Below are 57671 nucleotides of genomic sequence, written 5' to 3' on the forward strand. Positions count from 1 at the left end.
ATTTATGTGTATTCTAAAAATGATGAATTAGAAACTACCGATATTGTAGAGAGTAAGCTAGATTTTTCTGGTAAAGTGTTAGAAACTAAAACTACCCATACAAAAGGAACCAATACTCCAATTGTAACCATAGATAGCTTTGAGTATGACCATATAGGAAGAATGACTAAGCAGACACAAAAAATAAATGCACAAGCTACAGAAACTATTGTAGCTAATGAGTATGACGAGTTAGGACAACTAAAAACAAAAAAGGTTGGTGGTACTTTACAAGAGGTAGATTATTCGTACAACATACGTGGTTGGTTAAAAAACATCAACGAAGATGGTAAAAATGACAACGATTTATTTAACTTTAGCATTCAATATAATCATCCTACGGATCCTTTGAAAGCACTGTATAATGGAAATATTGCTCAAACTAGTTGGAATACGTTAAATATAGATTCAAGTTCTAAAACATACACCTATAGCTACGACGCACTGAATAGACTATTAAGTGCCACAGGAGCTCCAAATACAAATTACAATGTATCAGGAATCACTTACGACAAGAATGGTAATATCAAAAACTTAACTCGAAACGGTTGGCAAAACAGTGCTACATTTACCAATATGGATAAGCTAGTCTATACTTATGATAATGGTAATAAACTTATCAAAGTACTAGACAACGGTAATGATAATTATGGATTTAAAGACGGTGCCAATACAACCACAGAATACACCTACGATGCCAATGGAAATATGAAAACGGATGCGAATAAGGGTATTACCAACATTACTTACAATCATCTAAACTTACCTATAAACGTAGCCTTAGCAGGCGGTACCATTACCTATACTTACGATGCTACGGGTAACAAACTAAGAAAAGTAGCCAACGGTACTACTACCGACTATGCGGGGAATTTCATTTATGAAAATGGTGTATTACAGTTTTTTAACCATGCAGAGGGTTATGTACAAAAAGATGCTAGCTCATTTAGCTATGTATACCAATACAAAGACCATTTAGGAAATGTACGATTATCATATACAGATAATAATAATGACGGTATTATCACTGCGAGTTCAGACCCGAGCACAACCGAAATTATAGAGGAAAGTAACTACTATCCTTTTGGTTTAAAACATAAAGGGTATAATGGAAATATTTCTTCAATTGGAAACTCTGTAGCTCAAAAGTTTGGGTATAACGGGAAAGAGTTAGAAGAAAGTTTAGGTTTAGATTTATATGAGATGGATATGCGCCAGTATGACCCCGCTATAGCTAGATGGACTTCAATAGACCCAGTTATTCATCATTCGATGAGTACCTATAATGCCTTTGACAATAATCCTGTTTTTTGGGCTGACCCTAGTGGAGCAGATGCTGTTCAAAATGAAAACGGTTGGACTTTTACAGGTGAGGATGCTGTAAATGTTTTTAACGCAGCAAAAGAGATTTATGGGTCTGGTCCTGGAGATGGTGATAAGAAGAAGAAAAAGAAGAAAAGCCAAAAGAAAGCTGTTAAAGATATGGGGACTGGAGAACTTTATGCTATGGCATATAATGGTTATGCAAGGACAGCTTATTCAAACGGGAATGACCCGTATAATCCAACAGATGCGGATATAGCCCAAAATGAAAGAGAAAAATCTGAAGCTGCATTTGAGCTTATGATGATTATTGATGGAGAATGGGTATTAGCGAGATTGGTTCAAGGTGGAAGATGGATTTATACGTCATTAAGATTAGGAAAAACAACAGCAACTATTGCTAGAGTAGGAAAAACAGGAAAGAAGGTGGTAGAAATGGGAATAGACAAGTTAAATGCTTTACATTCCGTACCAAGAGCTGGAAAAGGGGTAAATTATATTGATGATTTAGCTGAATTAATTTCTAAAAATGGTTACGATATTAATCAAGCTATCCCAGTTGTAAAGATGCCTAACGGTAGATTGGTTATATCTGGAGGACATCATAGAGTTGCTGCAATGAAAAAACTTGGAGAAAATACTATTCCTTCAGTAATGAGAAATTGGAATAACTTATCAAAAGCTGTTCAACAAAGATTATTAAATGGGCCGAATGGAGAGGCTTGGAAAAATTATTTAAAATAATGGAAAATTGGTATAAAGTTAGTAGGAGAAATAAAAGTGTTTGCGGAAATTGTGAAAAGTCTTTTGATGAACTAGGAAGTCTAGACCATCATAGTAGTTACTGCCCTAACTGTAATATTGAATGTATATGGTTTTATTTTGAAGAAGATAAAACATTACAAGTTATACCAAAGTATGCGCCAAAGGAGTTTGTTTTGTTTCTTAGATGGGCTCAAAAAGAACTTGATGAGTTAGAGTTTTTAGAACTAATTGTTTCATTTGAAGAAATAGCAAAATCATTAGCTAATGTTAAATAAAATGATGAATATTTAATATTAAGATGATTCTTAATAGTGAAGAGATATAGTTTAAACAAGCAAAAAGATGGACTTAGGTTCATCTTTTTGTTTTTGTAGAAGATTCTATTGGTAGTCTAATAGGTCTGAAATATGGACATCAAGAGCTTTGGCAATTTTGATAATTGCAATTATTGATAGTTTATTTTCACCTCTTTCTACTCTTCCCCCGCTCCCGCTAGTATTTACTAGTGGTAAGTAAGAGTAAGCAACTAGAAATTAAATTATTAAAATAATAGATAAAAACGAAGCCACAACAGTAATGTTGTGGTTTTGTTGTTTTTAGGAGTATGCTTTTTTTATTTTAGTATCTCTAATAAAGGGAATTATTTAAAAATGAAATGATTATTGAGTTTGTTGAAGTAGAGTTATACAAGGTAGTTTGAAATTGAATATTTTAAACTAGATTTAGAAAAGTAAGAGAGAAAATTTCTCTCTTACTTTTTATTAGCAATAGAAGTTCTTTGATAATAATGGTATTTTTGGCAATTGGTTTTTCTATTTTGTTGAATTCTGATTGCTTTTTCAGTAGAAAATCGTTGTGAGTAGATAGAAAAATCCATAGATTTTCCTTCAAAAGTTTGAATGGGTGTATTTGGTAGTGTAGTAAATTAGGTCATAAGTCAAATTATGACTATAAACAATTACAAATCAGTAATTAACAAGAATATTAGCTACTGGTTTTTCAAGTTCCTTGATATATTGTAAAAGTTAAAACTTCCTTAGAAACAAGTTCTCCCACTTCGGGGGAGTTAGAGGGGGCTTATGTATATCAATACAAAGACCATGTTGGAAATGTAAGACTATCTTATGCAGATATTAATAACGATGGAGCTATCACTCCAAGTACAGAGATTATAGAGGAAAAAAACTACTATCCTTTTGGTTTAAAACATAAAGGGTATAACAATGTAACTTCGTCTTTAGGAAACTCTGTAGCTCAGAAATTCAAGTATAATGGTATAGAGTTTGAAGAATCATTAAGGCTGGATTTATATGAGATGGATGTTAGGAGCTATGACCCAGCAATTGCTAGATGGACAACAATAGACCCAGTGACACATCATTCTATGTCTCCATATGTTGCCTTTGATAATAACCCGATTTATTTTGCTGACCCGTCAGGAGCAGATTCAGAATCATTTATAATGGATTTATTCAATAGGTCTTCTAATGGTGAAAAATGGACAAATAATAATAATGGTACTTTTTCTAGTAATAAAGGTCAAACAGCAGACTGTGATGAATGTCCAAAAGAAGGACAGCATAGAACAAAAGAAGTGAGAACTGTTAATGGTTTAGATGGAATGGGGGGAACTAATGTAGTTAATCAGTTTTATCACTCTGGAGGGTTGAATGGCTCAAAAGCAGGATGGTATTCTACTAGGGAATATATGAGCATAATAAAACCTGTAGCAGTTGAATTAGCAGGTCAAAATTTAACATTTAGTGGAAGTGTTGAATGGTTTAATAATACAGATGCTACAGATAATGTTGCTTATATAATAGGAGCTTGGGCTGCAAAACTTAATCAAATAGCAAATAGGAAAAGTACAGGAGCTGTAACGCCTCTATATTTTTCTTCTCCATTTTTTGCTCCTTCAGCATTCATGAAGTTTTCTCAAATGAGTAAAACTTCTAAATTTGCTTTTTGGTCTGGTAGAGGAACAGAGCAGGCAGCTATAAATGCTGGTTACAAAGTAATTGGGCAAACAAGAGCTGGTCAAAATTTAATAAATTTGACATCAACAATGAAATATGAAGTTGGTTCACAGGCATATAATTTTTGGGGTAGAATTTCATCTACTTTAGCTAATAGTGTGCCAAGAGGAGGTACTGCAAATGTGTTTTTAACTAGAAGAGCGGTTAATAATCCTACTAGTGTATGGAATGTGTTTGAAAAACCTATTTTAATTCAAAATAAAGTTAAAATTAAATATAATTGGGTAGACTAATGAAAGAAGAAAAAACTATTATTGAACTTTATAATGAAATAATTCCTCCTAATAATTATGAATTTAGGAGAGATTTTGACAATACTGAATTAGTGAATAGCCTCTCTGAAGAAAACAAAACTTTAATTGAAAACTTATTAATTAAAGATTTAGAAAACAATGAGGATATTTTATTGATTGAAACTTTAGCTAAAATTGGTTCAAAAAAATCAGTAGAATTAATAAAGAAAAAGCTTATAAATAATAAGAACTTAAATGAGCGAATCATTATCTCCTATTCTATTTATTTTTTAACAAAAGATACAGATATGATTCGAGAAGCCTATGAATCATTTTTGAAAATTGATGATAAATACTCTAAAGTAAGTATGTTTTATTATCTGGCAAAATTCAACGTGTTAGAAATCAAAAATTTAATAAGTAGATTTGTTGAAGATGAAGATTTTCTTGTGTCATATAATGCTAAAAGAGCTATAGAGACTATAAAGCTTGATAATTAAAACATTGACAATGATAGCTTCAGTAAAAAAGAATGCACCAAATGCTACTGTAGAAGATAATTCTTAGTAGTGAAGTAACATATTAAAATAAGCAAGAAGATGGACTTAAGTTCATCTTCTTGTTTTTTGAGTTTCTTCTAAATAAATATTTTCTAAAACCCTTATTAAAAGATATTTATTTTTTCTTCTTTGAATTATAAAATCACGTATTGTAAACTCAACATAAAGTATCATAAGTAAAGTCAATAAAATTATTCCCCCTATAATTCTAAAACTTTCAAAAAAATCTTTCATGTTTGAAGCATAATTGCTAAAACCTCCTAAAAATGCTCCAAGGTAAACACCAGAAAAAAGAATAATTGAATTAAAAACTACTGCGTAAGTATAATGATTACTCTTGGTTTCTTTTTTTAAGCATTCAATAATGAAAAGTAAATTCTTATCATTAATTTTAATACTCTTTTTCAATTCTTTTTTTATAATTTTTTTTCTAATCTTAATTAAAGTATTACTATCCCATTCTCCTTTATTTGAAAGGGCGAACTTGTAATTTTTCTTGATGATTTTATCATTCTTTTTAGACATGTAAATGCTAGATATTAGCATTAAAATGCCCCCCATAATAGCATAAGAAGAATTTTTTACATCATAGCTTGTATAAATCCAATGAATAATTAGTGTCAAGCCTATTAATGCTAGCACTAGGCTAATTATAGCCCAGTTTAATTTGTATTTTGAATAAACTAATTTCCAAAAAGTTATTTTTTTCTTTAGTTGAATAATATCTTCTATACAATTAACTGACATATTATTTCTTAATTAATCTTTATTAGATTGTTCTTTGTTTGGATAAAAATATCCTTTTAGTTTAAAAAAGAAGGCGTGATACACTACTGAGGCTATATGCAATAAAACAATGAAAGTTATATATAATTTAGAGCAATTATCTGTTTTCATATCCGATATTATACACTGTAAATCAGATATAAATTCAGCTCTTGAAGATTTAGGTATAATAACTAAAAGATACTTAAATTTGTTTATGAAAGGTTTCTTTTTATTCGATATGTTAAATTTGATTTTTTCATTTTCATCACTAAATAACATCTTAATAACTTTAGCATGATTACTATTAGTAATATTATTATCAACAAAGTGAATGAATGTATCGTTATTAATAAATTCTTTTTCTCTTAGTTTTATAAAAATATCCAGTCGATTCATTAAATCTTCTTTATCCTCATTACCATTGATTTCATAAACTTCTAGATAACCTGTTAACTTGACCTTTACTTTAAATTTTAAATTATCTTTTGAAAATAATACAGATTTATTATTAAGGTTTTCAACTACAAATCCTAAGCTCTTAAAATCACTTATATAATCATTTATCGTTTTCAATTAAGCTAATTTTAATATTGAAGCTAATTGAGATTTAGCTTGTTCAAAAACTTTCTCTCCTTGCCCAGTTATTTTGTAGTATTTTCTTCTTCCTCCTTGCCCCGTATCTTCTCCCCATTTACTTTCAACATATCCCTTTCTTTCCATACTTTTTAGAGTGTTATATAAACTTCCTAATAGTATTTTTTTACCTAATTCTTTCAGAATTTGATAGCCGTACATATCATCTATCTCAAGTACAGATAATATTTTTATTTCTTGTAATGTTAGGTTGTGATTTCCCATTTAACAATGTTATTACTCTACTAATATAATTAATTTAATAATAATATACTGAGAATTTTTTATAACTAATTTTTCATTAAAGGAAAATCACAAAATACTATCGAAGCAATAAGTTGTTAATAAACAAGATGAAGAGCGGAGGTTGTAATGATGAAAAAGAATAATTATCTATTAATCTTTCCTGTCAAAAGACAATAGTTCAGAAGTAGTCATTTCAAAAGCATCAGCAATTCTTTTTAGCATAGAAACTTTCATTTCTTGCTTTCCTAGCTCATATTTTCTGAGATTTTGACCATCAATTCCAGCTTTATAAGCTCTTCCCCCGCTCCCGCTAGTATTTACTAGTGACAAGTAAGAGTAAGCAACTAGAAATTAAATTATTAAAATAATAGATAAAGACGAAGCCACAACAGTAATGTTGTGGTTTTGTTGTTTTTAAGAGTAGGCTTTTTTTGTTTTAGTATCTCTAATAAAGGCAATGCTATCTACGAGATGTCTTTACGAATAGTTGTTCCTTATAAGAAAATTATTTAAAAATGAAATGATTACTGAGTTTGTTGAAGTAGAGTTATACAGGGTAGTTTGAAATTGAATATTGTAAAATAAATTTAGAAAAGTAAGAGGGAAATTTTCTATCTTACTTCATATTAGCAATAGAAGTTCTTTGATAGTAATGGCATTTTTGGCACTTGGTTTTTCTATTTTGTTGAATTCTGATTGCTTTTTCAGTAGAAAATCGTTGTGAGTAGATAGAAAAATCCATGGGTATCCAGATTAGCAGTTAATCTAAATAATTTAGCTAGTAGTATGGTGCATAAAAATAAATGAAGCGATTTCTTTGGTTGATAAAAGACCGTAGTTTTCAGGAAAATATATATAATCACTTGCTTGATTGCAATTAATATTATTATCTATGATTTCCATATAGAAATGTTCGTTTACATCATTATTTCTAATTCTATTCACAATTTCAATTAATTCAAGTTCAGTTATATCTTTAATATTCATTGAAGGTATTTGAGCAGAATCATTTGAAAACTTCGCTATAGATTCATACTTTCTGAAAGTAGAAAAATATTGCAAATCATAATTCCTATTGGTAAATTCATTGAAATCTGCTATTAAATTATCTACGTTGATTTTTTTTAGAATCCCTTCTTCAATAGTCTTTATTTTCTCTGATACTACCTGAATTCTTTCCTGTGTTGCATTTGGCAATAAAGAATTTCTTAATTTCATTTTTTTTTTGAAAAGTAACGGATTAGTAATATTACAGAAATGAATGAGATTACTCTTTTAAAATTAAAGGCTCCAACATTCTTGAATTTGTATTGTCTACCACTTTCCAATTGTAAATTTTAGAGAGTTGGTAAATCTTCGATAACTCTTCAAATAAACGAGTTTTAGCATCTTTCTGTAATCGAGACACGGTAATTGTCGATTGAATCTTTTCAATCGCTTTAGCGTTGAGTTTATTTAGTTCTTGCTTCGAAAAAGTATTAAACTGACTCTGTTGTAAATCGAAATACTTTATGTCTGGGGAAATGAGTATTTCTTCTTTTGGAATTTTATTGATGATGATTTGTTTTCCTACACTATCTATTTGAATTTCTAATTCCGATAAATCATATCCCACCTCAACCTTAGCATTTACTGAGAGCATTGCTTTCTTTTCAAAGGTAACATATCCATAGAAATACTTTTTTGCATCTGTAAAGCTATACATTTCAGAAAAATTCCCTTCTGAAACTACTAGTTTACTTAAGTTTTGAATTCCGTTTAAAACCACTTGAATCTCTTCTTGTTCGTGCTTTTCTTCTTTCTTTTCGTACCAAAATTTTGCAATTAAAAATCCCAACACAAAAACAGCAACATATTTTAATAAACGCATTGTTCTCTTTTTCTATAAAGATAGGAAAAGTATCTAAAGTGTTTTACGAAACTTGTTTTGTTTCTTTTTCTTCTTTAGGGAATGCTTGTTTATTAAAAACAAACAACAACGCCACTCCTATAGTAATCCAAGAATCTGCTCCATTAAAAATAGCGTTGAAAAAGGTAAAATTTTCACCTTCATAAATAGGAAAATACAGCATATCTACTACTTTCCCATGAAATAGTTCTCCATAAGGATTCTCTGAAAAAAGGGTTGCAACATTATGATAAGAAGAATCAAAAATTACCCCATAAAAAACAGAATCGATGATATTTCCTACTGCACCTGCTAAAATTAATGCAATCGCAATAATAACGGCTGTATGTGTTTTTCGCTTGATAGATTGCCATAACCAATACACAATCCCAGTAACCGCAACAACTCTGAATAAAGTTAAAAATAATTTCCCTGCTTTACCACCAAATTCAAAGCCCCACGCCATTCCATTATTTTCAGTAAAATGGATTCTGAACCAATCGTTAAAAACAACTACTTCTTCTCCTAGCTGAAAATGTGTTTTGATGTAAATTTTGCTAATTTGATCAATTAAAATTGCCAGAATTACGGTAAGTATTGCGATGTGTTTTTTAGACATTTTTTTTATTTAATGGAAACAAAAATAAGAAAACTATTTTTATGTTTTCTTTCTGGTTTATAGAAAGAAAAAGACCAATAAACTTTTAGTCATATTGGTCTTAACTTATACAGATAAAAAGAAAACTACCCTTTTAACCAAGCTTTTCTTAGTTCTTTTTGTTGTTGCGTTGCATTCGAATTATCTTTTAAACTAGTTCCTTTTGTATATGATTGAGTTAAGGTTGTTTTAATAACTACCTCTTTACCATCTCTTTCTAATTTCACCTCAACTTCATTTCCTGGTTGCCACATAAACATTTTAGTAAAAACCTGATTGGCATTTTCCATAGTTACTGGGGTTCCGTCTACTTCTTTAATAGCATCGTTTGACTGTGCTCCGTTTTCTGCCCAAAAACTATTGTCTTTTACTGCTTCTGTAAATCGGATTGTTTTTGTGTCTTTATCTCCTCTAACAATTATAGCCCCATTGTTTTGGATGTAATTTGTTTTTACTTTGGATGCATCTAGTACCAACCCTGCTTTAGCAAAAAACTCATTATAATTAATAGGGGTTCCTTTTACTACATGCGTATTTAAAAATTCACCTATTGACGGATACGTCATTTCAGTAATTTCTTCAATTAACTTATCGTCTTCAAACGGCTTATTTTTTCCATATTTTAACGATAATTCTTTCATTAATGATAATACTCCTCTGTTTCCATTACTTTCTTCACGCATTAAAATATCGATACACATCCCTATCAAAGCTCCTTTTTGATAAACATTATAGTACTGAGAAGCATACGGTTCTTCCAATACATTTTCGCTCATCTTTGTAAAACTCATAGCGTCGTTCATAGAAGATGCCGTTTTAATTTTACCCATAATTTTACTGTAAAATTCATCTTCTGTTACCAAACCTTGATTTACTTGAAATAATGTAGCAAAGTATTCTGTAATTCCTTCATACATCCATAAATGTTTTGAGAATGTTGGTTGATTGTAATCGAAATAATGTACGTCTTCTGAATGTACACTTAACGGAGTTACGATATGGAAAAACTCATGAGATACTACATCAATCATACTTTTTGCCAATGCTTCATCAGGCATTGCTTCTGGTAACACTACTACTGTTGATGTATGATGTTCTAAAGCCCCAAATCCTTTAGGCGCTTTTTCAGTTCCGTCAGATAAGTATAAATAAATATCGTAGCGCGCTGTACTGTTAATACTTCCTAAATATGCTTTTTGTGCTTGCATCATTTTCTCCATAACTTTCTTAAGCTTTTCAGCTGAGTGCTTCTTATTTGGAGAGTATACACTTAATACAATTTTAATATCACCTACTTTAAACTCTTCAACATCTAATTCTCCATAAAACATAGGATTATCGGTAATATCAAAATAACGTGGTGCAAAATAACTCGACGTTAAAGTTGAACCATCTTCACTTGTTTTTGTTCCTACTTCTTGCAAAGCAGAAGTTCTTTTAAAATTAGCAGGAGAAACAACATCTAACTTATATTGGTTGTTTTTTAACGAATCAAAATACCCTACAAATCCGTGAAGGTTCAGTACATAGTTAGTAGACTCAATATTGGTTCCTGCAGGTGAAAATGGAGTTTCTCCTCCAATTCCTCCTGAAACTTCCATATCAAAAGTATCGTTTACCAAATAAGTTACTTTATCTAATTTTTGGGCATTGGTAATTTCCCATGTATTGGTGTCAACTTTTGTAGCTTCTAATTCGTTTCCTTCATAATCTAAGGCTTTAAAACTATCTACATATTTACCAAAATCACTTACAGAATAAGTTCCTTGAACTACTCTTGGCAATCGATAGGTTACTTTGTCAACTGTAAACCTCCCTGGGTTAATTGTTACAGGTACTTTATCATTATCTACTTTTGTTAAATCTAGAGTTGTTACAATTGGAGCTTGGGCAGCTAAATCGTTTGTTGTCTTTTTGGTAGAATTACAGCTTGTTAATAGCAATGCTGCAATGGCTGCTGTGGTTAGTATACTTTTATTCATTTCTTAGTTTTTAATTAACCATTAGACAAAATGATGCTTCATTTGTTACGTCTAATTATTATAAATTTTTGTTAATTACTTTAATTCAATATTCATATTTGCATGAATTGAATTTATGGTAAGTTTTTTAAAAGTTGATGAGTTTTCTTGAGAGAACGGAGATTCTTTTTTTTCTCCATTTATAAGAATTGTTCCATGATTAGTTTTTAAATCTAATTTATATTTTGAAAGAACCTGTGCAAAAACGTTTCCCTGAAAAAGACGGATATTTGAATTTCCTTGAACAGTATTTAATTTTATATTTCCTCTTTCTATATAAATATTTACATCTCCCTTATAACTTTTTGAAGTTACTCCAATAGTTTTTCCATGAATGTCTAAATGCTTGTTTTTAGGAACCTTTATAATAGCCCTAGCTCGCTCTAGCCTCCTCGTTATGTATTTTCGAAAGACTTCTTTTTTTAATGTTGGAATATTTAATTCAAATGTTATTCTAAGAACATCTCCTTGCTTTTTAAACAGTAGGTTATGGGTATGTGGATTTTCATCAAGTAAAATTACTTCTAGCTCGTTACTCTTTGAATTTTCTACTACAAGATCGTCTAAGCCGTAAGTAACGACTTCGAGTTCATTTACGAACATTTCTCTTTTCTGTATTATTTTTTCTTGACAGTAAAGAAGTTGAACACTTATTAGAACAAGTAGTAATAGGATTTTTTTCATATAAAAAAAGCCTCTAAAAGAGGCTCTATTTATTTTAACTTTGAAAGTTATTGTTTTCGTTTTGCTTCAATACTTAAAGTAGCATGTGGTACTAACTTTAAACGTTCTTTTTGAATTAGCTTACCTGTAACTCTACAAATACCATAGGTTTTATTTTCAATGCGAACTAAGGCATTTTTTAAATCGCGAATAAACTTTTCTTGACGAATGGCTAACTGCATGTTTGCTTCTTTAGCCATCGTATCAGACCCTTCTTCAAAAGATTTAAATGTTGGCGACGTATCATCGGTTCCGTTATCAGAACCGTTTTTATATGAGGCTTGTAGCAATCTTAAATCTTCTTCAGCTTTTTCAATTTTCTTTTGAATGATTTCCTTAAACTCTAGTAAATCACTATCTGAATATCTTATTTTAACATCATCCATAATGCTATATTTTTTCAATTAACATTCTACTTTTAATGGTATCAAACTCAATTTCTGTACCATTTTTTAAATCATCAACAAAAACTAATTCATTTGTCAATGTCTCTGCTTTAATGTAGTTTTCATTTGCCAATACCGATTCTCTTAAATCATCAGCCTGTAAAATGGTTAATTTTATTTTATCGGTTACTTCTAAACCTGTGTCTTTTCGTGCGTTTTGAATTCTATTAACTAATTCTCTTGCCACACCTTCTTTGCGTAATTCGTCGTTTATTGTAACATCTAAAGCTACGGTTAACCCTTCTGCATTGGCTACCAACCACCCTTCGATATCTTTCGATGAAATCTCCACATCAGCGGTTCCTAAAGTAATCATTTTATCGTTAATTTCCACAGAAATTTCACCTTCTTTTTCTATTTTAATGATATCCTCTTGTGTAAAGCCTTGTATCTTATTAGCTATCAACTTCATATCCTTACCAAATTTAGGCCCTAAAGCTTTAAAGTTTGGCTTGATTTGTTTTACTAAAATTCCTGAAGCATCGTCTAATAACGTTATTTCCTTAACGTTAACTTCTGATTTTATTAAGTCGGCCACCGCTAAAATTTCTTCTTTTTGAGTAGCATCTAATACAGGAATCATGATCTTTTGTAATGGTTGACGTACTTTAATTTTCTCTTTAGCTCTTAAAGACAATACCAATGAAGAAATAGTTTGTGCATTTTCCATTTTACGCTCTAACGACTTATCTACTAAATCAGCATTGTATTTAGGAAACTCTGCTATATGTACGCTTTCAAAACTTTCTTTTCCTGTAGCTTTTATTAAATCCTTATACAAACGATCCATAAAGAAAGGCGCTACTGGAGAACCTAATTTGGCTACCGTTAACATACAAGTATATAACGTTTGGTATGCAGAGATTTTATCTTGTGCATACTCTCCTTTCCAAAAACGTCTTCTACATAAACGTACATACCAGTTACTTAAGTGATCTTGTACAAAATCAGAAATTGCTCTGGTAGCTTTGGTAGGCTCATATTCTGCATAAAATTTATCTACTTTTTGAACTAAGGTATTTAATTCAGATAAAATCCAACGATCGATTTCTGGTCGTTCATGAATCGCTATTTCAGCTTCACTATACGTAAAGTTATCAATATTAGCATATAATGAAAAGAATGAATAGGTATTGTATAAAGTTCCGAAGAATTTACGTTTTACCTCTTCTATTCCTGCCAAGTCAAACTTTAAGTTATCCCAAGGGTTTGCATTTGATATCATATACCAACGTGTGGCATCCGGACCATATTCAGACAACGTGGTAAACGGATCTACCGCATTTCCTAAACGCTTTGACATTTTTTGTCCGTTCTTATCTAATACTAATCCGTTAGACACTACATTTTTATACGCTACAGAATCAAACACCATTGTTCCGATAGCATGTAACGTATAGAACCATCCACGAGTTTGATCTACTCCCTCTGCAATAAAATTAGCTGGATAACTTTCTTTATGATCTATGAATTCTTTGTTTTCGAATGGGTAATGCCATTGTGCATATGGCATAGAACCCGAATCGAACCATACATCAATCAAATCACTTTCACGCTTCATTGGTTTCCCTGAAACAGAAACTAAGATAATTTTATCTACTACATTTTTGTGTAAGTCGATGTTATCGTAGTTATCTTCTGACATGTTTCCTACTTCAAAATCAGCAAAAATATCTTCAGTCATCATTCCGGCTTCAATTGCTTTTGCAATTTCTTCTTTTAATTCAGCTACAGAACCAATACAGATTTGCTCTGTTCCGTCTTCAGTACGCCAAATTGGTAGTGGAATTCCCCAAAAACGAGAACGCGACAAGTTCCAATCATTCGCATTTTTTAACCAGTTCCCAAAACGTCCTTCTCCAGTAGATTTTGGTTTCCAATTGATGGTTTCGTTTAAATCAAACATTTTATCCTTGACATCGGTTACCTTGATAAACCAAGAATCTAATGGATAATATAAAATTGGTTTATCGGTACGCCAACAGTTTGGATAACTGTGTACATATTTCTCTACCTTAAAAGCTTTGTTTTCTTCTTTTAATTGAATTGCTAACTCTACATCTACCGATTTTTCTGGAGCTTCACCATCAGCATAGTACTCGTTCTTCACATATTTACCCGCAAATTCTCCCATTTCTGGACGAAATTTCCCTTGTAAATCTACTAATGGAACCGGATTCTCATTTTCATCTAACACCAACATTGGCGGCACTTCTGGAGTTGCTTGTTTTGCAACTAACGCATCATCTGCACCAAACGTAGGTGCTGTGTGTACAATACCTGTACCGTCTTCGGTAGTTACAAAATCTCCTGAAATTACTCTAAACGCATTTTCTGGATTTTGATATGGTAAAGCAAATGATAGTAATTGCTCGTATTTAATACCTACCAAGTCTTTTCCGATAAATTCTTTTACAATTATATAAGGAATTTGCTTATCTCCTTCAACGTAGCTTGCTAATTCCGCTACATCTTCTACTTGATTAAACTTCTTCCCAGCAAATTGTTTTGCTACTAAGTTTTTAGCCAACACTACTTGAATTGGCTCAAAGGTGTATTGGTTGAATGTTTTAACTAAAACGTATTCTATTTTTGGCCCAACCGTTAATGCTGTATTCGATGGAAGTGTCCATGGTGTAGTTGTCCAAGCTAAAAAGTGTACCTCTCCATCAACTTGTAAAAAGTCCGGTAAGGTTTCTTTTATCGTTTTAAATTGAGCTACTACTGTAGTATCTGTAACGTCTTGATACGTTCCTGGTTGATTTAACTCATGCGAACTTAATCCTGTTCCTGCTTTTGGTGAATATGGCTGGATTGTATATCCTTTGTATAACAAATCCTTATTATAGATTTGTTTTAACAACCACCAAACCGATTCCATATATTTTGGTTTATAGGTTATATATGGATCTTCCATGTCTACCCAATATCCCATTTTTTGAGTTAGGTCATTCCAAATATCGGTATAACGCATTACCGCCTTTTTACATGCTTCGTTGTATTCTTCAACGGTAATTTTAGTTCCAATATCTTCTTTGGTAATTCCTAATTCTTTTTCAACCCCCAATTCCACAGGTAACCCATGCGTATCCCAACCTGCTTTACGCTTAACTTGGTATCCTTTTTGGGTTTTATAACGACAAAAAATATCTTTAATGGCACGTGCCATTACGTGGTGAATTCCTGGTAAACCGTTTGCTGAAGGTGGTCCTTCAAAAAACACAAATGGTTCGTTTCCTTCACGTGTAGTAATACTTTTTTCAAAGATGTTGTTTTCCTCCCAATAGTTTAATATTTCTTCTGCTACTTTTGGTAAATCCAATCCTTTGTATTCAGTAAACTTCTTACTCATTTTGTCGGTTTATTAATTGAATGTGCGAAATTACGTATTTTCTTGTAATTGTTGAATTTGAGATATAAAAAAACACCTTAAGATAAGGTGTTTTTTTATCAGTTCTTCATTTTTATTTTTTAGAGTTGTTTAAAATGTAAAAATAAGAACGCCTGTTTTTTTGATGCTCTTTTATAGAACAATTATTTTGATTGGCATCACCACAATTATTCAACAACTGTTCTTCTCCAAAACCAAGAGCACTTTTAATTCTACCAGGTGAAATTCCTCGTGAAACAATATAATCTCTGGTCGACCTTGCTCTTTGATTAGAAAGCTTTTTATTGTATGCTTTTGTCCCTCTACTATCGGTATGGGCTTCTATTTTAATAATCATTTCTGGATGATTTTTCATTACCGAAACAATCTGTTCTAGCTCATATTCTGCATCTTCTCTTATTGTATATTTATCAAAATCAAAATAAATTGGATTGATTACAATTTGATCTTCTATAATTAGTGGCTTTAACGATAAGTTTGTTGTAACAAACTGTTTATCCACGTCAAGGGTTTGTAATTGTTTTATATCAGCTTTGTAATCTTCCTTTTCTGCGATAACTACAAAATTTTTCTCACAATCAACTTCAGCAAAAGTATAAGTCCCCTTGTTCCCCGTTATTTTTTGAGCTTGAACCTTACCGTCTGCATCAATTAATTTAACGGTTGCTCCTGATATTGGTTCATTCATTTTTTCTTCCGATACTATCCCTGTTATATCTTCTTTACAGCTATATAAAATAAAACTGTAAATATCATCATCCCCTTTTCCTCCTTTTCTATTGGAAGAGAAAAAACCATTCTTTTTTACTGTGTTTATTACAAAAGCGAAATCATCATACGCTCCGTTTATGGGAGTTCCTAAGTTGGTTGGCTGCTGATAAATTCCATTTTGTTTTTTTGATTCAAAAATATCAAGAGCACCTAAACCTAGATGTCCGTCTGAAGCAAAATACAAGGTGCTGTCTTTAGCTACAAAAGGAAACATTTCCCTACCTTCCGTATTGATTTCTTTTCCCAAGTTTTCTGGTGTTCCGTAGGTATTGTTTTCTAAAATAGCTACTTTATATATATCTGTCGCTCCAAAACCATGAGGCATATCTGAAATAAAGTATAATGTTTTTTCATCAGCACTTAACGCTGGGTGTCCAACAGAATAGTTATCATTATTAAACGGTAGCTCTTTTATATTTTTCCATTCTCCATTTATATTTTCTGCTTTATATATTTTAAGGTAGGCTATTTTATTAGCTCCTCCTTCTAGTTTTTTACCATTAAAATTTGTTCTGGTAAAATACAGGGTTGTTCCATCGGAAGTAATAACAGCATTAGATTCGTGATATTCTGAGCTTAATGATAAAAGAACTTCTTCTTTTGTTAAATTAACGAGCTGATTTTCGGTATCATAAACTTCGTTTGCTTTGTAGATATTTAAATGAGGTTGGTTGTTCCACTTATACAACTTATCACTAGTTCCAAGCGGTCTAGTCGAGGAGAAATAAAAATTATCTTCATAAATAAACCCTCCAAAATCTGAATACTTAGTGTTTATTGAAAGATTATTTACATGGGTAAATACCTTTTTTATTTGATTGGTATACCTCGTAAAATAGCCTTCGTTTTTCTCTAGCGCTTGCCCCCTAGAATCATCTCCTTTAACCCTACTAAACTTTACAAGCCACTCGTCAGACTCTTTAACTTTACCATTACTTTTTAAAGATTGCGCATATTTAAAAAAGTATTCTGGTGGTACTGTACTTTCATAAGTATCCATTAACCGTTTGTACCATTTTTCGGCTTCTAAAAATTCTGAATTATAATAATGAGAATCTCCTAATCGACTAACTATTTCGTACGATTTATTTCCTTTATCATAAATTTTCTCGTACAATTCTGCTGCTTTTTTATAAGCAAACGCTTCAAAATATTTATCAGCAGTATACTTTCTTTGCCCCAAACAAATACTGCTAAAAAAAATAAAGACTATTACTATTTGTTTCCCCACATCTCTTATTTTTTGTAGTTAAAATAAAACTAAAAATACTTATCTTTTTGAATTTTAACTCATTCCTCGTTCTTTTTTTATTTGCTCATATGCTGCCTGTATTTTTTGAAACTTCTCTTTAGCTCCTTCTTTATGCTCATCTCCCAAGTTTTGTAATTTATCTGGATGGTATTTTTTAGCCATTCTTCGATACGCTTTCTTTACTTCGTCGTTCGTAGTTTCTTTTGTTATTTCAAGCATTTTATAAGCACTGTCAGACTCATCATAAAACATTGCCTTGATTGAAGAATAGTCATATTCATTAATATACAAATAGCTTGCTATCTTCCTAATTTCTTCCTCTTCTACACGAGTTACTTGTCCATCTGCTTTGGCTATTCCAAATAAAAAATGCAACAACTGTAATCGTGTAGCATGCGACATGTACTGGCGTATTTGTAAGCAAACCTGACGTGTAGATATTTGTTTTTTTATAATCCCGTTAAACAGTTTAAATGCATGATTTGCTCGCTCTTTACCATACATTTTTACAAAATATGCACGAACATAATCCAGCTCTCGCTTATCTATCTTTCCGTCAGATTTGATAACTACCGATGCCAGTATTAATAAACTTATTTCAAAATCACCAGACGTAGCTCTTCCCCTTCTTGGCTGACCTCCTGTCTTTTTTTGATATTCTTGCTGTTCTTGGACAAAATCTTCTACAGAAATCCCATCAATAAAACTTCCTACAGCAAACCCTATAATAGCTCCTATTGGTCCCCCTAAGGTAAAGCCAGCTCCTGCTCCAAGCCATTTTGCAAATTTTCCCATTGTTTGTTTTTTAAGAGGTCACAAAGATAAAACATTACCAATCTATCTCCATACTTATTTCGGGTTGATTGTTGCCGTGAAAAGAAGTATCTTTGCCTTAAATTTTTAATTCAAAAATATGTATCCAGAAGAATTAGTAAAACCAATGCGCGATCAATTAATTGATGCTGGTTTTGAAGCTTTATATACTGCTGAAGATGTTGACAATGCTTTGGCCAAAGAAGGAACGACGTTGGTAATGGTAAACTCTGTTTGTGGCTGTGCAGCAGGTACTGCAAGACCTGGTGCTATTGCCTCTTTAGGAGCTGAAAAAACTCCTACGAACTTAACTACTGTATTTGCAGGTGTAGAAAAAGAATCTACAGCGAAGGCAAGAGAATATATGATTCCTTTCCCTCCATCATCTCCTGCCATTGCTTTATTTAAAGATGGTAATTTGGTACACATGTTAGAGCGTCATCATATTGAAGGACGTTCTGCACAAGCCATTGCTCAAAACTTAGCAGCAGCATACGACGAGTTTTGTTAAGCTTTTTAAGACACAAGATTTTAGAGTAAAGAATAAAGACAAAAAATCCAGCAAATTGCTGGATTTTTTTATTTTGAGATTCTTCACACAAAATTCAGATTGACTCTTTGATCTTTCTAAAAAAAGTCTTGATTCTTCTGTCTAACAGCAAAGCAATCTTGGCTCTCTTTTATACTTTCTTAATCACATTGGTAACAATTCCCCAAATGATAAAATTATTTTCTTCTGTAATTTTAATAATTGGATAAGCTGGGTTTTCGGGCTGTAACCATACCTCATTTCCTTCAACTCGTAAACGTTTTACTGTAAATTCTCCATCTAAAAAACAAACGGCTATCTTATTATTTGTAGGTGGAATACTTCTATCAATCACCAGCAAATCATTATCATCCAAGCCTGCACCAATCATCGATTGCCCACTTACACGTGCAAAAAAAGTTGCTTCTTTATTCCTTATAAGTTCTTCATCTAACGAAATACGTGTTTCCTTAAAGTCATCCGCAGGAGAAGGAAATCCGGCTGAAATACCGGTTTCTATTAAAATAGCTCCTTCGCTTTCGCTTACCTCTTTTGGCAAGAAAAAAGTCAATGCATCTGATGCTTTTACTTGTTTTAATTTTCGTAACATCTTAATTATTTGTTATTTGTATAAACTTACTTTACCTTGATTATATCGTTAATATTGGTAGTGTATTTTGGCGATAATCGCTCTTGACGCATCTTCCAAGTACGCTGCAAATCTTGATTAGCTAATTTAATCTTATCGGCTTTATACGTCTGATTCATTTTATCAATTGCATTCATTAAAGAAGCATGCTTCGGGTCTTCCTTTGCAAACATATTTAATTGATAATTATCTGAAGGCACCAACCCTGTTACAATTACACCTGCTCTTTTATATTTTATTCCTTTTTTAAAAATAGTGGTTACTGCTTGTACCGCACTTTTACTAATAGTTAATGTAGAATTTGTCGGATACGGAAGCACAACTGTTTTACTTACTCGGTGTTGTTCAGTCTCTTTTTTATGATAATCACTACGCAACAACACAATGATCATATGACAACAAGAATTTTGCTTGCGTAATTTTTCTGCACAACTTACTGCAAACGTTGAGATTCTTTCTTTAATATTATCCAAGTCAGAAAACGTGTATTCAAAGCTACGAGTTGTTGCTATTGCTTTTTTGTTAGTAGGTTCATCTAGCTGTATTTTAGACTCTCCTTCTAAATCTTTTTTCAACTTCCAACCTGTTATAGAAAGATTTTTCAACACCCAATCGTCACTTAACTGTGTAAAATCGTATGCTTTTTTACATCCTTTAGCAAGCAGCCTCTTTTGTATACCTCTCCCAATTCCCCAAACACTTTCTATGGGCATCCATTTTAATGCTTTACTTCTTTTTTCTTCAGAATCAATCACATACACTCCTCCTGTTTCTCTCAAAAATTTTCGTGCAATTTTATTCGCAACTTTACTCAACGCTTTAGTAGGTGCAATTCCTACGCAGGTTGGAATACCTGTCCATTGTAAAATTCTACTTCTAATTTCGGTTCCGTAAGAATTAAAATTATATTCATCAAACCCTTTGAATTGTAAAAACGCTTCATCAATAGAGTATACTTCCACATCTGGAGAAAACTGTTCTAAAATTTTCATCACTCTAGCGCTCATATCACCATACAACGGGTAATTTGACGACAGCACTGAGATGTGATTGTTTTTACAGAACTGATTCCATTTAAAAATAGGAGCTCCAAATGGAAGTTGTAAATCTTTAGCTTCATCACTCATTGAAATAACACACCCATCGTTGTTGCTTAAAATAGCTACGGGTTTTCCTTGCAAATTCGGATTAAAAACCCGCTCGCAAGAAGCATAAAAGTTATTACAGTCTACCAACGCATACATAGTTGTAAAGGTACAGAATATTGAAAAATGAACTCTAACTAACTTTCCTTATTTTTGTTTCATGGTTAGAAAATTAAAAATTGACGGAATTGATAAAATAATTATCAAACGTCTTGTAAAAGATGCTCGTACGCCTATTTTAAGTATCGCCCGAGAAGTAGGAATATCAGGTGCTGCCATTCATCAACGATTGCGAAAACTAGACGAATCAGATTTAATTGATGGTTATAAAATGATATTAAACCCAAAAGCATTAGGATATACTACTACCGCTTTTGTTGGCGTATTTTTAGACTCTTCTAGCTTATACTCTTCAGCAATTAAGCGTTTAAAAGAAATTCCTGAAATTGTAGAAAGTCATTACACTACGGGTAACTATGCCATTTTTATTAAAATTTTGTGCAAAAACAACGAGGACTTAATGCATTTGTTAAATAAGGACATTCAAACCATAAAAGGAGTTTCAAGAACCGAAACTTTTATATCTTTAGACCAACAAATAGATCGACAAATAAAAATTTAAAACCCCGAATGAACGATTTTATCTTCTACTTTAAAATGGGCTTGTTTCACGTACTAGATTTTAAAGCCTATGACCACATTTTATTCTTAATTGTATTAGCTGTTGTGTATCAATTTAAACAGTGGACAAAAGTTTTATGGTTAATAACGTTGTTTACTATTGGACACTCAATAACCTTAGCACTTTCAGCATATGGAATATTAAATGTACGAGCAGATTTAATTGAATTTTTAATTCCGTTAACTATTTTTATTACGGGATTAATGAATGTATTAACCGCAAAAAAAGCATCGGTAGGAAAAGAAAATCAGAATTTATTTTTTGCTTTATTTTTCGGACTAATTCACGGACTTGGTTTTTCTAATTACTTTAAAATTATGATCGGAAAAACCTCCGATAAATTTTTGCCCTTAGTAGAATTTGCTCTAGGAGTAGAAGTGGCACAACTTATTATTGTGCTAGGTATTTTATTAATTGGAGCCTTAGTACAATCAATCTTTAGTGTAAACCGTCGTGATTGGATTTTAATCATGTCTTCAATCGTAATTGGGTTCGCCCTACAAATGATGTTTGATCGTGTTTTTTGGTAAAAAATTAACGCCTAACTAACTCAAATCTAACTACCTTAGCTTATCTAAGAAAAATCGTACTGAAAATTTTGAAGAAAAAACAATTAAAATATGACATTGCCTATTTAAAAATGGCAAATGAATGGGGACAACTTTCACACTGTATTCGTAAAAAAGTAGGTGCCTTAATTGTTAAAGATCGAATGATTATTTCTGATGGTTATAATGGTACTCCTTCTGGTTTTGAAAACTATTGTGAAGATGAAGAAGGGTACACCAAATGGTATGTATTACATGCCGAAGCCAATGCTATCTTAAAAGTAGCTTCTTCTACGCAGTCGTGTAAAGGCGCTACTTTATACATTACACTTTCTCCTTGCCAACAATGTAGTAAATTAATACATCAAGCAGGAATAAAACGCGTAGTGTACGCACAGGCATATAAAGACCGATCAGGATTAGATTTTTTAGAGAAAGCGGGTGTTGAACTGACCTATTTACCTTATGAACAAAAATAATTTACCTATATATTTATCGATTGCAGTGGTTTTTGGTATTCTTATCGGAACCTTTTTTGGCAACGGAAATTCAAGTAGTCTTATTGGAAAAAGCTCGTCTAGTGAACGAAAAATAAAACGTTTAATTGACTACATTCAAAGTGATTATGTTGATGATGTTAACACAGATGACTTATTAGACGGAGCCATTGCCGAAATGTTGGGTAAATTAGATCCTCATTCTGTATACATACCTAAGGAAAACTTACAATTGGTTACCGAAAATATGCAAGGTAATTTTGTAGGAATTGGTGTTCAGTTTCGTATGATTGGTGATACCATTACTGTTATAGAACCTATTAAGGGCGGACCAAGTATTGAGGCTGGTATTAAAGCAGGTGATAGAATTTTGCTTGCAGATAAAGATACGCTGTACGGAAAAAAACTACAAACTTCCCAAATAATGAAAGCTTTAAAAGGGAAGCCAAATACCAAAGTAAACTTACAGGTTTACAGGAAAACCAACGATAGTATTTTTGATATTACTATTAATCGTGGTAAAGTAAATATTAAAAGTGTTGATGTTGCCTATATGCTAAACGATAGTATTGGTTATATAAAGTTAGATCGTTTTGCTCGTAACACCTATCTTGAATTTAAATCTTCTTTAAACAAATTACTCACCAAAGGAATGACTGATTTGGTCTTAGATCTTCGCGGAAATGGTGGTGGCTTTATTGATATTGCTAATGATATTGTAGATGAGTTTTTAGAAAAAGACAAGCTTATCGTATTTACAAAAAATAACAAAGGAGATATTGTAGAATCTTTTGCTACTGATAAAGGCGATTTTGAGCACGGTGGGTTATATGTACTAATTGATGAAAACTCTGCCTCTGCTTCTGAAATTGTAGCAGGTGCTTTACAAGACAATGACAAAGGAATTATTATCGGTCGTCGTTCTTTTGGGAAAGGGTTGGTACAGCAAGAAATGGACTTAGGAGATGGATCCGCAGTACGATTAACTACTGCTAGGTATTATACTCCGACAGGACGTTCTATTCAAAAGCCTTATAAAAAAGACGCTGATTCAGAAGAATACAGTCACGATTTTGAACATCGATTAGAAAATGGAGAGTTATTTACCAAAGACAGTATTAAAACTATTGATAGCTTAAAATACACTACTCCTAAAGGAAAAACAGTATATGGCGGGGGCGGAATTATTCCTGATTATTTTGTAGCGGTAGATACCTCAGCCTATATTCCTACAATTTTCTTCCGTCCTTTAAATGATTTCGCTTTTTCGTATGTAGATGACAATCGTAAAAAACTCGCTTCATTAACCGTTGACGATTTTATTAGTAACTTTGATAAAAGCAATGAGATTTCTGACAAATTCTTAGCAGAGTTGAAAAGCTTTAGACTTTCTGAAAAAACAAAAAATCAACTTCGTAACAACTTAAAAGTATTAATAGCTCGTGAATTGTTTAGTGACGAAGGTTTGTATAAAGTAGACCAGCGAGATGATAAGATGCTACAAAAAGTATTTGAGCTAGAACAGCAACAAAAAGAATAAAATACTTAAAATAGTCTTGGCACTTAATTCCCTTCGTATTTGCTTTTAAATTCTTCAGTTGCATTCTTGAGAACTTCTTACGCAGATGGAATGCTCCTAGTTAAAAGTTTTTTTTAGTCTAAATCGTAGGCTTAGCATTACTTTGTTATGTACATAATAGTACATTTGTACTACCTGTAAGTTAATAAAGAAAAGCTACAACGAATGAAAAAATCTGTGAACACAAGAGCAACTATTTTACAACAAGCTTTTGAACTTATTTATAAGAAAGGGTATCAATCTACCAGTATTGACGAAATTATAGCTACTACTAAAGTTACAAAAGGTGCTTTTTATTATCATTTTAAAAATAAGAAGCAAATGGGGCTCGCTATTATTAAAGAGGTAATACAACCCAAAACGATCGATTTTTCTATCAGTTCTCTTACTACCTCAACAAATTTATGTGATGCTTTATATACAATGATTGAAGAATTACTTCTATACAACTCTTTTTTAACCATAGAACATGGTTGCCCACTAGCTAATTTAACCCAAGAAATGTCGCCTTTGGACAATGATTTTAAAGAAGCTCTTGCCGAAGCTAAATCATTATGGACAAATGCTATTGCAACTTCTATTAGCAAAGAACAACAAAACAATACTATTAATACAAATAACAACGCTGAAGAGGTTGCCAACTTTATCATTGCTAGTTATTGGGGAGCCAGAGCCCTTGGTAAATTAAGTAATAAAGCAAACACATATACTCATTATTTAAAGCAATTAAAACTTTACTTAACTATTTTAAAAGAATCTTAAACCAACAAAAAAAACATACTAGTTAGTATGTTTTTTGTTTTATCTTTGCTTTGTTCTAAAAAAAAAAGCAATGCAAATACATAATAAGTATAGTCCGTCTGTACTCAACAGAAAAGAAATCCAGCAGTTTAAAAAGCTTTTAATAACCTCCAAATTAAAAGAGAGTTTCACTAAAACGCTGTATAAAATTGGTATTAAATCTAAAATAATGTTTGATATTAATACTATAAATATTCCAGATTCCAGGTTATCTAAACTAGCTTTAGAAGAGGCAAATGAGTTATGCAACCCTATATTGCTTTACCATTCTTATAGAACCTTCTTTTGGTCTGCAGGTATTGCTCTTTCAGAAAAGCTACATTATGATGAAGAGTTACTATTTGTTTCCTCAATGCTACATGATATTGGTTTAACAAATACCCACAACCACATATGCAGTAAACAATGCTTTGCCAATTACGGAGGTTCTTTCTCAAATGATTTTGTAAAGAAGTACGACAGTGAAAACAAAGCTTCTGCCATTAAAACTGCTATTGACATGCACTTGTATCCTACGGTGAATAAAAAGAGGTTTGGTAACGAAGCTTATCTACTTTCAAGAGGTGCTGCCATGGATGTTATTGGCTCACACTATTTTCAAGTTCCAACTTCTTTTATCAAAGAAGTTCATAAAACCTATCATAGAAATGGTTTTAAAGAAGATATTATTGAAACCATGGAAACATTAAATCATAAAGAAAATACCAGAGCTGATATTTTATACAAAATGGGATTTGCCTCAATGGCTTCAAAAAATATTTTAGATTCTAAAAAATTTACTTCTTAGAGGTAAACTTTGCTTCCCTCTTACTTTTATAAACCTCTTCAATGGTTGGGTTTTGAGGGCAGCTTTTTATTTGTTCAAATGTATCACCAGATGTTACAAAACCTGTTTGAAGTACCTTAAAATATACCCCTGGTAAGTTTTGCTGCCAAAACTGTTTTACAATCTTCATATCGTTAAAACGCACCCCCAATTTCATACAAGGCTGACGCGGTTTGGTAACCTCAATAATAACTTCTCCCACTTTAAAAGTATCTCCCACATGCAATTGACTTTCCGCTAAATCAGAAACCGTTAAGTTTTCACCAAACATTCCATAATTCCAATCTAAATTAGGATACAATCCTTTCCAATACGCATAATGCTTTTCTGAATAGGCATACACAGCTTGGTCTATTCCTCCATGGTGCTCTCTATCACAAATTGCATCATCTTTAACTTTTTCTACACCTAAAAAAAGAGGCTCTTCCACCGGAAACTTAAAAATACCGGTAGTTACTATTTTACCTTTCCAATTTACTTCTTTTCTTTCTCCTATGTTAGTAGCTACAATTTTCATTTTATACTTGTTATTCTACTAAAAAATTTTGCAACACATCTGCAATTTTTCGATTATCAGATAATTGTGGAATTTTATTCTGACCACCAAACTTCCCAATAGACTTCATATATTCATGAAAGCCTCCTTTTTGTACTTTTCTAATGATAAGCGGACGTAAAATCTTCCCTTTAATTAAATCGAAATAATATACATTTTGCTCTTGCATGGAAGCATCGATTTTAGATGCTAACTCATCTATGTTTACCGGTTCTTTTTCAAACTCTATAAACCACTCATGGTATGGCAATCCACTTTCAGGATTTACTTGCGGAGCCACTGTAAATTCACTTATATTTACAGCTGTTCCTTTGATAGCATCATTCAATGCTTTTTCAACCTCTTTACCTATCACATGCTCTCCAAAAGCAGAAATAAAGTGTTTTATACGTCCTGTTACTTTTATTCTGTAAGGTTTTAAAGAAGTGAACTCTACGGTATCGCCAATATTATACCCCCATAAACCTGCTGACGTATTTAAAATAATGACATAATTCACTCCTAGCTGAACGTCTTTTAATGAAATTCTAGTTGGATTCTCCTCAAAAAACTCCTTGGCAGGAATAAACTCATAAAACATACCTGAATTTAATTGCAACAACATTCCTTTTTCTGTTTGTGAATCTTGGTATGCAATAAACCCTTCAGATGCCGGGTACAGTTCTACATAATCTATCTTTTTCCCTATCAACGTTTCGAATTTGTTCTTGTAGGGGTCAAAATTTACCCCCCCATACACAAAGAAATTAAAGTTCGGAAAAATTTCAGCAACAGTTTTTCCTGTTTTTTCTATCAGTTTTTCAAAATACACTTGCACCCAAGATGGAATTCCACTAATAACCGTCATGTTTTCTGACAAAGTTTCTTCAACTACTTTATCAACTTTGACATCCCAATCTTCAATACAATTCGTTTCCCAACTAGGCAACCTATTTTTTAATAAATAGTTAGGAACATAATGTGCTGCTATTCCACTTAATCGCCCAAATTTTACGCCGTTTTTATCTTCTAAAACGGGACTTCCTTGTAAGAAAATCATTTTTCCATCAACAAAACTAGCATCGTTTGTTTCTGTGATATAAAACAACAAAGCATTTCGAGCTGCTGTAATATGCGTAGGCATTGATTCTTTACTTATTGGAATGTATTTTGCGCCTGAAGTTGTTCCAGAAGTCTTCGCAAAATACAAAGGCTTTCCTTTCCATAAAACATTCTCTTCTCCAGCAACCACACGGTCTACATAGGTACGCAACCCTTCATAATCGTTAATCGGAACCCTTTTTTTAAAGTCTTCATAAGTATTGATTGACACAAAATCGTGATCTTTCCCAAAAGCCGTTTTACACCCTTCTGTAACCAAATATTGAAAAACTTTTTCCTGTGTTTTATGAGGAGTATTTGCCCATTTATATACTTGTTTACGAACAATTTTTGCAAATGGAATTGCTAATATTGATTTTATGCTCATGCTCTCTTTTTATTTACTGAAAATCTATATAATTAGTCGGATTAACAGGAAACCCATTATTCCATAGCTCAAAGTGTAAATGAGGACCGGTGGTTAGTTCTCCTGTAGACCCTACACTTGCAATTGCTTCTCCCGACTTTACAACATCTCCCTGTTGCTTTAATAAGGTTCCGTTATGCTTGTATACCGATATAAATTCGTTAGCGTGCTGTATGGTTAATACATACCCTGTTTCTGCTGTCCATTCTGCTAAAATAACCGTCCCATCAGCTACTGCTTTTACGGGGGTTCCTGTTTTTGCAACAATATCTATCGCATAATGTTTGTCATTAACGTCAAACGGCTGTGATATGCTTCCTGTTAGCGGTGAAAAGAATACGTTTTTCACTCTACTTGCTCCTCCATTATACAAAGGAAACAAATCTCTCCCTTGAATCTTCTCCCTAAACAATGAATCTTCTTTCGATGCTTGTAACTTACCCTCATCAAACGCTATAGTTTTCATTTCATTAGTTATTGAATCTACTTTTTCTGGCTCTATTTGTCCTGTTAAAACAGGTTTTAAAGCTTTCGTATACCTTTCAATAACAGAGAGCCTGTTTTTTAACGAATCTGCTTCGTATGTTAAGCGGGTCGCTTTCTTTTTTAGGGCTGTTGAAGAGTATCCTGGTATGTATTCTCGTATCCCCGTAAATGCAATTAACAAAGTGGTAAGTACTATAAGAAGAATAGAAAACACTCCTCCAAATACAAAAACGTTTAATCGTGATAATTTTAAAGAAAACCGTTCTTGAAACGTATCTTCATTTATAATTACTAAGCGATATTTATCAGTAAGTTTTTGTTTGAGCTTTCGCTTTTTTTTATTTTTTGCCACGTTTTATACTTGTTTGGATTTCAAATATACAACGAAAAAATGGCCTAACTATTTTTTATAAAAATTCATCTCATCTATATACTTCCAAACCTTATCAGACAAGAGAGGCTTACAGTTTTTTTCTTCCATTATAGCGTTGCGAACCATGGTTGAAGATATTTGTACAATAGGCGCTTCTACTCTGTGAATTTTCTTGTGATTTTTGAATTGATTTTCTACTACACCTTTTGAAACTCTTGGGTAAACATATACGTTATAATCTTCTAAAATAGCCTCATAATTCTTCCATTTATGCAAGCTTTTCAGATTGTCTTCTCCCATGATCAAACTAAACTTATAATTCGGAAACTTCTCTGAAATATGAGCCAATGTATTGATGGTATAATTGGGTTGAGGAAGTTTAAATTCAATATCAGAAGGTTGAATTTTCTCATACTCTTCAGTAGCTAAATACACCATTTCTAAACGGTGGTGATTCTCTAGCAATGTGCTTTTCTTTTTAAACGGATTATGAGGAGTAACCACCATCCAAATTTCATCTAAATCTGAGTTTTCAACTAAGTGATTGGCTATAATTAAATGCCCAATATGAATTGGATTAAAAGTACCGAAGTATAACCCGATGTTTTTCATATGAATAGATACTAGATATTTACCTTTCTTCTTACTCTGCTCCTTCTTTAGAAACTCCTAAAAAATCATCTACCAAACCCTCTGCTTCTTGGAGAGCTACTGATAAGTCGTAATTTTTAATGATTTTATCAAACTGAGGAGCTGTTGCTAATTCAATAGGCGCTTTTGCTACCCTTGCAGCAATTTTTTTATCACTCTCTTCTCCTCTGTTTTTTAATCTTTTTATAAGTTCATTGATGTCTGGTGGTTTCACAAATACAGCCAATGTTTGTTCTGGAAATTTTTCTTTAATTCTAAGTCCTCCTCTAACATCAATATCGAAAATTACGTGTTTTCCCTGTGCCCAAATTCGTTCAACTTCTGTTTTTAACGTTCCATAAAAGTTATTCATATAAACTTCTTCCCACTCTAAAAACTCGTCGTTTTTTATTTTCTTCTTAAACTCTTCAATAGAAATAAAATAGTAATCTACCCCATCTTCCTCATTACTTCTCGGTTCACGAGACGTTGCTGAAATTGAAAACTCAAGCTTAAACCGTTTTTGTGCCAATAAATGACGTACGATTGTGGTTTTACCTGAGCCTGATGGTGCTGAAAATACAAATAATTTTCCTTTAAACTCTTTCGACATGTTTATAAAACGTTTAAAATTTGTTCTTTTATTTTTTCTAACTCGTCTTTCATTTGGATGACTAATTTTTGCATTGGTGCAAAGTTAGCTTTCGACCCAGTAGTATTGATTTCTCTTCCAATTTCTTGCACGATAAATCCTAGCTTTTTACCGTTAGAATCTTCAGTTGCTAGTTGCTGTAAGAAATATTCTAAATGATTAGCTAAACGCACTTTTTCTTCGTTAATGTCTAGCTTTTCTAAATAGTAAATTAGCTCTTGCTCAAAACGATTTTCATCAACCTCAACTTTTAAATCAGTTAATGCTTTCTGCAAACGTTCTTTAACGTGCTCAATTCTATCACCGTCTAACTTTTTAACTTCTTCTAAAGCTGATTGAATATTGAATATTCTTGTTTTGAAATCTTCTTCTAACGATTTTGCTTCGTCTACCCTATATTGAATAATTTCTTTTAACGCTTCATCTATATGAGCATTTATTTGCTTCCATTCTTCTTCATCTAACTCTTCACGCTCAGTTTTTAATGCGTCTGGCATTCTAACTGCCATTTTCATTAACTCAACATCATCAGAAGTTCCTACTTGGGTTACATTTCTTAATTGCTGCATATAGTCTCGTACTACCCCAGTATTTACCGTAGTGGAAGTTTCATCTGCAGTCATTTCTACGTAAATAGAAAAATCTACTTTACCGCGCACTAAATTACTTGCTAATTTTTTTCTAACACTCAACTCCTTTTCTCTGTAGTATGAAGGAATTCTGGTATTTAAATCTAAATTTTTACTATTTAAAGATTTAATTTCGATTGTTACTTTTTTAGAGGGTAAATGAAGTACGGATTTACCGTAACCCGTCATTGACTGTATCATAACTTCGGTTTAATAATCCGCAAAGATACGTTTATTTATTGGGAGTTTCAGCTGGGCGTTTAGTAACCAAGAACACCCCTAAAAAAATTAATAATGCTGCGCCTATTTTAACTATATCTAAATGATCACTTCCTACAATCAATGCATAAATTGCTGCCACAACAGGTTGCAAATACATAAACACGCTTACTGTGGTTGGTTTCAGTTTTGATAGTGCAAATAAATTAAACAAGTAAGTTATACAAGTAGTAAACAACACCACAAAACCTGCCTTTAATAAAATTAAAACTGGCATTGTTTGCCACTGCACTTCTAACAATTCAACGAACCCAAAAGGAAGCACCATTATCAATCCAAAAAGGTATAACCACTTCACGAAAACAATCGGATTGTATTTTGCTATAAGCTTTTTTACCACCACCAAATACATACCGTAGGATGCTGCATTAACAAACACTAAAAAGTTTCCTAATACCATGTTTGTTGCACCTTCTTTGAGTGGAGTTCCGTAAGCTATTAAAATTATTGCCCCGATCATCCCAATAATCACTCCTACAATTTTCCTTAAGACTAGTTGCTCTTTTAAAAGAATACTCGCAAAAATTAACACTAAAATAGGAGTAGTGACCATCATAACTGAGGCATTGATTGGTGTAGTATAGCTCAACCCTTTAAAAAAAGTAAGCATATTAAAAGCAATTCCAAAAAAGGCCGCCATTGCTACTCGTTTGTAATCTGCTTTCTCAATCGATGCTCCTTTGACAAAAAGTCCTAATAGCCAAAAAATCACAGTAGCCCCTCCAACACGAAGTAATATAAAACCAAAGGGTTGAATATATCCTTGCATTACTTCTTTCGCAATCGTAAAGGTAATTCCGTAAATAAGTGTCGCGATAGATGCTGCCGTTAATGCTAACGCTCTTTGGTTCATTTTTAGTGGTTTTAAAAACAAGTGCAAAGATGATGATAATATTCTTCTTTTCTATTACTTTTTTACCCTGTACTAATCTTAACATATCTCTTTATACGAACCAAAAAAGCACTGCTAATGCAGTGCTTTTTCTTTGGTTGATTAACTTTTGATTAGTCCACTAAAGGTGGTATTCTTAATACTTGTCCTGGATAAATTTTATCAGGATGTGTTAACATTGGCTTGTTAGCTTCAAAAATTACTGGATATTTCATAGCATCTCCATAAAACTCTTTTGCAATTTTGCTTAACGAGTCTCCGCTTACTACTGTATGGAACTGAGCCATTGCTGCCTCTTCGATAACCTCAACTTCTTTAACGGTCATATTGTCTTCTACAGAAGCAATTCCTTCTGTATTACCAACTACTAAAACTACTTTTTCTTTAGTAGCTAAATCTGCCGCCTCTCCTGTTACTGTAGCTTTATCATCGTCTACACTGACCGCTAAGTTTTCAACGGAAAGCTCTAGTTTATTTACTGCATCTACCAATTTTGCAGCTTTTTCTGTTGCTTCTTCTTCAGTTGTTTTTCCGATACCAAAAACTTTTGCTCCGGCATTTTTAATAAATGAAAAAATTCCCATTCTCTTTTTTGATTTTTTGTTAATATTCTTTTTTCTGTCTGACTAAGATACAATTTTTATACCAAAATTCGTATTCTAAAAGAATTTAAAAAAGATCTTTTGAAACTAAAAAGCACCCAAGTATGGGTGCTTAATCTATCTTTATCGGACTATTCCTTACTTTTTATCAAAAGAATTCCAACCCTGCGCTTTTAATTCAATCTCTTGGTTGGCACGGGTTACCAAGTTCATCCCCTCATTTTCTTCTGTAATATGACCTATAACTGTTAAATTAGGATTTCCTTTTATTTTATCATAATCATCAATAGAAACTGTAAATAATAGTTCATAATCTTCTCCTCCACTTAAAGCTATCATGGTACTATCCATAGCAAACTCCTCAGAAGTAGAAATTACCTGAGGATCTAATGGTAACTTATCCTCGTATATTTTACATCCTGCTTTGCTTTGCGTACAAATATGCATAATTTCAGAAGACAACCCATCAGAAATATCAATCATTGAAGTTGGCTTCACCTCTAACTCCTCTAATAACTTAGGAACATCTTTACGTGCCTCAGGTTTTAGTTGACGCTCGATTATGTAAGCATACTTATCTAAATCTGGTTGGTTTTGAGGATTTACTTGAAACACTTGCTTTTCACGCTCTAACACTTGCAACCCTAAATAGGCACCGCCTAAATCGCCAGAAACTACTATTAAATCGGTGGGTTTAGCCCCATTTCTGTACACAACATCTTCTTTATTAGCAGTACCAATAGCTGTAACAGAAATTAATATTCCTTTTGTTGAAGAGGTCGTATCTCCTCCTACTAAATCTACTTTATATGTATCACATGCAAGCTGTATTCCTGCATATAATTCTTCAATCGCCTCAAGAGGAAAACGGTTAGACACAGCAATAGATACAGTAATTTGTTCCGCATTAGCATTCATAGCATACACATCCGATAAATTAACCATTACCGCTTTGTATCCTAAATGCTTCAAAGGCATGTAACTCAAGTCAAAATGCACTCCTTCTACCAGCAAATCAGTAGTAATTACAGTTTCTTTACCCGCTGTGCTAATTACAGCAGCATCATCTCCAACTCCCTTAACTGTTGACGAATGATACATTTTAAAATGCTTTGTTAAATGGTGTATTAACCCAAACTCTCCAAGCTCAGCTAACGAAGTTCTTTCTTGATTTTTATCTTCTAACATGCTGCAAAGATAACGACTAACGAACAAAAAGAAGTATATTGCATAAGGTAATCTACACAAAATAAAAATAGGGTTTTGTTGTTTTTGTATGTTATATAAGTAGTTAATTACCTAATTTAGTGATTTTAAACCCCGATTTATGAAAAACCTTAAGATTCTATTTATTTTAGTTGGGATGTTCATTTTAACTTCCTGTTCTTCCTCTTCTAATGAACCCCCTATAAAGACCAACAAAACCACGTGTTCTAATGGTAAAGCAGGAATGTACCCTTGTAATAATTATGATTTATTATTAAACATCCCTTTAAGCACATTTGATGCTGTTAGTGGAAGCGATTGTTGGGGTTGGACAGACGCGACAACTAATAAGGAATACGCTATTATGTGCGTAGATAATGGAACTACCTTTGTAGACATTACCGATACAGAAAATCCTATTTACTTAGGCAAACTTCCTACTGCAACCGTAAGTAAAGATTGGTGGGATGTAAAAGTATACAACAACCATGCTTTTATTGTTAGTGAGGCAACAAACCATGGTATGCAAGTATTTGACTTAACAAAACTTAGAAATGTGACAAACCCTCCAATAATCTTTACAGCTGATAAACACTTTACTGATTTTGGTAGCGCACACAACATTGTTATTAATGAAAGCTCAGGATATGCCTACCCAGTAGGCACCAATAGGTCTGGAGTTTATAAAGGAGGTCCCTTATTCATCAATATACAAACCCCTCTAAACCCTCTAAGTGAAGGCGGATGGGGAATGGATAACTATAGTCATGATGCACAAGTAGTTACCTACAACGGTCCGGATACAGACTACACTGGTAAAGAAATATTAATAGGTAGTAATGAAAATGAAGTTGTAATTGTAGATATTACCGACAAAGCCAACCCTGTAACCATTTCTAAAATTTCGTATACAAACGTGGGGTACACTCATCAAGGTTGGTTTACTGAAAATCAGAAATATTTTATTTTAGGAGATGAGTTAGACGAACAAAATTTTGGCAATAACACAAGAACAATTGTTTTTGACTTTTCTGATTTAGACAACCCAAAACAACATTTTATCTACACAGGCCCTACCGAAGCTATTGATCATAATGGGTATGTTAAAGGAAGTACTTTTTATTTAGCAAACTATAACGCTGGCGTACGTTTTATTGATATTTCAAACATTGAAAGTAAAACCATTACTGAAACAGGTTTTTTTGACACACACCCAGAAAACGACCAGGCAGATTTTAACGGTGTTTGGAGTGTATATCCATATTTGAAAAGTGGAAAAATTGTTGTAAGCGACATTAACAGAGGGTTATTTATTCTTAAAAAACAATAAATGCTCAAAACACTTTCATTATTGTTTTTCTCGCTTCTTCTATACAACTGCGGTAAAGATGAAGGCATACAATTTGACTCCTCTTCTAAGACTCCTGAAGTTGCCTTAATTAAAACTTTTGGCGGCTCGGTAAACGAAAGAGGTAACAGTGTGGTAAATACTTCCGATGGAGGGTATATTGTGGCTGGTTATACTCAAAGTATTGATGGAGATATAGAAACCACTAGTAACACAATTCAATACGATTTTTGGGTCTTAAAGTTTGATGCAAACGACCATCTTATATGGCAAAAAACCTATGGGGGGTCAAAAGACGATAAAGCGCGTAAAATTATCAAGACAAGCGATAATGGCTTTGCTATTGTGGGCCATGGAAAAAGCGCTGATGGAGACTTAGGAACGAATGAAGGGTTTGATGACGTTTGGATATTAAAACTAGATAGCAATGGTACGGTACTTTGGAAAACAACTACTGGTTTCTCTGGAGCTGATCAGGGATTTTCAATAATCCAAACTTCTGATGGAGGCTATTTTGTTGGAAGTATTCTAGATGTTACTGCGTCTGGAGGTCTAGGCAACTCAAAACAAGCTTCAAAGCATGCGGGTGGTGACTATTGGGGTATCAAACTCAATACTAACGGAACTATTGAATGGAGAAAATACTTTGGAGGAACAAATACCGATACTTGTTACGACATAGCTGAAGCTACTGACGGCTATTTATTAATTGGTTCTTCTGACAGCAATGATGTAGACATCAAAAATAACAAAGGCTCTTACGATTTTTGGATTGTTAAGACTGACAAAAGCGGAAATTTACTTTGGGAAAAATCTTTTGGTGGTACAGAAATTGATGAAGCTAGAGCAATAACTAAAACCAATGATGGAAATTTCATTATTGTAGGAGATACACGTAGCTCTAATCAGGATATTTCTCACAATAATGGTGGTGCCGATTTATGGGCTCTAAAAATAACGAGTCAAGGAGAATTGCTTTGGCAAAAAAATTATGGAGGTTCTAGCTTTGACGTTGGTCGATCAATTAAAAAAACAGTAAACGGAAATTTTTTAATCTCCGGTAGCTCAAGAAGTGCAGACAACAGCTTTACCAATAAAGGGCAAAATGACGCATTGATTATGAAAATTGATACAGACGGAAATCTCTTATGGCAAAAAACAGTAGGAGGTACAGAAATAGATTTTTGTTACGATGCGGTTGAATTATCAAATGGGAGTATTATTGCCGTAGGTGAAAGTAGCAGTAATAATCAAGACATAACAACTAACAAAGGTTTTTCAGACCTATTAATTATCAAACTAAAATAATAAATGAAATATTTTTTAACTTTCTTTCTTAGTGCATTACTTTTTTCTTGTAGCTCAGATAATGACGAACCTATTAAAGACGTTTCGGTGAAGCTAAAATTTAGTCAAAACTGGGATGGTACTTCAATTGAGAAGTCTGATTTAGAGAACACCGAGTTCACCAACAAAACAGGAAGTAAACTTTCTATAAGCAGACTACGCTATTTAATCTCACGTATTAGTCTTGTTAATGGATCAGGAGACACAACAAAATTTGATAGTTATAAATTAATAGATGTGAGTAAACCAGACAGTTTAACCTATGCTCTTTCTAAAAAAGTATCAGAAGGAAGCTATAAACTACTTTTTACTTTCGGTTTTAATAATAGTGATAACCAAAGCGGAGTATATCCAGACCTAAACTCTGCTGATTGGAATGTACCCGATATGATGGGTGGAGGGTACCACTACATGCAACTAGACGGTAAGTACAAAGACACACTAGGAGTTGAAAACCCTTACAATTTCCATGCGGTAAGAGCTTACAATAAGGAAAAAGATTCTATTCTAGATACTTCTTTTGGAATTCAAACTGGCTCTATCCTCTTAAAAAACAACGCTACAATAGAAATTAAAATGAATGTAGCGGGATGGTTTAAAACCCCTAACGACTGGGATTTAAACGAAAAAAGCGTTGATTTAATGATGGATTTTGAAGCTCAGAAAGATATTTCTGAAAATGGAAAAAGCGGGGTATTTAGCTTAGGTACTATTTCTCAATAAAAATAACATGACACAAAAAAGTATCTATTTTTCTTTACTACTCTCCCTGTTAATCAGTTGTGCTTCAAAAGGAGAAGAAGAGAATGTATACACCCCTATTCCCACTAGTTTAGAAATTCCAGAGCTATTTCAACAAAAATTAATTGCTCCTGTTATTCCTACTAACAATCCTTTAACAGAAGAAGGAATATTCTTAGGTAAAAAATTGTTTTTCGACCCTATTTTATCAAAAGACAATACACAGTCTTGTGCCAGTTGCCACGACCCAAAAAACGCTTTTACCGACGACACTCGCTTTAGCGAAGGTATCGACGGTAAATTTGGAACACGAAACTCAATGCCATTATTTAATTTAGCTTGGAACTTTGACGAACGTTTTATGTGGGATGGAAAAGAACTCAGTATTGAACGTCAAGCATTTTCCCCAGTTCGCAATCCAATTGAAATGCATAGTGATTGGAAAAATGTAGCTAGAAAACTACAAGAACACGCTGAATATCCTACGCTTTTTCAACAAGCTTTCGGCATATCGAAAATAGACTCTACCTTAGTTACCAAAGCAATTGCCCAGTTTGAAAGAACTCTAATTTCAGGAAACTCAAAGTTTGACCAATATCTTTTAGGCAAAATCGAATTAACTCCTGAAGAACAAAACGGATTTAATGTGTTTATGGATGAAACTAGAGGAGATTGTTTTCACTGTCATGGAAGTGACAACAACCCTTTATGGACAGACAATAAATTCCATAACAATGGTTTAGATGAAACTTTTACCGACTTAGGTTTAGGCGCTGTTACTGGTGACCCTAACGATAATGGAAAGTTCAGGAGTCCATCCTTACGAAACTTAAAATTTACCGCACCTTACATGCATGACGGGCGATTTACTACTTTAGAAGAAGTAATTAATCATTATTCTGAAGGATTAAAACTGTCTGCTACTATCGACCCTTTGATGAAAAAAGCGAATCAGGGAGGGGTACAACTCTCAAACAAAGACAAAGCAGATTTAAAAGCTTTTTTGTTAAGTCTTTCTGATGCTAATTTTGTAAACAATCCTAAATTCCAACAATAATCCCCTAACAATCAGCAAATAGTTTTAAGCTATAAACAATTTTTATCGCTTAATAACTATATTCATTTCAAAAAATGATATAAATCATATTTTGTCATTATCTTTGCAGTCACTTAGATTTAATCTATTTAAACGATGATAAAAGTTTCAGACACAGCAAAAAAGAAAGTCATTGAACTAATGACCGATGACGGATTTGATACGACAACCGACTTTGTTCGTGTTGGGGTGAAAAGTGGCGGTTGTTCAGGATTATCATACGACTTAACTTTTGACAAAACCCAACAAGAAAACGATAAGGTTTTTGAAGATAACGATGTAAAAATTGTTGTTGACAAAAAGAGTTTTTTATACCTAGTTGGAACAACTTTAGAATATTCTGGAGGTTTAAACGGTAAAGGATTCGTTTTTAACAATCCTAATGCTAACAGAACTTGTGGTTGCGGAGAGAGCTTCTCTCTATAAGCCTATACATCACAAAAAGAATACAAAAAAACTGATGAGTAAATACACCGAGGACGATTTAAGAGAAGAATTAAAAACCAAAGAGTACGAATATGGTTTTTATACTGATATTGAAAGTGAAAAGTTTCCTAATGGGATAAACGAAGACATCGTTCGTGCCATTTCTAAAAAGAAAAACGAGCCAGAGTGGATGACGCAATGGCGTTTAGAAGCTTTTAGAATTTGGGAACAAATGGAAGAACCAGAGTGGGCCAATGTTACCTATAAAAAACCGAGTTTTCAAGATATTTCTTACTATTCAGCACCTAAAAAAAAGCCTACATTAAACAGCTTAGATGAGGTAGACCCTGATTTACTAGCGACGTTTGAAAAATTAGGAATTTCTTTGGAAGAACAAAAAAAATTGGCAAATGTAGCAGTTGATATTGTAATGGATTCTGTTTCTGTAGCTACTACTTTTAAAGAAACCTTAGCTGAAAAAGGAATTATTTTTATGCCTATTTCTGAAGCAATTCAAGAGCACCCAGAATTAGTAAAAAAATATATAGGTTCGGTTGTACCACCAACTGATAACTTTTATGCTGCATTAAACTCAGCTGTATTCTCTGACGGGTCTTTCTGTTACATTCCAAAAGGAGTTCGTTGCCCTATGGAATTGTCTACTTACTTCCGTATCAATGAAGGAGGGACAGGACAGTTTGAACGTACTTTGGTTGTTGCCGACGAAAGCAGTTATGTTTCTTATTTAGAAGGCTGTACTGCACCACAACGTGACGAGAACCAATTGCACGCTGCAGTTGTTGAGCTAATTGCTTTGGACGATGCTGAAATAAAATACTCAACCGTTCAAAACTGGTTCCCTGGTGACTCAGAAGGTAAAGGAGGGGTTTTTAATTTTGTAACCAAAAGAGGTTTGTGTGAAACCAATGCTAAAATTTCTTGGACACAAGTTGAAACAGGATCTGCAATTACATGGAAATATCCTAGCTGTGTGCTTAAAGGAAATAATTCAGTAGGTGAATTCTATTCGATCGCTGTAACTAACAATCATCAACAAGCTGATACAGGTACTAAGATGATTCACTTAGGAAAGAATACTAAGTCAACTATTATTTCTAAAGGAATTTCAGCAGGGAAATCACAAAATAGTTACCGTGGTTTAGTTCAGGTAAATTCTAGAGCAGAAAATGCACGTAACTTCTCTCAATGTGATTCTTTATTAATGGGTAATGAGTGTGGTGCACATACTTTCCCTTATATAGAAGCTAAAAATAAATCAGCTCAAATAGAGCACGAAGCTACAACGAGTAAAATTGGTGAAGATCAATTATTTTATTGCAATCAACGTGGTATTGATACAGAAAAAGCCATTGCATTAATTGTAAACGGATTTAGCAAAGAAGTCTTAAATAAGTTACCAATGGAATTTGCTGTAGAAGCTCAAAAACTACTAGAGATTAGTTTAGAAGGGAGCGTAGGTTAACCTAAAAAGCAATACAATGAAAAAAATACTTTTATTAGCACTTGTATCTATTGTTGCATTTAGTTGTAAAAATGCTGAAAAGAAACAAACGACAAAAAAAACAGTTGAGAAACCTCAAGTAAACCTTCATGTGTTAGATGGAGGTTCTATTTTAGTTAACAAACTTGAAGTTTTTTCTCAAGACACTACATACACAGGACAGTCTAAACAATTTTCAGATGCTTTTTATGTAATTTCTCACCCTAAAGGAAATTTAATGTGGGATGCTGGTTTACCTGAAGCTTTGATTACTGATGAGCCTTTTACAGAACCTTCTGGTACTTTTACGTTACAACGCAAAGACTCATTAAAAAACCAGTTAAAATCTATAGGATTAACTATTAACGATTTTAAATACATTGCGCTATCTCATCCTCATTTCGACCATACCGGTCATGCTAACTACTTTAAAAATGCAACATGGTTAGTACAAGAAAATGAATATGATTTTATAACGAATGATTCTGCAAAAGTTAAAGACCCGAACACTTACAATGCTATCAAAGAATTAAAAAATGTAGAAAAAATTAATGGTGACTATGATGTTTTTGGAGATGGAACAGTAGTCATCAAGTACATGCCAGGTCATACCATAGGGCACCAAGCTTTATATATTGAAGCAGGCTTAGAAAAACCAATTTTATTAACAGGTGATTTATATCACTTCGAAAAAAATAGAGAAACCAAAGGGGTTCCTTCTTTCAATTACAATGTTGAGCAAACTTTAGAAAGCATGAAGAAGTTTGAAGCTTTTGCTAAAGAAAAGAACGCTGAGGTGATTATACAACACTCACCAAAAGATTTCAAAAAATTACAAAATCTATTAAAAAAGTAACCATACAGTAATGTTAAAAATAGAAAACTTACACGCACAGGTAGAAGGTAAAGACATTCTTAAAGGAATTAACTTAGAAGTAAAAGCAGGAGAGGTTCATGCAATTATGGGTCCAAACGGTGCAGGTAAAAGTACCTTATCATCTGTAATTGCTGGTAATGAAACTTACGAAGTAACTTCTGGTTCTATCGAATTAGAAGGTGAAGATATTAACGAATTAGCTCCAGAAGAAAGAGCGCATGCTGGTGTATTCTTATCGTTTCAATACCCTGTAGAAATACCTGGTGTTACTGTTACAAACTTTATTAAAACAGCCATTAACGAATCTCGTAAAGCGCAAGGTTTAGAAGAAATGCCTGCAAAAGACATGCTTAAGAAGATTCGTGAAAAATCAGAATTACTAGAAATCGATCGCAAGTTCTTATCTCGTTCCTTAAATGAAGGATTTTCTGGAGGAGAAAAAAAGCGTAATGAGATTTTTCAAATGGCGATGTTAGAACCTAAATTAGCTATTTTAGATGAAACTGATTCTGGTTTAGATATCGATGCATTACGTATTGTAGCGAATGGAGTTAACAAATTAAAATCTAAAGATAACGCTGTAGTCGTTATTACCCACTACCAACGTTTATTAGATTATATCGTTCCAGATTATGTACACGTTTTACACGATGGAAAAATCGTTAAAACAGGAGACGCTTCTCTTGCTTTAGAGCTTGAAGAAAAAGGATACGATTGGATTAAAGAAGAGGTAAATAGTTAGAAAAGTTGAAAAGTAAAAAGTGAAAAGTTGCCCGTAAAACAAGCAACCTTTCAGCTTTATAAACTTTTATGCTTTATAAACTTTACAACTAAAAACAATGGAGTTGAGAGAAAAAATATTATCATCATACGTAGCTTTTGAAGACAGTGTAAACATCAATTCAGATTTACATGAAATAAGAACAAAAGCACTACAAAACTTTGAAAAACTAGGTTTTCCTACTAAAAAACTTGAAGCGTGGAAATACACTTCTTTAAATTCAATTTTAAAAGAAGATTATAGTATTTTTCCTGATAGAGAGGCTTCTGTAGAGTTAGCTGATGTAAAAAAATATTTCATTCACGAAATAGATAGTTATAAAATAGTTTTTGTAGATGGAAAATACAGCTCTTTTTTATCAACTACTACTCATGATGGAAAAGATATTTGTTTATTATCTGCTGCTTTTTCAAAAGAAAAATACAAACCTATTGTTGAAAAATATTTTAACAAAATAGCAAAACAAGACAATTTAACATCTTTAAATACTGCTTTTGCTACTGAAGGTGCGTTTATTCATATTCCAAAAAATATAGAGGTTGAAAAACCTATTCAGATAATTAACTTTACCACTGGTAAAGAACATGCAACCATGCTACAACCACGTAACTTAATTGTGGTTGAACAAAATGCGCATGTTCAAATTATAGAGCGCCACCAAAACCTGAATAACAATGCTGTATTAACCAATGCTGTAACTGAAATTTATACAGATACACATGCTACTGTAGATTATTACAAGATTCAAAATGACAATAATGATGCTTCTTTAGTTGACAATACATACATTGAGCAACAAAAAGAAAGTACCTGCTCTGTACATACATTTTCTTTCGGTGGAAACATTACTCGAAATAACTTAAATTTTTATCAAAAAGGAGAACATATTAACTCTATCTTAAAAGGAATTACTATTGTTGAAGGGAAACAACATGTTGACCACCATACTTTAGTAAACCATATAGAACCAAACTGTGAAAGTCATCAAGACTACAAAGGTATTTATGCCGATCGTTCTACTGGAGTATTTAACGGTAAAGTTATTGTTGAAAAAGAAGCTCAAAAAACCAATGCTTACCAGCAGAACAACAATGTTTTAATTAGTGATAAAGCAACCATTAATGCAAAACCTCAATTAGAAATCTTTGCTGACGACGTAAAATGCTCTCATGGTTGTACTATCGGTCAATTAGACGATCAAGCATTGTTTTATATGCAACAAAGAGGTATTCCTAAAAAAGAAGCTAAAGCGCTGTTAATGTACGCCTTTGCCAATACCGTTTTAGAAAGTGTTAAAATACCAGAGGTTAAAAAAAGAATTACCAAGTTAATTGCTAATAAACTAGGCGTTAACATTGGTTTTGAATTATAAAACAAACAAAAGGCATTATGTTTCATAATGCCTTTTTAATTCTTTTACGCTATGAAATCTAAGTTTTTAAAGAACTTGTCGAGACCTTACCCTTATTTATTTCATACCAAAAGAAACCTTATCATTGCTTTTATTTTAAGCATCGTTACATTCTTACTTAATTATTACGTTACTCAAAACACACTTCCAAATAATTTGTCTGCCTGTCTAACAGCCAGCATCGTTACATTTTTAAGTATCTTATTTTTTACTGAATTGGTACCCATCGTTTTTTTTACTGCTGAAATTAAAGAAAACTGGAACACTGTAAGAGAATTTTTCTTTACACTCGGTATCCTTATTTCTATAGCGCTTTTTCAAAATAGCTTTTTATACCCTTTTAAAAGCCATATGGATAGTAGTTTTTTTTTAAGTTTAATAAACACCTTTTCCTATGTTATATTAGTAGGTACCCTACCTGTACTTATTATTATATGGATTAATTATGTTATTATCTTAAAAGAAAATTTAAGAAGTATTAAAGCATATAACAAAGAGTTAGAAAAGGAATTAAAACAGAAAGACAAAGAAGTTGTTTTATCGATAAAAACGAATAATGTAAACGAAACATTAATTCTTGATCTTACTACTTTTCTATTTGCTAAATCTGAAGGAAATTATGTAGATATTTACACAAAAAATCTTAATTCGGTAGATATTAAACCTTATAGAATATCAATTCAAAAACTGCTTAATGATTTATCTGATTATTCCTTTATTTTAAGTACACATCGTTCATATATAATCAATATTAAAAATATAAGAAGAACCTCTGGAAACGCAAGAAACTATAAAATTTCATTTCCTGATATTTCTCATGAGGTTCCAGTATCTAGAAGTAAGTTTAAATTATTTAAAGAGGAGTTTGACAAGTACTATAAATAGATATGTTTTTATAACATATACCCTACTCCCATTCCAAAAAACAATCTTGAATCAAGATCCCCTGGTCTAAACCTTCCACTATCAGTAATTCCTTTTAACGAACTCCAAATATCAAAAGTTACTGTTACTCTATTAAAAGTATAGCCTAAAGAGTTTATCATGCCATAATTAAAATAAGAATATGAATTCTTATAGTTCTCATATACGTCTAAATGATCTATATATAAACTCCCTTTAGACTTTAAATTCGTGTATCCTAAGAAGGGTTGAACCGACATATAAAACCTCCTTTTATGAAATGGATAAAAACTAACATCAAACAAACCAACAACAGATAAATCTCTTGTATAACCATCAACATGATCTGTGAACATGTTTTCGCCTTCATTTATAAAACTGTTTTGATACGCTGCTCCAGCCATTACAGTTATTTTTTTACTTTCTAATAACTTCCTTTTTGTTTTAAAAACTAGGCCATAATGTTCTCCAAAACTCGCATTGAGTATATCAGTGGTATACCCCAACTCCAATTTCCATTTTTTAGTAGTATTAAATTCTTGAGCGTTCATTATAAAACAACTCAACAATAATGTGTATAAGATATTCTTCATTGTGTCCTTATTCAATAATTTGTAATCCTTTTTTAAACCCTTGTATTGGGCTATTTCTGTGTGAAGTGTTTTCAAGTCTTTCATAACTAAAATCAAAATCACTATAATTTCTTAGCTCTAGTTGCTTGGTTAAAGCATCAAAAGATGCATTCATACCAACTCCTTCTAAGTCTCCCATAGACATATAAATACTTTTCCCTTCCAGTAAATCCAACTCCTTAGCAGCTGCTTCCAAATCGAAAATAAAAGAGTTATACCACATTAAATTGGGACTTACTGCTATTGCATTATCAAAAGGGTTTTCTTGCTCTTTTTGCATCATTACATATAAAGCAAAATAGCCCCCTAAAGAATGTCCATAAATTGTTTTTGTCAAGCTATTTATTTGGTAATCTTCGGCAATCGTAGGTAATAACTCTGAGTTTAAAAAATCAATAAATTTCTTTGCTCCTCCAGAATCTCCATCAAAATCCCTGTCATACGGATAAGAATAATCTATCCCTCTTTTATTATCACCAGTATAACCTATGCTCACGACTATGGTATGCTCTTTGTTTTTGGAGCGTAGTATTTGCATACACTCATTGTAATAATCGTCTCCATCTAATAAATAAACTACATGATAATCTCTAGCTACGTCAATTTCTTCAAGGCTTCCTATTTTAACATTGTATTTAAAATTTGTGGCGTTTGATGTTACTGTAAATTTTTGCTGTTTAATCCTTGCAGGTAGATCTTCTTCAATACAACTAGCAAAGAAAAAGAGGGTAAAACTTAAGAATAAAAAGGTTTTTTTTTGGTACAAATACATAATCATTTTTGATGTTTTTATTTATTAATCTGTATCAAAAATATCTCACTTACATCCTCTTATGTAATGTGAAAACTCTTATGGTATGAAATGTTCTTTATTTGTGATAAAACGACATTCTTAATTATATAAAAGCCTCCGAAAGCTATTCATATAGCTTTATAAATTATTTTTTTTATCTTTATAAGAAACCTTCTATTATGAATAACTCACTAAAAACAGTTGCTTTAATTTCAGGAATAGTAATTTTAGCGTATGGAGTGTACACTCTTTTTAAACCAGAAACTCAAATTTCTATTGGCGATGTAGATCTAGTAGAAGCTCAAGATAATACCAACTCATACATTACCATTGCTGTTGGAGTTGTTGTTATCGCCTTAAGTTCGTTGATGGGTAAAAAATAAAATTACTTTTTTCAATTTATAAACCGCCTTTCACAGGTGGTTTTTTCTTATCTAAAATTTTATGTAATGAATCAAAATTAGCTACGTCAAAAGTACCGTAAACTAATTTATTTACTTAAAATTTAAAAAATGCGAAAAACAATTATCCTCTCTTTTACCTGTTTACTACTTTTCGTTAGTATACAGTCACAAGCACAAACAGATGTATACAATGCTCTTTTAAAAACCTATGTGAGTCCGGAAGGCGATGTAGATTATAAAGGCTTGAGAAAAAATCGCGCTTTGTTAGATATATATATCAAACATTTAGAAAACACCATCCCTAGTGATAAATGGTCTTCAAACAAAGCCAAAGCCTTTTGGATAAACGCTTACAATACATATACTATTAAGTTAATATTAGATAGCTATCCTTTAAAGAAAATTACCGATATAAAACGCAAAGGTAGAAATGCATGGAAAATTCCGTTTGCAACTGTTGGAAAAAAAATGTACTCTTTAGATTATATTGAGCATAAAATACTTAGAAGATGGTATGACGATCCAAGAATTCATGTTGCTTTGAATGCTGCTTCTAAATCGGGGCCAAGATTTGTAAACTTTGCATTTACAAAAGATAACATAGAAAAAGAATTGGAAAATTTAATGAAAGATTTTATCAATGACCCTACAAAAAACAACATAACATTAACGAGTGTTAAAGTTTCAAAAATATTTCAATGGTATCAAGAAGATTTTACTTCTCGCAATACTTTGATAGATTATGTAAACAAGTACTCAAACATTAAAGCCAATGACAATGCTGAAGTTATGTATTTAGAGTACGATTGGAGTTTGAATGGTAAGTAACGACTTTCTTTGTGCAGTATTGTATGAGTAACGGGGAACACAATGAGTTTTTCCGTTACTTATTTTACTTATTACACATGTTGATCTATTAAAATTGTATTTCCATCAGGATCAAAGAAAACAATACTTGCCGGGCCTTCAGTATCTTTATCTGCCTCTCTTTTTAACTTAATATGATTCTCTTTTAACTCTTTTTGAATAGCTCTAACATCGTCAAAATCATCTAATATGTTAGCCTCTTCATCCCAGCCTGGATTAAATGTGAGCATATTATTTTCAAACATTCCTTGAAACAAGCCAATTAACGAATTTCCGTTTTTCATAATCAAATAATTCTTCTCCAGTGCACCTGCAAAACAGTAAACCCAAGCATTTCGTAAAAGTCTTTGGATTTATCAATATCCTTTACAGCTAAGCTAATTGAAAAAGCCCCTAATTTCATCATCTTATATTTTTAATTTCTGTCTTCAAACGGTATAATGATTCCTTTTTCTACGTAATTTTTAAGTCCATTTAATAGCAACGCCCAACAATAAGAAGAATGCTTAAAGTGATTGCTTTGTTCGGCCCACCCTTTATGAAAAAAATGTACCCATGTGATTCCATCATCCTTTTCAAACAAATCAAAACCAAAAGTGGTTGGATTCCAATCTTCATCCGACTTTGTCATTTTTATATAAAAAGAGGTGTTTTTTTCGCACTTAATTACTTCTCCATACCAATTGTATGGTTCTCCAAAGAAAAAATTGTACTCTGCACCCAACTTGGGAACACCACTACATTTTAGCGGCCACCAGTGTACCAAATCATCCGGATTAGTTATCGCCTTATAAACTTTGTTAGATAACTCATTTATAGGAAAGTTATGGTAAACGGTAAATCCTTCTTCAGTAACTTTCATAATACCCTAATTTTATAGTTATTAAAGTTACTAAAAAAACAAACAAAAACCCTATACAAAATGTACAGGGCTTAATTTTTATAATAAATTCAATACACTAAAACTTTCCATTTGTATGAGCCATTTGTTCTGGAACTTCCTGTATAACATCCCAATGTTCAACAATTTTGTCATTTTTTAATCTAAATAAGTCGTAAAAGGCTTGCCTTTTTCCATGCCAGGATCCTTCACTCACGGTAAGAACAAAATTACCTTCCCCAAACACCTTATGTAGTTTTTGATATTGAAACATATTATTTTGAGAAACCAAATAACTAATTGCCTCATTTAACCCCTCTAAACCATCTTTTATCATCGGGTTGTGTTGAAAATACTCGGCTGTACTAACATAATCCGTAACCTTCTCTGGAGCTTTCCCAAATAAAATATCATTGACAAAATTCGTTACAATCTTCTTATTTGAATTGGTCTTCTCCAAATCAGTAATCTCTGTAACCCCATCTACTTGTGAACGACCACTAGCCGTTATATCAACTTTTGGAGTAAGGTTATCCCAATGTTCAGCAACTTTACCATCTTCTATTCTCCACACATCAAAAGCTACAACTTCTTTTGCTCCAAAAGCATCTGCATTATGATACGAATTGTGAAAAATAACATACTCTCCATCTTGTAACAACCTATGATTGGTATATCTTGTATTCGCTTCTTTTAAAACAGGGAGAAACCCTAATACTGGTTCAATACCAGTAGGTACCTGTGGGTTGTGTTGAATATAATTGGCTGCGAAGTATGTTTTTACTCCCTCTTCATTGTAATCTGTAAAAAAAGCATCTTGTGCTTTTTGTGCTATAGTTTTTAAATTTTCCATGTTAGTATCTGTTTTAATTTGACCTTGTAGTGTTGAAATACAACTTAATAATGTTGTAAAACCAACTGCTGTAACTATCCTTTTTTTCATTTTTAATTAGCTTTTAACAATGATGATACAAAATTATGATAGATGGAAAGCAGTAAATAGGTCAATCAAAAGAATAAAATGGTAAATATCAAACCTTTATACTTTATTGTACTCTTTTTTAAAACCATTTGGGGTAAATCCCGTACGTTTCTTAAAGTATTTTACAAAATTAGTGGGTTCTTCAAACCCCATTAAATAAGCCAACTCTGTACTTTTAATGGTAGAATTAATGAGATTTCTCTTGGCTTCTAAAATTACAAACTCATCAATATACTGCTTGGCCGTCTTAGCAATCACTTCTTTAACAACAATATTCAAGTGCTTATACGTTACCCCTAGCTCTTGTGCATAAAAAGCTGCGTTTTTATTCCTTCTAAAAGTCTTTTTTAACTTTTCCTGAAACTTTAAAAAAAGCCGTAATTTTTCAGAATCTTTAATATCGTCTGTTTCATTTTTTTTAATTTCCTCAACCTTAGAAAAAATGATATTAAATAAAGAATCAACGATGTATCTTTTATTAAAACTTTCAGTAGGTTTATAAAACTCTTCAAAAATCAATTTCACATAGGCTGGTAAATTGGCTATTTGAGCTACGTGAACTTTTGGAGAAAAAAGTAGCGGAGTTAATAAACGAATAGCGGTATCTTTTGGAATTTTTGCTATTTGTTCTTTTAAATAATCTTCAGTAAAAAGTATCAAATAACCTTGCAAACCCTCATTAAATTTAAATGCATTTACCTGTCCTTTTGATACGTAAACTACGGTATTCTTTTGCACTTTGTGCCATACAAAATCTACCAATTGCTCTGATGTTCCTTCAGTATAAAAAACTAATTGATAAAACTCTAATTGATGTGCTTTTTCAGGAGAATGCGTAAAGCTCTCTTTCTCTTCTTTAATTTTTTCTAACCTGATTATTTCAATACCTAAAATTTCTGGTGATTTGGATTTAAATAATATATTAGGAATTTCTCTTTTCATACCTAAAACACATAAACGATATACTTCTTAAAAATAAGAATTCTTACGCAAAAAATCCCGCACAAAAGTGCAGGATTTATATACTTATAAGTCGAAATTTTCGACTACATTTCTAAGGCTTTCTTAGGATTGTTATCCATTAATAATTCTACTGGATTTTCTAAAGCTTCTTTTACAGCTACTAAGAAACCAACAGACTCTTTACCATCGATAATTCTGTGGTCATAAGATAATGCTACATACATAATAGGCTGAATTACTACCTCGCCATTTACTGCCATTGGACGATTTACAATGTTGTGCATCCCTAAAATTCCACTTTGTGGAGGGTTGATAATTGGTGTAGATAACATAGAACCAAATACACCACCGTTAGTAATTGTAAATGTACCTCCTGTCATTTCATCCACTGTAATTTGTCCGTCACGAGCACGTAATGCTAAACGTTTTACTTCGCTTTCAACACCTCTAAATGTTAAGTTTTCAGCATTTCTAATTACTGGTACCATTAATCCTTTAGGACCCGATACTGCAATAGAAATATCTTGGAAATCGTGACTTACTTTATAATCTCCATCAATCATAGAGTTTACATCTGGATACATTTCTAAAGCTCTTACTACAGCTAACGTAAAGAATGACATGAATCCTAAACCTACCCCGTGTTTTGCTTTAAACTCTTCTTTATACTCGTTACGTAAGTCGAAAATAGGCTGCATGTTTACTTCGTTAAACGTTGTTAACATTGCTGTTTCATTCTTTACAGAAACTAAACGTTGTGCCACTTTACGACGTAACATAGATAATTTTTTACGCTCTGTACCACGAGATCCCATCCCTGGAGTTCCCATTGAAGGCACTGCTTTTACAGCATCTTCCTTTGTTACACGACCGTCTTTACCTGTTCCTTTAACATCAGCTGCACTCATTCCTTTTTCAGCTAATACTTTTTTAGCTGCTGGAGACGCTGTACCTGTTGCATATGTTTCTTTTGCTGGCTCAGCTTTAGGTGCTTCTTTTTTCTCTTCAGCTTTTGGTGCTGCTGCTTTTGGTGCTTCAGCTCCTGCTGGTTTTGCAGCATCCATATCAATATGACAAACTACTGCTCCTACCGCTACTGCATCACCCTCTTCAGCTTTTAAAGTGATTATTCCGCTTTCTTCCGCAGGTAATTCTAACGTTGCTTTGTCAGAATCTACTTCGGCAATTGGTTGATCTTTCTCAACGTAATCACCATCTTCAACTAACCAAGTTGCGATTTCTACTTCTGTAATTGATTCCCCCGGAGAAGGAACTTTCATTTCTAAAACCATCAGTTCTAAATTTTATATATCTGAATTATTTTATTTCTTTTATTTGGGCGTTTCCCTATCGGGTCGGGCTTTTTGCGCTACACGGTAGCTTGCTTCAATCCCTAACGCATTTATTTTTTAATCAAAAACCTTATCTATAATAGCTTGATGACGTCTTTTAAAACGTGCACTTGAACCTGCTGCTGGTGCCGAACGATACTCTTCCGAAGCGCATTCTAACCTAGCTAATTCAAAACGTTCTAACATATACCCCCAAGCTCCCATATTTTTAGGTTCTTCTTGTGCCCAAACATAACGTTCTACATTTGGATACTTGTCCATTACTTCTTTGATTTTATCATTATGTAATGGGAACAATTGCTCTATACGAACTAAAGCTACGTCTTCTCTTCCTAATTTTTCACGCTCAGCTAATAAGTCATAATAGAATTTACCTGTACAGAACACCATTTTCTTAGCCTTTGATGTATCAATCGTATCGTCAATTACTTCTTGGAAAGTTCCATTGGCTAAATCTTCAATAGGATTTACAGCTTTTGGTAAACGCAATAAACTTTTGGGTGTAAACACAATTAACGGCTTTCTAAAATCACGCTTCATCTGACGACGCAAAATGTGATACATATTTGCTGGTGTCGAACAGTTTGCTATTGTCCAGTTATCAGTTGATGATGATTGTAAGAAACGTTCAATTCTACCTGACGAGTGCTCTGGTCCTTGACCTTCATACCCATGAGGTAATAACATTACCAATCCGTTTTGTAACTTCCATTTATCTTCTGCCGAAGAAATATACTGGTCGAACATAATTTGTGCTCCGTTGGCAAAATCACCAAACTGAGCTTCCCAAATAGTTAAAGTGTTTGGAGCTGCCATGGCATATCCATAGTCAAAACCTAACACCCCGTATTCTGATAAGTGCGAATTATAAATAGTCATTTCTCCTTTATTCTTAGGGTTCGTGTTTAATAAATTAACACGCTCTAAGGTTTCTTCATCACGCATAATTGCATGACGGTGAGAAAATGTTCCTCTTTCTACGTCCTCTCCTGAAATACGTACATCATATCCTTCCTCTAATAAGGTACCATATGCTAAGTTCTCAGCCGTACCCCAGTCTAATAAATTATCTTCAAAAACCATTTTTTCACGACCTTTTAAGATACGTTCTGCCTTACGAACAAATTTATGTCCTTCTGGCGTTTTTGAAATAACTCTTGCAATTCCTTTTAAGTCTTCTACCGAATAAGTAGTATCTACAGGTTGTAACATTTCTTGCAATTGCTTGCGTACAAACCCTTCCCACACATCAGGCATGAACTCTTGAATTTTAGACGTTTCTTTCTTTTTAGACTCTGTAAATTCAGCTTCTAAATGCGCCTTAAATTCATCTGTGATTTTTTGTAAGTAGTCTGCTGTTATGCTTCCTTCTTCAATTAATTTATTAGCATAAATTTCTCTTGCATTTTTGTGCTTAGAAATTGCTTTATATAGTTTTGGTTGGGTAAAACGAGGCTCATCTCCTTCATTATGACCGTACTTACGATATCCTAATAAATCAATAAAAATATCTTTGTTGAATTTCATACGATATTCAACTGCCATTTCCATTGCGTGACATACTGCTTCTGCATCGTCTGCATTTACATGTAGCACTGGAGATAACGTTACTTTTGCCACATCAGTACAATACGTACTCGAACGTGCATCTAAGTAATTAGTTGTAAACCCTACTTGGTTATTTACCACAACGTGGATAGTACCTCCTGTTTTGTATCCATTTAATTGTGCCATTTGCACAACTTCATATACAATTCCTTGTGCTGCCACTGCGGCATCACCATGGACTAAAATTGGAAGTACTTTATTTTCGTTTCCTTTGTAGTCTTTCTCTATTTTAGCTCTAACAATTCCTTCTGCAACTGCATCAACGGTTTCTAAGTGAGATGGATTGGGAACTAAATTCATCTTCATCTTTTGCCCACCTTGATACGCTTTGCTTAACGTTAAACCTAAGTGATACTTAACATCTCCATCAATTTCTTGATCTTCAAAATCTTTCCCTTCAAACTCACTAAACAAATCGCGAATTGGCTTTTTGAAAATGTTTACTAAAGTATTTAAGCGCCCACGGTGCGCCATTCCTAGTACACATTCTTCCACCCCATATACTTCAGCTGCATCTCTAAGCGCTACACTTACCCCTGGAATTAAGGTTTCCCCTCCTTCAACAGAGAATCGCTTCTGACCTACATACTTCGTTTGTAAAAAGCTTTCGAAAGTTGACGCCTGATTCAGTTTCGCAAGAATATACTTCTTAGACTCTACATTGTAACTAGGATGGTTTGCATTTTTATTCAAACGCTCGTTCCACCATTTTAACTCTTCAGGATTTCGTACATACATATACTCCACTCCGATACTTTCGCAGAAAACAGACTTTAAGTAGTTTATAATTTCTGCTAAACTTTTAGGTCCTATTCCTAAAATTTCTCCTGCATTAAAAACAGTGGATAAATCTGATTGATTTAGTCCAAAATTTTCAATATCTAATGTTGGGGTATACGTTCTTCTATTTCGTACTGGGTTTGTTTTGGTAAATAAATGACCACGGGTACGGTAACCATTGATTAAATCGATTACTAAAAACTCTTTACGTACTTCTTCAGGGACTTCTACCGAAACTTCTTCATCTGTTAATGAATACTTCTCGTTAGCCAAATCATATCCTTGAAAAAAACTTCTCCAACTTGGTTCTATCGCATCAGGATTTTTTTGATATTGTTCATACAAATCACCTATAAAACCTGCATGTGCTGCGTTTAAGAACGAAAACTTGTCCATATATTTTGTTATACTTTTCTATCAATAAGAATAATGGTGACAAAAGTACAACTTTTACGAAAAATACCATTCCTTTTTAGTCTAATTTTAAACTCTTTAACGAGTATCGTCTTTTTGTTAAATTTCAGTTAAAAGCCTATTTTATTCAAAAAATAAAATACTGAAATTCAGAAACAAAAAAAAATACACTTACTTTTTATTAAAAATAATTTGCAGATATAAAAAAACCCCTTAAATTTGCACTCGCATTTTAAGACAAGCATGTTTTAAATTCCTCCTTAGCTCAGTTGGTTAGAGCATCTGACTGTTAATCAGAGGGTCCTTGGTTCGAGCCCAAGAGGGGGAGCAAAGGCAAGGTAGAAGCCGATAATTTCTACAACACATATATATTGTTCTATATGAACATTCCTCCTTAGCTCAGTTGGTTAGAGCATCTGACTGTTAATCAGAGGGTCCTTGGTTCGAGCCCAAGAGGGGGAGCAGAAATAAAAAAGCCAATCTATAAATAGATTGGCTTTTTTATTTTAACTAAACTTAAACTTCACGCAGCTGCCTTGTCTACTTAAAAAATAAATTTGACCGCTGTGTTCTTACATATTTAAAAATTAAAGAAACAATAGTTTTTAATATTATTGAGCACTCCAACCTCCATCTAAAGCAAATGAAGTTCCTGTGATAGTTGAAGAACTCTCTTTCGCTAACAACAAAGCCATATCTGTAATTGTTTCCAACGGAACAAATTCTTTTACCGCCTGTTTTTTTAGCATTACTTTTTCTACAACTTCTTCTTCCGACATATTATGCGCTTTAGCTTGATCGTTTATTTGACCTGCTACCAAGGGTGTTTTTACATACCCTGGACAAATTGCATTGCAGGTTATGTTATAAGGCGCACCTTCTAATGCCAAGACCTTAGTCATACCTATTACACCATGTTTTGAAGCCACATAGGCTGTTTTAAATTCTGACGCTCTTAAACCGTGAACTGACGAAACATTGATGATCCTACCAAATTTCTGAGTTTTCATAAAATTCCATGCTTTTTTGGAAGCATAGAAAGCTGCATTCATATTAATAGCAATAATATTTTCATATTTATTATTCGGAAAGTCTTCAATTGAAGCAACGTACTGTATTCCTGCATTGTTAACTAGTACATGCAATGCTCCAAACACTTTTATTGTTTGCTCAATCAATCCCTCAACCTCATCAGCAATCAGTAAATTGGCATTTGAAAAAGAAACTTTTACACTATACTTCTTCCCAATTTCCTTAGCTATTATAGCGCCATCAGTTTCCAAACCATGAAACATAATATGATAGCCCATCTTAGCAAAACCTTCTGCAATACCTAAACCGATACCACTGGTACTCCCAGTTATTAACGCTACTTTATTCATGATTTAAAAATTTTTCAAGTACTTTATTAAATGCTTCTGGCTGATCTATAACTGCTCCATGTCTGGAGTTTTCAATTACCGATACTACTGCATTCGGCATTCTTTTTACATATTCTTCTTTAAAAGACACTGGCGTATAATCCATATCAGATGCCACAACCAAGGTTCTTGTTTTAATTTCTTGTAACTTCTCTCCTAAACCCCAATCCATCAAGGTGACAAATGAATTATAATACGCTTCATAATTATTTTTTTTACATCTAGCCTCAAATTCACTTCTCATTTCAATCTGAGTATCTTCAGGAAACATATTATAAGCGATTTCTTTTGCCAAAGGTATCAACCCTTTCGTTTTTAAAAATGCGGTTCTTGAACTCAACAGATCTTCCCCTATTTTTCCCATGTTATTAAAATCTGGACCACTATTTACAATCACCAAATTGTTTATGATTTCTGGATAGTCAGAAGTTAATTGAAAAGCTACTGCTCCACCCATAGAAAAACCTATAACTGTGGCTTTTTCTATTGTTAAAACACCTAACAGTTGCTTAACATCTTCCGTCATAAATTCAACTCCGTAGTTATCTTTAGAGGGAACAGAAGTTTTTCCATGCCCTCTAAGATCTACCACCACAACACGGTATTTTTCTGAAAAGAAAGGAATTTGCGCATCCCAATCTGCTTTAGTCGACCCTAATCCATGAAGAAACAGAAGAACGTCTCCTTTCCCGTACTCTTCATAATCAAGCTCTATATTGTTTACTGTTACTTTCGGCATACTTTATAAGCTTAACAGATTTGGTTTTTATTTTTTCTTAAATGCGTTAAAGTTGTATTTAAGCTCGAATGAAACTAGTCTTCTTACTTCTGGAGAGGCCACAAACTCTCTGATGCTAGCATTGAAAAGGTTCGTTACATTTACCCCAACAGACACATTGTTGTTCAAGTTATACCCTAGGTTAGCATCGACAGTAAATCCACCTAAAGGACCATAATTCCATGTTCTACCTACCCGTGCATTTTCAACAATTTCATTGATTCCATCTCCATCTAAATCTTGTGTTTTAGCAGCAACATTGATTCCTGAAAAGAAGTCGTAATCTTCTACCCAACGTCCGAAAAGGGCTCCATAAAACTTTTCCCCTCCATAGTGCAACCCTAAACTCAATTTATTTTCTGGTGTATTGATAGGCAATTCACTTTCCAACACAACTCCGTCTAAATTACCATCGTTACTCATGTCGTTTTTATCTAAACTACGTCCGAAATACGAATAGTTTAATGATGTTCGAATCGCATCTGTAAAATAGTAGTTCAATCCAAGATCAAATCCGTAGGTATCTACATTTCCAAAATTGCTATAGGTTAATAAAAGTGGAGATGCGCTAGCTCCTGCCGAAACCTCATCAATAGGTTGATTTCCCATATGAGTTACATAATTACCATTAGCTGCATCAACTATGTTACGCAAAGGACTTATGAAGTTTTCCGACATATTATAATAGGCACTTGCATCGATATAAAACTTATTGGTAAGCTTCCCTTTATAACCAAATTCAAAAGAGTTGATGGTTTCTACCTCTAACTTATCAATCTTAGTTCCATCCGTTAACGTAAACCCTTCTCCGTTCCCTAACACTAATCCTCCAAATAAATTTCCTTGTAGGTTTAATATTGATGGTACTGCCATACCTCTACCATACGTTAATCTAAACGTACCTTCACCCATGGTTTTGGTAATTGCCGCTTTTGGCAAGAAGTTAGTACCGTATAAATCGTGATTATCTGCTCTAATCCCCGCTAAAAAGTTCCATCCCGATTCTAATTTATATTCAAACTGACCATACACTCCTTTTTGAGCAATATCAATTGATCCCTCTTGATCCAACAAATAAGTACCTTTAGAATCTGCCATATCTAATTGGTATTGCGCTCCTGCTGTTACATAAAACTCCCCCCAATTATTGTTGTACTGCGCCTCTGCATTGAATCTTTCAGATGCATCTTTAAAAAGTGCTCCTCTTGGAACTGCTATACCATAAGCAGGAATCCACTGTTCATATAATGCACGACTCCAAGCCTCTTCTTCTGAAAAACCATTTTCAATAAATGATACATAATTTTGTGTACGCTGATTAATTGCATAGGTCTCATCTGTTTTACTCCATGTATAATACGCATTTGCAAAAAAGTTCTTAGATACATATTTTAATTGAGCGATATCTAAAGTCCAATCTTTAATTTGGTTACGACCAGCATTGGTAACCGCTAAATTGGTATTATTACTATGCCCGTAATATGCTGTAATTTCTGAACTACTAGTAGGCTTGTAATATAATGAAGCTCCGTACTTCAGTGCATTAAAATTACGGTCTAAGTTTTTCTCTCCGTACGCTTTTGCTCCTACATATACGCTATCTACATACTCAAATTCTGTTCCTTGTGTACTTTCTAAGTGAATTTTGTATGCAAACTTATCGCTTAACACTTGCGCATGACGCAACCTCCCAGTGACTACATTTTGACTCCCTGCTCCGATTGCAATTGTC

58 protein-coding genes, 2 tRNA genes and 1 pseudogene (1 of these 61 running past the window's edge) are annotated in these 57671 nt (G+C 33.0%); 25 read left to right on the forward strand and 36 right to left on the reverse strand.

Annotated elements, in window-relative coordinates:
• Positions 1-2106 (forward strand): RHS repeat-associated core domain-containing protein (locus tag ACN0WY_RS11345; RefSeq protein ID WP_417800420.1); only part of this gene is annotated, 2106 nt, incomplete at its 5' end.
• Positions 2106-2402 carry a hypothetical protein gene (locus ACN0WY_RS11350; protein ID WP_330489558.1) on the forward strand — a complete coding sequence of 99 codons (297 nt, stop codon included), beginning with the start codon at positions 2106-2108 and terminating at the stop codon, positions 2400-2402. The genes ACN0WY_RS11345 and ACN0WY_RS11350, both read left to right, overlap by 1 nt.
• 476 nt (positions 2403-2878) lie before the next feature.
• Here ACN0WY_RS11350 and ACN0WY_RS11355 read toward each other — a convergent pair whose 3' ends face one another.
• Positions 2879-3004: a hypothetical protein gene (locus ACN0WY_RS11355; protein ID WP_417800421.1), complete on the reverse strand. Its 126-nt coding sequence runs from the start codon at positions 3002-3004 to the stop codon at positions 2879-2881.
• Positions 3005-3298: 294 nt separating this feature from the next.
• Here ACN0WY_RS11355 and ACN0WY_RS11360 point away from each other — a divergent pair, with 294 nt between their 5' ends.
• A complete protein-coding gene (locus tag ACN0WY_RS11360) occupies positions 3299-4396 on the forward strand; it encodes an RHS repeat-associated core domain-containing protein (RefSeq protein WP_417800481.1) in 1098 nt (365 codons plus the stop codon).
• A complete protein-coding gene (locus tag ACN0WY_RS11365; protein ID WP_417800422.1) occupies positions 4396-4896 on the forward strand; it encodes a hypothetical protein in 501 nt (166 codons plus the stop codon). The genes ACN0WY_RS11360 and ACN0WY_RS11365 overlap by 1 nt, the downstream gene beginning before the upstream one ends.
• Positions 4897-5007: 111 nt before the next feature.
• Here ACN0WY_RS11365 and ACN0WY_RS11370 read toward each other — a convergent pair whose 3' ends face one another.
• The 13 genes from ACN0WY_RS11370 to ACN0WY_RS11430 all read right to left on the reverse strand — a co-directional run bounded on the left by ACN0WY_RS11370 (position 5008) and on the right by ACN0WY_RS11430 (position 18548).
• A complete protein-coding gene (locus ACN0WY_RS11370) occupies positions 5008-5703 on the reverse strand; it encodes a hypothetical protein (RefSeq protein WP_330489458.1) in 696 nt (231 codons plus the stop codon).
• A gap of 12 nt (positions 5704-5715) precedes the next feature.
• Positions 5716-6297: a hypothetical protein gene (locus tag ACN0WY_RS11375; protein ID WP_330489457.1), complete on the reverse strand. Its 582-nt coding sequence runs from the start codon at positions 6295-6297 to the stop codon at positions 5716-5718.
• Positions 6298-6582: a PadR family transcriptional regulator gene (locus ACN0WY_RS11380; protein WP_417800423.1), complete on the reverse strand. Its 285-nt coding sequence runs from the start codon at positions 6580-6582 to the stop codon at positions 6298-6300.
• A 171-nt stretch (positions 6583-6753) separates the two neighbouring features.
• Complete coding sequence (locus ACN0WY_RS11385; protein WP_417800424.1) at positions 6754-6933, reverse strand: helix-turn-helix domain-containing protein; 180 nt, start codon at positions 6931-6933, stop codon at positions 6754-6756.
• A 444-nt stretch (positions 6934-7377) separates the two neighbouring features.
• Positions 7378-7800, reverse strand: a complete 423-nt coding sequence (locus ACN0WY_RS11390) for a hypothetical protein (RefSeq protein WP_330489454.1) — start codon at positions 7798-7800, stop codon at positions 7378-7380.
• Positions 7801-7870: 70 nt separating this feature from the next.
• The gene (locus ACN0WY_RS11395; RefSeq protein ID WP_417800425.1) at positions 7871-8473 is read right to left on the reverse strand and encodes a DUF4230 domain-containing protein; all 603 of its coding nucleotides are present in this window, start codon (positions 8471-8473) and stop codon (positions 7871-7873) included.
• A 43-nt stretch (positions 8474-8516) separates the two neighbouring features.
• Entirely contained in the window at positions 8517-9110 is a 594-nt protein-coding gene (locus ACN0WY_RS11400) for a lipoprotein signal peptidase (protein WP_417800426.1), read from the reverse strand.
• A 125-nt stretch (positions 9111-9235) separates the two neighbouring features.
• Positions 9236-11131: a peptidase M61 gene (locus tag ACN0WY_RS11405; RefSeq protein ID WP_417800427.1), complete on the reverse strand. Its 1896-nt coding sequence runs from the start codon at positions 11129-11131 to the stop codon at positions 9236-9238.
• A gap of 75 nt (positions 11132-11206) precedes the next feature.
• Positions 11207-11854 (reverse strand): hypothetical protein, encoded by a 648-nt coding sequence (locus tag ACN0WY_RS11410; protein WP_330489450.1) that lies wholly within the window; start codon positions 11852-11854, stop codon positions 11207-11209.
• 47 nt (positions 11855-11901) lie between these two features.
• Positions 11902-12279 carry a TraR/DksA family transcriptional regulator gene (locus ACN0WY_RS11415; RefSeq protein ID WP_121148680.1) on the reverse strand — a complete coding sequence of 126 codons (378 nt, stop codon included), beginning with the start codon at positions 12277-12279 and terminating at the stop codon, positions 11902-11904.
• Between the two features lie 4 nt (positions 12280-12283).
• A complete protein-coding gene (gene ileS, locus ACN0WY_RS11420; protein WP_417800428.1) occupies positions 12284-15691 on the reverse strand; it encodes an isoleucine--tRNA ligase in 3408 nt (1135 codons plus the stop codon).
• Between the two features lie 112 nt (positions 15692-15803).
• Positions 15804-17732, reverse strand: a complete 1929-nt coding sequence (locus tag ACN0WY_RS11425; protein ID WP_417800429.1) for an OmpA family protein — start codon at positions 17730-17732, stop codon at positions 15804-15806.
• 54 nt (positions 17733-17786) lie between these two features.
• Positions 17787-18548, reverse strand: coding sequence for a TerB family tellurite resistance protein (locus ACN0WY_RS11430; protein WP_330489447.1), 762 nt, complete (start codon positions 18546-18548; stop codon positions 17787-17789).
• Positions 18549-18666: 118 nt separating this feature from the next.
• Between ACN0WY_RS11430 and ACN0WY_RS11435 the strand changes: the two genes are divergently transcribed.
• Positions 18667-19077 (forward strand): BrxA/BrxB family bacilliredoxin, encoded by a 411-nt coding sequence (locus ACN0WY_RS11435; protein ID WP_330489446.1) that lies wholly within the window; start codon positions 18667-18669, stop codon positions 19075-19077.
• Positions 19078-19246: 169 nt separating this feature from the next.
• Here ACN0WY_RS11435 and ACN0WY_RS11440 read toward each other — a convergent pair whose 3' ends face one another.
• The gene (locus ACN0WY_RS11440) at positions 19247-19705 is read right to left on the reverse strand and encodes a translesion error-prone DNA polymerase V autoproteolytic subunit (protein ID WP_330489445.1); all 459 of its coding nucleotides are present in this window, start codon (positions 19703-19705) and stop codon (positions 19247-19249) included.
• Positions 19706-19731: 26 nt separating this feature from the next.
• Positions 19732-20988 (reverse strand): Y-family DNA polymerase, encoded by a 1257-nt coding sequence (locus tag ACN0WY_RS11445; RefSeq protein ID WP_417800430.1) that lies wholly within the window; start codon positions 20986-20988, stop codon positions 19732-19734.
• Positions 20989-21049: 61 nt separating this feature from the next.
• Here ACN0WY_RS11445 and ACN0WY_RS11450 point away from each other — a divergent pair, with 61 nt between their 5' ends.
• The 6 genes from ACN0WY_RS11450 to ACN0WY_RS11475 all read left to right on the forward strand — a co-directional run bounded on the left by ACN0WY_RS11450 (position 21050) and on the right by ACN0WY_RS11475 (position 25783).
• Positions 21050-21511 carry an Lrp/AsnC ligand binding domain-containing protein gene (locus ACN0WY_RS11450; protein ID WP_047789927.1) on the forward strand — a complete coding sequence of 154 codons (462 nt, stop codon included), beginning with the start codon at positions 21050-21052 and terminating at the stop codon, positions 21509-21511.
• An 8-nt stretch (positions 21512-21519) separates the two neighbouring features.
• On the forward strand, positions 21520-22101 hold the full coding sequence (locus ACN0WY_RS11455; RefSeq protein WP_330489443.1) for a HupE/UreJ family protein: 582 nt from the start codon (positions 21520-21522) through the stop codon (positions 22099-22101).
• 65 nt (positions 22102-22166) lie between these two features.
• On the forward strand, positions 22167-22598 hold the full coding sequence (locus ACN0WY_RS11460; RefSeq protein ID WP_330489461.1) for a dCMP deaminase family protein: 432 nt from the start codon (positions 22167-22169) through the stop codon (positions 22596-22598).
• Positions 22585-24156, forward strand: a complete 1572-nt coding sequence (locus ACN0WY_RS11465) for a S41 family peptidase (RefSeq protein WP_417800431.1) — start codon at positions 22585-22587, stop codon at positions 24154-24156. The genes ACN0WY_RS11460 and ACN0WY_RS11465 overlap by 14 nt, the downstream gene beginning before the upstream one ends.
• A gap of 204 nt (positions 24157-24360) precedes the next feature.
• Complete coding sequence (locus ACN0WY_RS11470) at positions 24361-24957, forward strand: TetR/AcrR family transcriptional regulator (protein ID WP_417800432.1); 597 nt, start codon at positions 24361-24363, stop codon at positions 24955-24957.
• Positions 24958-25027: 70 nt separating this feature from the next.
• Entirely contained in the window at positions 25028-25783 is a 756-nt protein-coding gene (locus ACN0WY_RS11475; RefSeq protein WP_330489440.1) for an HD domain-containing protein, read from the forward strand.
• On the opposite strand, the gene ACN0WY_RS11480 is transcribed toward ACN0WY_RS11475, so the two are convergent.
• The 9 genes from ACN0WY_RS11480 to thiL form a co-directional block, all read right to left on the reverse strand.
• On the reverse strand, positions 25773-26339 hold the full coding sequence (locus ACN0WY_RS11480; protein WP_417800433.1) for an MOSC domain-containing protein: 567 nt from the start codon (positions 26337-26339) through the stop codon (positions 25773-25775). The two genes, ACN0WY_RS11475 and ACN0WY_RS11480, sit on opposite strands and share 11 nt — an antisense overlap.
• Positions 26340-26349: 10 nt before the next feature.
• Positions 26350-27846, reverse strand: a complete 1497-nt coding sequence (locus ACN0WY_RS11485) for a GH3 auxin-responsive promoter family protein (protein ID WP_417800434.1) — start codon at positions 27844-27846, stop codon at positions 26350-26352.
• 13 nt (positions 27847-27859) lie between these two features.
• Positions 27860-28723, reverse strand: coding sequence for a M23 family metallopeptidase (locus tag ACN0WY_RS11490; protein WP_417800436.1), 864 nt, complete (start codon positions 28721-28723; stop codon positions 27860-27862).
• A 48-nt stretch (positions 28724-28771) separates the two neighbouring features.
• Positions 28772-29356: a nicotinate (nicotinamide) nucleotide adenylyltransferase gene (gene nadD, locus ACN0WY_RS11495; protein ID WP_417800437.1), complete on the reverse strand. Its 585-nt coding sequence runs from the start codon at positions 29354-29356 to the stop codon at positions 28772-28774.
• Between the two features lie 31 nt (positions 29357-29387).
• Positions 29388-29987, reverse strand: coding sequence for a guanylate kinase (gmk, locus tag ACN0WY_RS11500; RefSeq protein ID WP_417800438.1), 600 nt, complete (start codon positions 29985-29987; stop codon positions 29388-29390).
• 2 nt (positions 29988-29989) lie between these two features.
• Positions 29990-30856 (reverse strand): YicC/YloC family endoribonuclease, encoded by an 867-nt coding sequence (locus ACN0WY_RS11505; protein ID WP_330489434.1) that lies wholly within the window; start codon positions 30854-30856, stop codon positions 29990-29992.
• Positions 30857-30887: 31 nt separating this feature from the next.
• Complete coding sequence (locus ACN0WY_RS11510) at positions 30888-31787, reverse strand: DMT family transporter (protein ID WP_417800439.1); 900 nt, start codon at positions 31785-31787, stop codon at positions 30888-30890.
• 152 nt (positions 31788-31939) lie between these two features.
• Entirely contained in the window at positions 31940-32410 is a 471-nt protein-coding gene (gene lysM / locus ACN0WY_RS11515; protein ID WP_330489432.1) for a peptidoglycan-binding protein LysM, read from the reverse strand.
• A 156-nt stretch (positions 32411-32566) separates the two neighbouring features.
• Entirely contained in the window at positions 32567-33616 is a 1050-nt protein-coding gene (gene thiL, locus ACN0WY_RS11520) for a thiamine-phosphate kinase (protein WP_417800440.1), read from the reverse strand.
• A gap of 139 nt (positions 33617-33755) precedes the next feature.
• Between thiL and ACN0WY_RS11525 the strand changes: the two genes are divergently transcribed.
• The 10 genes from ACN0WY_RS11525 to ACN0WY_RS11570 all read left to right on the forward strand — a co-directional run bounded on the left by ACN0WY_RS11525 (position 33756) and on the right by ACN0WY_RS11570 (position 44047).
• A complete protein-coding gene (locus ACN0WY_RS11525) occupies positions 33756-34964 on the forward strand; it encodes a choice-of-anchor B family protein (protein ID WP_330489430.1) in 1209 nt (402 codons plus the stop codon).
• On the forward strand, positions 34965-36290 hold the full coding sequence (locus tag ACN0WY_RS11530; protein ID WP_417800441.1) for a hypothetical protein: 1326 nt from the start codon (positions 34965-34967) through the stop codon (positions 36288-36290).
• A 3-nt stretch (positions 36291-36293) separates the two neighbouring features.
• On the forward strand, positions 36294-37052 hold the full coding sequence (locus ACN0WY_RS11535) for an MbnP family protein (protein ID WP_417800442.1): 759 nt from the start codon (positions 36294-36296) through the stop codon (positions 37050-37052).
• Positions 37053-37059: 7 nt separating this feature from the next.
• On the forward strand, positions 37060-38127 hold the full coding sequence (locus ACN0WY_RS11540; RefSeq protein WP_330489427.1) for a cytochrome-c peroxidase: 1068 nt from the start codon (positions 37060-37062) through the stop codon (positions 38125-38127).
• A 135-nt stretch (positions 38128-38262) separates the two neighbouring features.
• Positions 38263-38592, forward strand: coding sequence for a HesB/IscA family protein (locus ACN0WY_RS11545; RefSeq protein WP_099214669.1), 330 nt, complete (start codon positions 38263-38265; stop codon positions 38590-38592).
• A gap of 34 nt (positions 38593-38626) precedes the next feature.
• Positions 38627-40075 (forward strand): Fe-S cluster assembly protein SufB, encoded by a 1449-nt coding sequence (gene sufB / locus ACN0WY_RS11550; protein WP_330489426.1) that lies wholly within the window; start codon positions 38627-38629, stop codon positions 40073-40075.
• Between the two features lie 16 nt (positions 40076-40091).
• Positions 40092-40949: an N-acyl homoserine lactonase family protein gene (locus ACN0WY_RS11555; protein WP_417800443.1), complete on the forward strand. Its 858-nt coding sequence runs from the start codon at positions 40092-40094 to the stop codon at positions 40947-40949.
• Positions 40950-40959: 10 nt separating this feature from the next.
• Positions 40960-41712, forward strand: coding sequence for a Fe-S cluster assembly ATPase SufC (sufC, locus tag ACN0WY_RS11560; protein ID WP_330489424.1), 753 nt, complete (start codon positions 40960-40962; stop codon positions 41710-41712).
• Between the two features lie 97 nt (positions 41713-41809).
• The gene (sufD, locus tag ACN0WY_RS11565) at positions 41810-43123 is read left to right on the forward strand and encodes a Fe-S cluster assembly protein SufD (RefSeq protein ID WP_330489423.1); all 1314 of its coding nucleotides are present in this window, start codon (positions 41810-41812) and stop codon (positions 43121-43123) included.
• Between the two features lie 51 nt (positions 43124-43174).
• A complete protein-coding gene (locus tag ACN0WY_RS11570) occupies positions 43175-44047 on the forward strand; it encodes a LytTR family transcriptional regulator DNA-binding domain-containing protein (RefSeq protein WP_417800444.1) in 873 nt (290 codons plus the stop codon).
• 8 nt (positions 44048-44055) lie between these two features.
• On the opposite strand, the gene ACN0WY_RS11575 is transcribed toward ACN0WY_RS11570, so the two are convergent.
• On the reverse strand, positions 44056-44658 hold the full coding sequence (locus tag ACN0WY_RS11575; RefSeq protein WP_417800445.1) for a hypothetical protein: 603 nt from the start codon (positions 44656-44658) through the stop codon (positions 44056-44058).
• Between the two features lie 7 nt (positions 44659-44665).
• Positions 44666-45475: an alpha/beta hydrolase gene (locus ACN0WY_RS11580; protein WP_417800446.1), complete on the reverse strand. Its 810-nt coding sequence runs from the start codon at positions 45473-45475 to the stop codon at positions 44666-44668.
• A 194-nt stretch (positions 45476-45669) separates the two neighbouring features.
• Here ACN0WY_RS11580 and ACN0WY_RS11585 point away from each other — a divergent pair, with 194 nt between their 5' ends.
• Positions 45670-45873, forward strand: a complete 204-nt coding sequence (locus ACN0WY_RS11585; protein ID WP_330489419.1) for a hypothetical protein — start codon at positions 45670-45672, stop codon at positions 45871-45873.
• A gap of 129 nt (positions 45874-46002) precedes the next feature.
• The gene (locus ACN0WY_RS11590) at positions 46003-46722 is read left to right on the forward strand and encodes a DUF547 domain-containing protein (RefSeq protein WP_330489418.1); all 720 of its coding nucleotides are present in this window, start codon (positions 46003-46005) and stop codon (positions 46720-46722) included.
• 71 nt (positions 46723-46793) lie between these two features.
• On the opposite strand, the pseudogene ACN0WY_RS11595 reads toward ACN0WY_RS11590, so the two are convergent.
• The 6 genes and pseudogenes from ACN0WY_RS11595 to ACN0WY_RS11620 form a co-directional block, all read right to left on the reverse strand.
• Positions 46794-47164: pseudogene (locus tag ACN0WY_RS11595) on the reverse strand (VOC family protein).
• 12 nt (positions 47165-47176) lie between these two features.
• Positions 47177-47623 (reverse strand): SRPBCC family protein, encoded by a 447-nt coding sequence (locus ACN0WY_RS11600; RefSeq protein WP_417800447.1) that lies wholly within the window; start codon positions 47621-47623, stop codon positions 47177-47179.
• A gap of 97 nt (positions 47624-47720) precedes the next feature.
• Positions 47721-48584 (reverse strand): nuclear transport factor 2 family protein, encoded by an 864-nt coding sequence (locus ACN0WY_RS11605; protein WP_417800448.1) that lies wholly within the window; start codon positions 48582-48584, stop codon positions 47721-47723.
• A gap of 96 nt (positions 48585-48680) precedes the next feature.
• A complete protein-coding gene (locus ACN0WY_RS11610; protein WP_417800449.1) occupies positions 48681-49565 on the reverse strand; it encodes a helix-turn-helix domain-containing protein in 885 nt (294 codons plus the stop codon).
• Positions 49566-49669: 104 nt separating this feature from the next.
• A complete protein-coding gene (gene odhB, locus ACN0WY_RS11615; protein ID WP_330489414.1) occupies positions 49670-50878 on the reverse strand; it encodes a 2-oxoglutarate dehydrogenase complex dihydrolipoyllysine-residue succinyltransferase in 1209 nt (402 codons plus the stop codon).
• Positions 50879-50995: 117 nt separating this feature from the next.
• A complete protein-coding gene (locus ACN0WY_RS11620; RefSeq protein ID WP_417800450.1) occupies positions 50996-53722 on the reverse strand; it encodes a 2-oxoglutarate dehydrogenase E1 component in 2727 nt (908 codons plus the stop codon).
• A 272-nt stretch (positions 53723-53994) separates the two neighbouring features.
• On the opposite strand from ACN0WY_RS11620, the gene ACN0WY_RS11625 reads away from it, so the two are divergent.
• Positions 53995-54068 (forward strand) — tRNA-Asn (locus tag ACN0WY_RS11625).
• Positions 54069-54128: 60 nt separating this feature from the next.
• A tRNA-Asn gene (locus ACN0WY_RS11630) sits at positions 54129-54202 on the forward strand.
• Between the two features lie 149 nt (positions 54203-54351).
• On the opposite strand, the gene ACN0WY_RS11635 is transcribed toward ACN0WY_RS11630, so the two are convergent.
• The 3 genes in view from ACN0WY_RS11635 to ACN0WY_RS11645 are tightly spaced (at most 27 nt apart) and all read right to left on the reverse strand, a layout consistent with a single transcriptional unit that may run on beyond the window.
• Positions 54352-55122, reverse strand: a complete 771-nt coding sequence (locus tag ACN0WY_RS11635; protein WP_330489412.1) for a 3-hydroxybutyrate dehydrogenase — start codon at positions 55120-55122, stop codon at positions 54352-54354.
• Positions 55115-55900: an alpha/beta fold hydrolase gene (locus ACN0WY_RS11640; protein WP_417800451.1), complete on the reverse strand. Its 786-nt coding sequence runs from the start codon at positions 55898-55900 to the stop codon at positions 55115-55117. Before ACN0WY_RS11640 ends, ACN0WY_RS11635 begins: the two co-directional genes overlap by 8 nt.
• Positions 55901-55927: 27 nt before the next feature.
• Positions 55928-57671: the 3' portion of a TonB-dependent receptor gene (locus tag ACN0WY_RS11645; RefSeq protein ID WP_417800452.1), read on the reverse strand. Its footprint extends 725 nt past the window's final position; only the last 1744 of its 2469 coding nucleotides appear in the window; the start codon falls outside the window, past its right edge; it ends in the stop codon at positions 55928-55930.

It is taken from the genome of Tenacibaculum sp. (assembly GCF_048269885.1).
GTDB lineage: Bacteria > Bacteroidota > Bacteroidia > Flavobacteriales > Flavobacteriaceae > Polaribacter.

Excerpts from the sequence above, each read along its gene's own strand:
- ACN0WY_RS11620 (WP_417800450.1), bottom strand. The coding sequence starts at position 53,722 with ATGGACAAGTTTTCGTTCTTAAACGCAGCACATGCAGGTTTTATAGGT.
- ACN0WY_RS11585 (WP_330489419.1), top strand. The coding sequence starts at position 45,670 with ATGAATAACTCACTAAAAACAGTTGCTTTAATTTCAGGAATAGTAATT.
- ACN0WY_RS11450 (WP_047789927.1), top strand. The coding sequence starts at position 21,050 with ATGGTTAGAAAATTAAAAATTGACGGAATTGATAAAATAATTATCAAA.
- ACN0WY_RS11350 (WP_330489558.1), top strand. The coding sequence starts at position 2,106 with ATGGAAAATTGGTATAAAGTTAGTAGGAGAAATAAAAGTGTTTGCGGA.
- ACN0WY_RS11530 (WP_417800441.1), top strand. The coding sequence starts at position 34,965 with ATGCTCAAAACACTTTCATTATTGTTTTTCTCGCTTCTTCTATACAAC.
- sufC (WP_330489424.1), top strand. The coding sequence starts at position 40,960 with ATGTTAAAAATAGAAAACTTACACGCACAGGTAGAAGGTAAAGACATT.
- ACN0WY_RS11400 (WP_417800426.1), bottom strand. The coding sequence starts at position 9,110 with ATGTCTAAAAAACACATCGCAATACTTACCGTAATTCTGGCAATTTTA.
- ACN0WY_RS11395 (WP_417800425.1), bottom strand. The coding sequence starts at position 8,473 with ATGCGTTTATTAAAATATGTTGCTGTTTTTGTGTTGGGATTTTTAATT.
- ACN0WY_RS11540 (WP_330489427.1), top strand. The coding sequence starts at position 37,060 with ATGACACAAAAAAGTATCTATTTTTCTTTACTACTCTCCCTGTTAATC.
- ACN0WY_RS11415 (WP_121148680.1), bottom strand. The coding sequence starts at position 12,279 with ATGGATGATGTTAAAATAAGATATTCAGATAGTGATTTACTAGAGTTT.
- ACN0WY_RS11355 (WP_417800421.1), bottom strand. The coding sequence starts at position 3,004 with ATGGATTTTTCTATCTACTCACAACGATTTTCTACTGAAAAAGCAATC.
- odhB (WP_330489414.1), bottom strand. The coding sequence starts at position 50,878 with ATGGTTTTAGAAATGAAAGTTCCTTCTCCGGGGGAATCAATTACAGAA.
- ACN0WY_RS11440 (WP_330489445.1), bottom strand. The coding sequence starts at position 19,705 with ATGTTACGAAAATTAAAACAAGTAAAAGCATCAGATGCATTGACTTTT.
- ACN0WY_RS11510 (WP_417800439.1), bottom strand. The coding sequence starts at position 31,787 with ATGAACCAAAGAGCGTTAGCATTAACGGCAGCATCTATCGCGACACTT.
- ACN0WY_RS11410 (WP_330489450.1), bottom strand. The coding sequence starts at position 11,854 with ATGAAAAAAATCCTATTACTACTTGTTCTAATAAGTGTTCAACTTCTT.
- gmk (WP_417800438.1), bottom strand. The coding sequence starts at position 29,987 with ATGTCGAAAGAGTTTAAAGGAAAATTATTTGTATTTTCAGCACCATCA.
- ACN0WY_RS11380 (WP_417800423.1), bottom strand. The coding sequence starts at position 6,582 with ATGGGAAATCACAACCTAACATTACAAGAAATAAAAATATTATCTGTA.
- ACN0WY_RS11365 (WP_417800422.1), top strand. The coding sequence starts at position 4,396 with ATGAAAGAAGAAAAAACTATTATTGAACTTTATAATGAAATAATTCCT.
- ACN0WY_RS11610 (WP_417800449.1), bottom strand. The coding sequence starts at position 49,565 with ATGAAAAGAGAAATTCCTAATATATTATTTAAATCCAAATCACCAGAA.
- sufB (WP_330489426.1), top strand. The coding sequence starts at position 38,627 with ATGAGTAAATACACCGAGGACGATTTAAGAGAAGAATTAAAAACCAAA.
- ACN0WY_RS11370 (WP_330489458.1), bottom strand. The coding sequence starts at position 5,703 with ATGTCAGTTAATTGTATAGAAGATATTATTCAACTAAAGAAAAAAATA.
- ACN0WY_RS11525 (WP_330489430.1), top strand. The coding sequence starts at position 33,756 with ATGAAAAACCTTAAGATTCTATTTATTTTAGTTGGGATGTTCATTTTA.
- ACN0WY_RS11455 (WP_330489443.1), top strand. The coding sequence starts at position 21,520 with ATGAACGATTTTATCTTCTACTTTAAAATGGGCTTGTTTCACGTACTA.
- ACN0WY_RS11635 (WP_330489412.1), bottom strand. The coding sequence starts at position 55,122 with ATGAATAAAGTAGCGTTAATAACTGGGAGTACCAGTGGTATCGGTTTA.
- ACN0WY_RS11640 (WP_417800451.1), bottom strand. The coding sequence starts at position 55,900 with ATGCCGAAAGTAACAGTAAACAATATAGAGCTTGATTATGAAGAGTAC.
- ACN0WY_RS11480 (WP_417800433.1), bottom strand. The coding sequence starts at position 26,339 with ATGAAAATTGTAGCTACTAACATAGGAGAAAGAAAAGAAGTAAATTGG.
- ACN0WY_RS11475 (WP_330489440.1), top strand. The coding sequence starts at position 25,028 with ATGCAAATACATAATAAGTATAGTCCGTCTGTACTCAACAGAAAAGAA.
- thiL (WP_417800440.1), bottom strand. The coding sequence starts at position 33,616 with ATGTTAGAAGATAAAAATCAAGAAAGAACTTCGTTAGCTGAGCTTGGA.
- ACN0WY_RS11545 (WP_099214669.1), top strand. The coding sequence starts at position 38,263 with ATGATAAAAGTTTCAGACACAGCAAAAAAGAAAGTCATTGAACTAATG.
- sufD (WP_330489423.1), top strand. The coding sequence starts at position 41,810 with ATGGAGTTGAGAGAAAAAATATTATCATCATACGTAGCTTTTGAAGAC.
- ACN0WY_RS11600 (WP_417800447.1), bottom strand. The coding sequence starts at position 47,623 with ATGAAAGTTACTGAAGAAGGATTTACCGTTTACCATAACTTTCCTATA.
- ACN0WY_RS11405 (WP_417800427.1), bottom strand. The coding sequence starts at position 11,131 with ATGAATAAAAGTATACTAACCACAGCAGCCATTGCAGCATTGCTATTA.
- ACN0WY_RS11570 (WP_417800444.1), top strand. The coding sequence starts at position 43,175 with ATGAAATCTAAGTTTTTAAAGAACTTGTCGAGACCTTACCCTTATTTA.
- lysM (WP_330489432.1), bottom strand. The coding sequence starts at position 32,410 with ATGGGAATTTTTTCATTTATTAAAAATGCCGGAGCAAAAGTTTTTGGT.
- ACN0WY_RS11485 (WP_417800434.1), bottom strand. The coding sequence starts at position 27,846 with ATGAGCATAAAATCAATATTAGCAATTCCATTTGCAAAAATTGTTCGT.
- ACN0WY_RS11505 (WP_330489434.1), bottom strand. The coding sequence starts at position 30,856 with ATGATACAGTCAATGACGGGTTACGGTAAATCCGTACTTCATTTACCC.
- ACN0WY_RS11605 (WP_417800448.1), bottom strand. The coding sequence starts at position 48,584 with ATGAAAAAAAGGATAGTTACAGCAGTTGGTTTTACAACATTATTAAGT.
- ACN0WY_RS11555 (WP_417800443.1), top strand. The coding sequence starts at position 40,092 with ATGAAAAAAATACTTTTATTAGCACTTGTATCTATTGTTGCATTTAGT.
- ACN0WY_RS11435 (WP_330489446.1), top strand. The coding sequence starts at position 18,667 with ATGTATCCAGAAGAATTAGTAAAACCAATGCGCGATCAATTAATTGAT.
- ileS (WP_417800428.1), bottom strand. The coding sequence starts at position 15,691 with ATGAGTAAGAAGTTTACTGAATACAAAGGATTGGATTTACCAAAAGTA.
- ACN0WY_RS11445 (WP_417800430.1), bottom strand. The coding sequence starts at position 20,988 with ATGTATGCGTTGGTAGACTGTAATAACTTTTATGCTTCTTGCGAGCGG.
- ACN0WY_RS11470 (WP_417800432.1), top strand. The coding sequence starts at position 24,361 with ATGAAAAAATCTGTGAACACAAGAGCAACTATTTTACAACAAGCTTTT.
- ACN0WY_RS11590 (WP_330489418.1), top strand. The coding sequence starts at position 46,003 with ATGCGAAAAACAATTATCCTCTCTTTTACCTGTTTACTACTTTTCGTT.
- ACN0WY_RS11430 (WP_330489447.1), bottom strand. The coding sequence starts at position 18,548 with ATGGGAAAATTTGCAAAATGGCTTGGAGCAGGAGCTGGCTTTACCTTA.
- ACN0WY_RS11580 (WP_417800446.1), bottom strand. The coding sequence starts at position 45,475 with ATGATTATGTATTTGTACCAAAAAAAAACCTTTTTATTCTTAAGTTTT.
- ACN0WY_RS11535 (WP_417800442.1), top strand. The coding sequence starts at position 36,294 with ATGAAATATTTTTTAACTTTCTTTCTTAGTGCATTACTTTTTTCTTGT.
- ACN0WY_RS11465 (WP_417800431.1), top strand. The coding sequence starts at position 22,585 with ATGAACAAAAATAATTTACCTATATATTTATCGATTGCAGTGGTTTTT.
- ACN0WY_RS11575 (WP_417800445.1), bottom strand. The coding sequence starts at position 44,658 with ATGAAGAATATCTTATACACATTATTGTTGAGTTGTTTTATAATGAAC.
- nadD (WP_417800437.1), bottom strand. The coding sequence starts at position 29,356 with ATGAAAAACATCGGGTTATACTTCGGTACTTTTAATCCAATTCATATT.